The organism is Streptomyces oceani (assembly GCF_001751245.1).
GTDB classification, from domain to species: Bacteria; Actinomycetota; Actinomycetes; order Streptomycetales; family Streptomycetaceae; genus Streptomyces; species Streptomyces oceani.
The window spans coordinates 1-57,466 of sequence record NZ_LJGU01000131.1 but is presented as its reverse complement, the minus strand read 5'-3'; the positions used below and the strand labels follow the sequence as shown (position 1 = coordinate 57,466).

Genomic DNA, 57,466 nt, shown 5'->3' with positions numbered 1-57,466 from the left:
GGAGTCCGGGCGGCGGGCGGCCCGCGAGGGGCGCAGTGTCGAGGACATGCGGGTGCGGTTGCTGCTGGACAGCGTGTTGGACGCGGCTCAGGGCCTGCGCCGGGAGCTGGCGTTGCCGCCGTTGGAGAGCCGGCCGGCGGACGCCGTGGACGCCGTGGAACCAGGCCGGATGGGTCCGAAGGACATCGCCGCGCGTGCGTTGTCCGAGGAGGACCCCGCGTTGCTGGACCAGTTGCTGGCGCTGCCGCAGGCCCACCTGGTGGTGGACGGCTACAACGTCACCAAGGCCGGGTATCCCACGCTGCCGCTGGAGAAGCAGCGGCTGCGGCTCCTCGGCGGACTCGCCGTGCTGGCTGCCCAGTCGGGAGCGGAGATGACCTGTGTCTTCGACGGGGCCGAACTCTCCACCCCGGTGCTGCTGGCACCTCCCCGCGGGGTGCGCGTGCTCTTCAGCAAGCCGGGTGAGACCGCGGACGAGTTGATCCGCCGGCTGGTGCGTGCCGAACCGCCAGGACGGGCGGTGGTGGTGGTGTCCTCGGACCGCGAGGTGGCCGACGGCTGCGCCGCCGCGGGAGCGCGACCGGTCGCCTCGAAACTCCTGCTGCGCCGACTCGAACGGGCCTGACGCCCCGGGTCTTGGCTGCCGCCGGACGCGCGACTTCCACGGAGTGTCAAGTGGCCGTAGCGGCGGGTGTGATGTGTGTAAAGAATGTGTCTCCGGAGAAGGTTTTTTGTCTGAGGGATTTGATCCGGTCGGACCCGCTGGCTAATCTCTGGCGTCGAACCCTCGCGCCGTTGGTCACTCACCGGGAGTGGCAGTGGGGGTACCGCCTCGTTCCGCGTCCCGCCCGACGTGGAGCCGGACTGACCGACCGGCAGGCGGCTGAGGAAGAAGGAGCTCGCCCATCGTGGCGTCCCACCGTCGTCCCAAGCAGCCGAGCCGGGCTCGTGTTTCCGTGATCACCGCCACCGCGGCTGCCGCTGTCGCCGTGACCACCCAGGCCGCCCAGGCCGACGAGCCCTCGGACCCCTCGAAAGAGGAGGTCAAGTCGAAGGTCGACAAGCTCTACGAGGACGCCGAAGCGGCGACGGAGAAGTACAACGGCGCCAAGGCGAAGCAGAGCAAGCTGCAGAAGGAGGTCGGCAACCTCCAGGACAGCGTGGCCCGGGGCCAGGGCGAGCTGAACGACCTGCGGGACGGCCTCGGCACGATGGCCACGGCGCAGTACCGCAACGGCGGCGTCGACCCCTCGGTGAAGCTGTTCCTCTCCTCGGACCCGGACGGCTACCTCGACAAGGCGGCCACGCTGGACCAGCTCAGCGCCAAACAGACGGCCGCGCTCGAGAAGATCCAGAGCAAGCAGCGCAGCCTCTCCCAGCAGCGGACGGAGGCGAAGGGCAAGCTCTCCGACCTCTCCGAGACCCGCAAGTCGCTGGGAGAGAAGAAAAAGAAGATCCAGGGCAAGCTCTCCGAGGCGCGCGAACTGCTCAACACGCTGAGCGAGAAGGAGCGCGCCGAGCTGGCGGAGAAGGAGGAGAGCGCCAACCAGGACTCCGGCGAGCGTGCCGGCGACGCGCCGCCCGCCTCCGGCCGAGCTGGCGCCGCGCTCGCGGCGGCGAAAGGGAAGCTCGGATCGCCGTACGTGTGGGGTGCCACCGGACCCAGTTCCTTCGACTGCTCCGGGCTCACCTCCTGGGCGTACAGCCAGGCTGGAGTCAGCCTGCCGCGCACCTCCCAGGCCCAGTCCTCCGCCGGCACCCAGATCAGCCGGGACGAGCTCAAGCCCGGTGACCTGGTGTTCTTCTACAGCGATCTGCACCATGTCGGTCTGTACGCCGGGAACGGCCAGATGGTGCACGCGCCCAAGCCGGGCGCCAGCGTCCGCTTCGAGTCCATGGACAACATGCCGTACCAGTTCGGCGTGCGGGTCGGCTGACCGTTCCGCGAGGGACACGTGGCCGCGCCCCGGCACGTACGATCCATGCCGTGGGGCTTCAACGGTTCGGGTATCTCCGGTGGTGTGTCGGGGCACTGCTGATCGTGCTGCTGGCCGGCGGCTGTGGCGACTCCGAGGATGGGAACGAGAGGGCGCGCGAGCGGGTCGGAGAAGTGCTCGACCGGCGGGCGGTGGCCGTGCGGAACAACGACCTGCACGGTTACCTCGCGGTCGTCGACCCCGGCTCGGGGCAGCAACGCGACCACCAGCGCGAGGTGTTCCAGAACCTCCGCCGGCTGCCGCTGGCGCACTGGTCGTACCACGTCACCGACCTCGAGCTGCGGGAGGACGGACTCGCCTACACCCAGGTGCGGTTGCGTTACCAGCTGCGCGGCTTCGACCCGGAACCGGTCACCGCCACCGAGGAGCTGGTGTTCACGCACCGGGACGGTGACTGGTATCTCGTCACGGAGCGGCCCGGCAGTCCGCGGCAACTGTGGGAGCAGGGACGGATGTCGGTCCACCAGGGCAGTCACGGCCTGGTGCTGAGCGCGGACGACGGTGACGCGGCCAACGTGGTCACGGCGCGGATGCTGCGGCGCGTCGGCGCCGCCGCGGACGTGGCGGTTCCCGTGGTCGCCGAGCGGTGGCCACGGGGCTGGGCGCGGAGCGTGGTGGTCGAGGTGCCGGGCACCCTGTACGGCGTGGGCCAGCGGCTCGGCACCTCCGCGGAGAGCTACGAGGGCATCGCGGCGCTGACCTTGGGCAAGGGCAAGGGCAAGGGCGGGCGGCCCGCGGACCGTATCGTCGTCAACCCCGAGGCGTACGGCGAGTTGAGCGACACCGGGCAGCAGGTGGTGATGACACACGAGACTACGCATGTCGCCACCCGGAAGCACACCTCGGACGCCACCCCGATGTGGCTCTCGGAGGGATTGGGCGACTGGTTCGGCTATCTGGGGAGCGGTCGGTCACCGCGTACGGCCGCGCCGAAGCTGACCAGCGCGGTGCGAGACGGCAGGGTGCCGGAACGACTGCCCTCGGACAGGCAGTTCGCCTACGACGCGGGCGCGGAAACGCTGGGCATGGCCTACGAGGGCAGCTGGCTCGCCTGCCGGATGATCGCCGAGGAATGGGGCGAGGAACGGCTGATGGAGTTCTACCGGAAGGTTGGCGGGAAGTCCGACGACCAGCGGGCGGCCGTGGAAGCGGCACTGGGGGACGTACTGGGGCTGGACCGGGCGGAGTTCACCGCGCGCTGGCGCGACTACCTGCGGTCCGAGCTGGGCTGACACCCCGCCGCGGTGTCTGTGCCACCCCCGGGAAGCGCGCTGTCGGCAGCGACGTGCCGCCTCAGCGGCCGGTCTCGGCGAGTGCACCGGCCGACTCGGACGGCTCGTCGGGCGCCGTGCCGGCTGCCGCGGCTGGTTCCGCGCCCCATGCCGTACGCGTGCCGTGTCCGGCCCGGTGCGCCCGGCGTGGGCGGGGGCCGCTGACGGTGTCCTGCCACAGCCGGGTGGCGGAGAGCAGCGCGGCGGCCACCAACAGGCCGTTGCGCAGTACCATCAGCGTGACGCCGAGGCTGTCGCTGGCTACCACGTGCGCGAACCAGACGGGGAACTCGAGCACCGTCACCAGCGTCGCCAGCAGCACCAGCAGCGCGGGAAGCCGCTGCCGGCTGGCCCGTGCGGTCACCGCCACCGCCGCCAGTCCCACCAGCCAGACCAGGTACTGCGGGCTGATCACCCGGCTGGTCACGGTGAACAGCAGCACCCCGGCGAAGGCGGCGTCCGCGGGGGTGCTCGCCGTCCATTCCACCGACCGCAGCCGCCACACCAGCAGCCAGCCGAAGCTCAGCACCGACAGGGCGAGTGAGACATTCCCGACCAGGGACACCTGCGGCCCCAGGAACTCCAACGATCCGTAGTGGAAGAGCACCTGACCCTCCCAGCCGAACTGCCGGGCGATATGGAACACCAGCGCGCCCACCGACTCGATCTCGACGCCCCGGTCCCGCTGCGCGGTGAGGAAGTCCAGGGCGCCCGGCATCGTCAACGCGAAGCCGAGCAGCAGCGCCAGGGCGGTGCCGCACGCTGTCAACCACGCTCTACGGGTGGCCCGGCCACGCGGCGTGCTCAGAAGCAGCAGTGCCGGCCACACCTTCAGCATCGCCCCGAAGGCCGCGAGCGCCCCCGCCACCCGGGGCCGTCGGGCCAGCGCCAGCAGCGACACGACGGCGACGGCCGTGACCATCAGGTCGTAGCGGGCGTACGCGGTGGGGCCCAGCAACGGCACGCCGACCACCCAACACCAGGCCCCGGCGAGTCTGTTGCCCGGCCGTCGGCCGGCTCGCAGCAGCAGTCCGAAGGTCACCGCGTCGGCAGCGCAGACCAGGGCGAAGAAGGCCGACGCGTAGTCCAGGAAGGGCAGCAGGCCGGGGGAGAGCACCGCGAGCGCCGCGCCGGGCGGATACTGCCAAGTGACGTCGTCTTGTGGGAAGTTGCCGGTGCTCAGCACCTCGTACCAGCCGTGGTAGATCATCGAGACGTCGGTGGTGACGTCCGGCCCCGGCAGCGTGAACACCTTCAGCACGCACAGCAGCAGCGCGGCCCGGGTCGCGATCCAGACGGCTACGGGGAGGCGCATGCGGCCGAGCGTACAGGCCGGCGCGCGCCGTTCCGGGAGGCGCCGGTTCGGCGGCGGGTACGGGTCAGGGTGCGTACTGCCAGGGTGCGTACGGTCGAGGGGCGTACTGTCGGGGGCGATGGAGAAGACCCTGCTCGTCACCAACGACTTCCCGCCCCGGCCCGGCGGCATCGAGGCCTTCCTGCACCACATGGCGCTCGGCCTCGATCCCGAACGGCTCGTGGTCTACACGTCCGGCTGGAAGCGCACGCCCCGGGGACTGGAGGAGACCGCGCGCTTCGACGCCGAGCAGCCGTTCCGGGTCGTACGCGACCACGGTACGGCGCTGCTGCCCACCCCCGGGGCGACCCGGCGGGCCGTGGCGTTGCTGCGTGCGCACGACTGCCGCTCGGTGTGGTTCGGGGCTGCGGCGCCACTGGGACTGATGGCGCCCGCGATGCGGCGGGCGGGTGCGCGTCGGCTGGTGGCGACCACTCACGGACACGAGGCGGGCTGGGCTCGACTGCCCGCCACCCGGCAGCTGTTGCGGCGGATCGGGGAGGCGACGGACTGTGTCACCTACCTCGGTGAGTACACCCGCTCCCGGATCGCCGAGTCGCTGTCCCCGAGTGCCGCGGCACGGATGGTACGCCTCGCACCGGGTGTGGACGAGCGGGCGTTCCGGCCCGACCTGGCCGCCACCGCCGGCGCGGCGGTGCGGGAACGGTACGGGCTGACCGGCCGGCCGGTGGTCGTGTGCGTGTCCCGTCTGGTGCCGCGCAAGGGGCAGGACACACTGATCAACGCGCTGCCGCGGATCCTCGCGGCGGTGCCGGACGCCGCCTTGCTGGTGGTCGGCACGGGGCCGTACCGCCGGGAGCTGGCGCGGCTCGCCGAGACCCGCGGGGTGTCCTCGGCCGTACGTTTCACCGGCGCCGTCGCCTGGGAGGAACTGCCCGCGCAGTACGCCGCGGGGGACGTCTTCGCGATGCCCTGCCGGACCAGACGGGGCGGACTGGACGTGGAGGGGCTGGGCATCGTCTATCTGGAGGCGTCCGCCAGCGGGTTGCCCGTCGTCGCCGGTGACTCGGGCGGTGCGCCGGACGCGGTGCTGGACGGGGAGAGCGGGTGGGTCGTACGCGGCGCGGAGCCGGAACAGGTCGCGGACCGGGTGATCGCGCTGCTGCGGGACCGGGAGCTGCGGGAGCGGATGGGCCAGCGGGGGCGTGCCTGGGTCGAGCGGGAGTGGCGCCGGGACCTGCTGACCCGCCGGCTGGAGGCGTTGCTTTAGCAGCCTGTGCGGGCCGTGCGGTGCCGGACGTCGCTCGGGCTGACGGACGGGCCGCTGGTCAGGCCCTGCCTCGGCGCTGCCGGTCAACCGCTCGGGTACGGGTCGGGACATCGGGTCGGGCGGGCGCGACGGCCCCGTCCGGTAGGGTGAGCGCATGTTCGCGCGCACGACGACCGGCAACTGGTGGTGGACCGCTCCCCAGGCGGCCCACTGACCCGCGCGCACTCACCAACCACGCGAAGGCCGCCCGAGGGGCGGCCTTCGTCGTGTCTCGGACGGACACCGCGTGGCTCAGCCTCTCGGACGGCCCTCCCCTTCCGGAAGGACCGTCCGATGCACGCAGGACCAGCCCAGCCCGGGCAGCCAGGGCCACCCAGTCGTTCCGACCAGCTGGCCCGCTGCCTTCCCGGTGACCGCCCAGACCGCTCCGACACCTCCTCCGACCACCGCCCCGACGGGCAGTCCGCCGCCGGGCGGACCGACGGCGCGCGGCGGCCGTTCTCCCTGGAGCGCCTACTGCGCCCCGACGCTCCACCGTTCGCCCTGCTGCGCCGGCGTACCCCGGGTCGGGACGGCGATCTGGTGGAGGTGCTGATCGGCGCGGTGCGGGAGGTGGATCGGCTCGCCGAACTGCCGGTCGACGCCCGGGGCGCGCTGGCGCTCGTACCGTTCCGGCAGATCCGCGAGCGGGGCTTCGAGTGCCACGACGACGGCACTCCGCTCTCCGTGCTCGTGCCACACGAGACCCACCAGGTCCCGCTGACCGAACTGCTGCCCGCGCTGCCCCAACGGTCCGTACGCGTCGAGGGCGGCGCGTTCCACGTACCGGACGGCGCGTACGAGAAGCAGGTGCGCCGGGTGGTGGACGAGGCGATCGGCGCCGGCGAGGGCGCGAACTTCGTGCTCCGCCGGGACTATCAGGGAACCATCCCGGACTTCTCCCGAGCCGCCGCGCTGTCCCTCTTCCGGCGGCTGCTCGTCGGGGAGCGCGGCGCGTACTGGACCTTCGTCGTACACACCGGCCGCCGGGTGCTGCTCGGCGCCAGCCCCGAGGTGCACGTGCGGATGAACGGGGGCACCGTCGTGCTGAACCCGATCAGCGGCACCTACCGGTATCCGCCGCAAGGGCCGTCCGTGACCGGGCTGCTGGACTTCCTCGGGGACCGTAAGGAGACCGAGGAACTGTCCATGGTGGTGGACGAGGAACTCAAGATGATGAGCGTCATCGGCGACCGTGGCGGGACCGTCGTCGGTCCGCGGCTGCGCGAGATGGCCCATCTCGCGCACACCGAGTACGAGTTGCGCGGCCGCAGTTCGCTGGACGTGCGGGATGTGCTGCGGGAGACGATGTTCGCGGCCACCGTCACCGGCTCGCCCGTGCAGAACGCCTGTCGGGTGATCACCCGCTACGAGCCGACCGGGCGCGGATACTACGCCGGCGCGCTGGCGCTGCTCGGCCGGTCCACGGACGGCGCGAGTCAGACCCTGGACTCGCCGATCCTGATCCGTACCGCAGATATCGACGTCGCCACCGGACGGCTCCGGGTGCCGGTCGGCGCCACCCTCGTACGCGGCTCCGAACCGGCCGGCGAGGTCGCCGAGACGCACGCGAAGGCGGCCGGAGTGCTGACGGCACTGGGCGTGCTCCCGGCCGCCGCCGACTCCCGAACGGAGCGGCCGGGGCTGGCCACGGATCCGCGGGTACGGGACGCGCTGGCCCGGCGGCGGCGCGCGCTGGCGCCGTTCTGGCTGCGGATGCAGCCGGCCGCCGACCCAGCCGCAGCCATCGCCCCCGACTCCCGTGGCCGCGCCCTGGTGGTGGACGGCGAGGACACCTTCACCGCGATGCTCGCCCATCTGCTGCGGACCAGCGGCTTCACGGTGACCGTGCGCCGGTACGACGAGCCGGGGGTACGGGAGGCCGCCGTGGCGCACGAGGGCCCGGTCGTACTGGGGCCGGGACCCGGGGATCCGCGGGAGGTCGACGACCCCAAGATGCGGACACTGCGCGGCCTGACCCGGGAACTGCTCGCCGGACACCGGCACGGGGTGCTCGGCGTGTGCCTCGGGCACGAGCTGATCGCGGCCGAGATCGGGCTGGACCTGGTCCGTCGGGAGCGTCCGTACCAGGGTACGCAGGAGCGGATCGAACTGTTCGGACAGACGGAGACCGTGGGCTTCTACAACTCCTTCACTGCCCGCTGTGGTGCCTCCGTCGTCGAGGAACTGGCGCTGCACGACATCGCGGTGAGCCGAGACCCGCACAGCGGCGACCTCCACGCGGTGCGCGGACCCGGCTTCGCGGGGGTGCAGTTCCATCCGGAGTCCGTGCTGACACTGAACGGCCCGGAGATCATCACGGGACTGCTGGCGGGGGCACTGGTCTGAGGGCGGGAGCCGCCGAGCACCGGCGGCCCGTACGGCGGCACCCGTACGGGCCGCGGCTCAGCCCTCGTCGAGGCCCTGCTCTATGGCGTACCGCACCAGCTCGACACGGTTGTGCAGCTGCAGTTTGCCCAGGGTGTTCTGCACGTGATTCTGCACCGTGCGGTGCGAGATGACGAGCCGTTCGGCGATCTGCCGGTAGCCGAGCCCCTTTGCCACCAGTCGCAGCACCTCGGTCTCCCGGTCCGTCAGCTGCGGCACCGCGGGGTCCTCGGCGGCGGTCGCGGGCGGATCGCTGGCCAGCCGGCGGTACTCGCCCAGCACCAGCCCGGCGAGCCCCGGCGTGAACACCGGGTCGCCGGCCGCGGTGCGGCGTACCGCAGCCACCAACTCCTCGGTGCTGGCGGACTTGACCAGGTAGCCGGTGGCCCCGGACTTCACCGCCTCCAGTACGTCCGCGTGTTCCCCGCTCGCGGACAGCACGAGCACCCGCGGCCCGCCGTTCGCCCCGACCAGCTCCCGGCACACCGTGACGCCTGGCTTCCCGGGCAGGTTCAGGTCCAGCACCAGCACCTCCGGACCGGTCGCCCGTGCCCGGCGCACTGCCTGCTCGCCGTCCCCGGCGGTCGCCACCACCTCGAACCCGGCCGCCTCGAGATCGCGGGACACCGCGTCCCGCCACATGGGGTGGTCGTCCACGACCATCACCCGCAACAACTGCTGTTCCTGCTCAGACATGCTTCGGCACCCTCAGTTCCACTTCGGTCCCCTGTCCCGGCACGGACACCACCTCGGCCGTGCCGCCCAACTCGCGCAGCCGTCCCCGGATGGACAGCGCGACCCCCATCCGGCCCTCGGCCTCCGCGTGCTCCAGCCGGCCGGCCGGGATGCCCGGGCCGTCGTCCCGTACGCTCACCAACACCGCGTCCGGCTCGTCCTCCAGCAGAATCCACGCCCGGCTGTCCTCGCCCGCGTGCCGCCGTACGTTGTCCAGCGCGGCGCCGACGGCCGCCGCCAGTTCGCCGGCGGCCGACCGCGCGAGCCGTACGGGACTCCCCGGGCCGGCGAAGGTCACCCGCGCGCCGGCCCGGGCGGCCAGCAGTTCGGCCAGGTCACAGTGCCGCTCCGGGGGGTCGGCGTGCTCGGCCCCGACCCCTCCCTGCCGACCCGGACCGGGCCCGGGGTCGTACGCCCCGCTGGTTCCGCCCGGGCCGTCCGGGCCGTCCGGGTCAGTCGGGCTGGCTGGGTGTCCGGTGGCACCGGTGACGGTCGCCGACTTCGTGGTGGTCGCGTGGGTGACGGTCGCCTTGGTGGTGACCAACGCCCGCAGTGCTACCTCCTGTTCGCCGGCCATCCGGCCCAGCTCGGCCGCCTCGCCGCCGAGCGCGACACCGCGCCGCTGCACCATCGCCAGCACCTGCAGCACGCCGTCGTGGATGTCCCGTGCCAGCCGCTCCCGCTCCCGGGTGGCCGCCTCGATCTCCAGCGCGCGGGCCAGGGTGCGCTCACTCGCCCGGGCGACCTCGATGACGTAGCCGATGGCGATGCTGGCCACGCAGACCAGCAGCACGTTGTGCACCGTGGTGCCGGCCAGCCCGCCGCGTTCCAGGACGTTGCCCGCGCCCACCAGGAGGCCGGACACCGCGCCCCAGCGCCAGCCGCCCTTGAGCGCGCAACCCAGCACCGCGCCGGCACTCCACACCGACGGCAGGGTGCTGACGCCCTGGCCGATGGACTCGGCGGTCTCCACCGCCCGAGTCAGCAGGATACCGGCGAGCGCGACGGTCAGATCGCCGGCCAGGAAGCGGACGGTGCAGGTCTCCGCCGACCGCACCCTGCGCGAGGTGGCGAGCGTCCAGGCGGTGAGGACCGCCATGTACAGGCCAGCGAGCACCGGGAGGTCGTACCTGTCGTACGCCAGTACGTGCAGGCTCAGGGCATAACACAGCGTCAGCAGCCGGTATGCCCGCAGCGCGTGCCACAGCGGCTGCTCCACCGACATCTTCCCGGCCATCGCGCGCCCCTCCACCTCCACGCGTCCTGGGCGTCCCCTGCCGTTCCGTCCCCCGGACCGGCGTCGCCCGCGGTCCCGGTGCCGCGTCAGTCAAGTCTCCGACGGGCGAACCCTGACCGGCGCGGCACCAGCATGTCATCACGCCCGGCCGTCCGGCCGCTTCCCGTCCTCCTCCCCGGTATCCGTACCCCCGCGTGGTTCGCCCGCCAAGCGTGGCACGTCGGCCCGGGACCGTGTCGCTTCGGCGGTCGCCTCCCGGTCGGCGGTCGCCTCCCGATCGGCGGTCGCCTCCCGGTCGGCCTTCTCGGCCTTCTCGGCTTCCGCGATCCGGCGCTTCGCGGCGGTGGCGTACATGTCGACGTACTCCTGGCCGGAGAGCCTCATGATCTCGTACATCACCTCGTCGGTCACCGAGCGCTGGATGAACCGGTCCGCGTCCATGCCCTGGTAGCGATCGAAGTCCAGCGGCCGGCCGATCCTGATGCCGGGACGCAGCAGCTTCGGCACGATCCGCCCCGGTGGCTGGATGCGCTCGGTGCCGATCATCGCGACCGGGATCACCGGGGCGCCGGAGCGCAGTGCCAGGCGCGCCAGCCCGCCCGGCTTGCCGCGGTACAAGCGGCCGTCGGGGGAACGGGTGCCCTCCGGGTAGATCCCGAACAACTCGCCCCGCTCGAGCACCGCCATGCCGTCCCGGATGGCGGCCTCGCCCGCGCCGCGTACGCCCGAGCGGTCCACCGGAAGCTGACCGACCCCCTTGAAGAAGGCAGCCGTCAACTTGCCCTTGACGCCGGGCGCGGTGAAGTACTCGGCCTTGGCGATGAACGTCACCTTGCGGGGGAGCACCGCGGGCAGGAAGAAGGAATCCGAGAAGGAAAGGTGATTGCTCGCCAGAATGGCCGGACCGGTGATGGGAATGTTCTCCATGCCCTCTACCCAGGGGCGGAAGACCACCTTCAGCGAACTGCCCACCGACAGCTTCATCGCGCCGTAGAACACTCCACCCAACCCTCCTGTGTCCGATACGCACGAGCTTATCCCGGGCCCGCGCCGCGTCGGCCCGGCGGTCGGCCGGGGTGACGGGGCACTGCCGGAGCGACCCGGGACGAATTAGGGTGGCGGCATTCCCGCACCCGCCCGGGTCGCGTCCGAGCACGCTCCGTACGCCCCGCTTCACCCAGCCCCATCCGCCCAGCCCCATCCGCCCAGCTCATCCGCCCAGCACTGAACGGAGGCCCCGCGTGCCGATCTTCCCCGGAGCCGAACCGATGCGTCACGACGGCTCCCGGACCGGCGTGCTTCTCTGCCACGGGTTCACCAGCTCGCCACAGTCCCTGCGTCCCTGGGGGAACTACCTGGTCGACCGGGACTACTCCGTGTCGCTGCCGCTGTTGCCGGGCCACGGCACACGCTGGCAGGACCTGCAGGTGACCGGTTGGCCCGACTGGTACGCCACCGTGGAGCGTGAGTTGGCCCTCCTGCGGGAGCGCTGTGACCAGGTCTTCGTGGCCGGCTTGTCGATGGGTGGTGCGCTGGCGCTGCGGCTCGCGGCCCGGCACGGCGACGCGGTGAGCGGGGTGCTGGTGGTCAATCCCGCGATGACGCTCCCGCGGCTGAGCGAGTTGGCGCTGCCCGTCCTCCGCCACGTCGTGCCGTCGAGCCGGGGGCTGACCAACGACATCGCGTGGGAGGACGCCCCGTACGAACTGGGTTACGACCGGGTGCCGCTGCACGCCGCGTACTCCCTCGGGAAGCTGTTCCGGATGGTGCGCGACGATCTGCCGCGGGTCACCCAGCCGTTGCTGCTGCTGCACAGCCGGACCGATCACGTGGCGCCTCCGTCCGACTCGGCACTGGTCCTCTCCCGGGTGTCCGCCAAGGACGTCACCGAGACGGTGTTGGAGCACAGCTACCACGTCGTCACACTGGACCATGACGCGGAGCGGGTGTTCGCGGACGGCGAGGGATTCATCAGACGTATCGCGGCGAGGAAGACGGCACGTGACGGAGCGTAACGCCGGGGCTGGGCAGGGAGACGACCGAGAGCCCGTACTACCCCCGGAGGAAGAGGCGGCCTGGGCCGCCATCATCGCGGCGTACGGCGAGGAACCGGACGCCGTGCCGGAGCGGGAGGACACGACGGAGCGGTCGGAGGCGGACGGCGAGCGGGACGAGCCCGGGGACCCGGACGGCGACCTCCTGACCAAGCCCGGTCACGGGCGTGCTCGCGACGGCGCCGAGGACGACCACGACCGGGACGATCCGGGAGAGACGCGGGACGCGGAGCGGGATCGGCCGGACCGGTCGACGGGCGACGATCCGCCGGCGGTGCGCAGCCTCACCGTCTACGCCGCCGGCACAGGGCCGCGGGACTGGCGGGCCGCCCCGGAGGAGGGCGAGGACGAGGACCACTTCGTTCCGCCGGAACCACCACCTCTGCCGAACGCCGACATGGTCACGAAGTTCGCCTGGCTCGGGGCACTCGGCGGCCCGCTGCTGCTCATCGGCAGCATCATTCTGCGGGTGGACATGACCTGGTGGGTGATGACCTTGGGAGTGGGCGGCTTCCTGGGGGGCTTCGCGACCCTGCTCACCAGGCTTCGGGACGACTCCGAGGACGACGACTTCGATGACCCGGGGCGTGGCGCCGTGGTGTGAGGCGGGCGCTTCGGTACGGATTCCGGCAGCCGACGTGGCCGGAAGACCGCCCGGATCGTGCGGTGTGCCCGTAGGGTCGTAAAGGAGAACATGGACCCTTCGCACACAACGGACGAACGGGGACGACCATGCTGACTCTGACGTTGGTGTTCACTTTGGTGGCCTTGCTGACCGGCTGGCTCGTCGTGATCGAGCTGCGCCGGGAGCGGGATCCTGACCGGACGGGGCACGGCGGAGCGAACTGACGGGCGCGTACGGGCCCTTCGGTCGCTGCGCTGTTCCGCCTCTCCGTACGTCTTCCGTGCGTCGTGCGGCGGCTCAGGGCCGCGCGGGTGGCACGCGCAGCGCGGTGAGCACCGGCCGGTGATCCGAGGCCGCGCCCAGGATCCGCTCGTCGATTCCGGGCAGGCCCACCGGCACGCCCCCGCCCAGCACCTCGACACCGTCCGTGGCCAGGACCGCGTCGATGCGCTGTCGGGGGGCGGCGGCGGGGTGGGTGTGTTCGCTGCCCCAGGGCTTGCTGGCCCAGACGTCCCGCAGCGGGCCGGAGTCGGTCAGCAGGCGGAAGGAGCGCCCGCCGGGCCGCTCGTTGAGGTCGGCGGCGACCACCGAGTGCGGCGTCTCCGGACGCGGCAACCGCTCGGCCAGCCGGGCGGCCTGGGCGTACCGTTCGTCGCTCTGTAGGCTCAGATGACAGCTGGTGACGGACAACCGGGCCGAGGAGCCGAAACGCAGCAGCGCGGTGGCGAAGCCCCGCCGGTGCAGCCCGGGACTGCGGGGCAGCACGATGTCCTCGGTGTGCTCGACGTACGCCCGCAGCGAGGACAGGATCATCGGACCACAGGCCGTGGCGCCGCCCGTGACGTAGCAGAGGTCGGTGCGCCGGGCGAGCCAGGAGGCGTACTTGCGCCAGCGGAAGAACCGCGGCGCCTCCTGCACGCACACGACGTCCGGGGCACAGGCGCGGATGACCCGGACGAGCGCTTCGCGGTCGTCGCGCATGGCGCGGATGTTGTAGCTGAGCAGGCGGACCACTGCGGAGCCGTCGGCTTCGGTTCGTGACTCGGGGAGGTCCGCAAGTGTCATACGGCGCAGCGTAGTACGGGCCGCCGCAGGTCGCCGCAAGGTCGTGTCGGTGGGAACTTCGTGGATCCAGGAGCGGGGTCCGGGTGCCGGGGTCTGGCCAGACCGCCAGGTCGGCAGGCCTACGGTGGGGCCTCCCCAGGTCGTGAGGCCGAAGGCCGAGGGGACGAGAGCACAGCGCCCCTGCCCGCTCCGACGACAACGCGGCAGGGGCGCGTGCCAGGGCCGGTGCCGTCAGAGTGATCCCCGCGGAGATCCGAACGACGGCACGTCGACGGCCGGACCTGACCTGCCGTATGCCGTACGCGTACGTCGGCCGGCCCGACTGGCGGCAGTTCGGGAGGGCTCAGGGTGCCCCGACCACCCGGAAGAGGACCGGAGGCCGGGGCACCGGTTGCCCGCCCGGGGTCAGCCCTGACGAGCCAGGTCCGCGGCGCCGACCAGCCCGGCCTCGCCGCCGAGTTGGGCGGCGAGTACCTGGGCGTGCGGCCGCCAGCGGCCACCCACCAGCCAACGCCGGAAGGACTTGCGGATCGGGTCCAGCACGAGGTCACCCTCGTCCGAGACGCCGCCACCCACGATGAACGCGGACGGATCGAAGAGGGAGGCCAGATCGGCGAGGCCGGCACCCGCCCAACGGGCCAACTCCCGGAAGGCGTCCACGGCGACTCGGTCGCCCTGCCGCGCCGCCTGGCTGATGTGTCGGCCGTGGATACCGGCCGGGGTGCCGTCGCCGAGGCCGAGCAGGATCTCGGCCTTCTCCGGGGTCGCGGCGGCACGCTGCCGCGCGTACCGTACGAGCGCGCGGCCGGAGGCGTACTGTTCCCAGCAGCCCTGGCTTCCACAGCCGCACAGCAGGCCGTCCGGGACGACCCGGATATGGCCGAACTCGGCCGCCACGCCGAACCGTCCGCGGTGCAGTCGACCACCGATCACGATACCGCCGCCCAGCCCCGTGCCGATGGTGATGCACACGACATCGTCGTGGCCCTGGCCCGCCCCGAAGCGAAACTCGCCCCAGGCGGCGGCGTTGGCGTCGTTCTCCACGACGACCGGGAGGTCGACCCGTTGCTCGATCTTGTCCTTGAGCGCCTCGTGTCGCCAGTCGATGTTCGGGGCGAAGAGCACGGTGGCGCGCTTGTCGTCGACGTAGCCGGCGGCGCCGATGCCGACGGCCTCCACCTGCTGGGTGGCGCTGACCGTACGGACCGCGCCCGCGATGGCGTCCACGACGCCCTCAGCCGAAGGCGGGGTCGCCACCTTGGCCGTTTCCAGGATCGTGCCCTCTTCGTCGACCACACCGGCCGCGATCTTGGTGCCGCCGATGTCGACGCCGATGGTGAGTCCCATGAGTCCCTCAGTTGTCGGTCGAACCCCGCCGCGACGAGAGTACCGGAGCGGGACAGCAGGTCGGGCGGTGTGGGCGCCCACCACAGGGCGTTCCTCGCGCGAGGAGGGCGCGTGCTGAGCAGGGTGTGGGGCCCAACCGCGCGGTCGCCACGGGCGGAACCGCGCGACGTCACTCTGGACACGGCGGTGAGGGCCTACCGCACGACGCCGGCCAGGCACCGGAGTCGTCACGTGTGGCCACGTAGGGAACCCTCACCGGACCGGGTCACGCGGGACACGGTCGGTGATATCGGAGTCACCACCCGTCCTCACGACCAGTCAGTCAGTCGAGGTCGATCTGTTCCGGCCCGTCCCCGTCGTCCCGCCGCTGCTCCGAACGCCCCGAGCCGTCCTGATCGCCGCCGCTCTGGCTCTGGTCGCCTTGGCCGGACTGGTGGTCTGGTTGGGGCTTCTCCCGGGCGTCCTCCGGGCGCAGCTGGGAGGACCAGCGACGCTCCTGGTCGCGCACGGCCGAGCGGTAGGCGGCGAGCAACTCGCCGCCGGCGGTCGCCAGGTGGTCGAAGACCTGCGGATTGCGCTGCACGACCGGCTCCACCACGGCCCGCGCCTGGTCGAACAGCTGCTGAGCGGCACCCTGCGCGGCGGCCTGGCCGGCCGTGCCGCCGAGCGGCTTCCCCAGCAGCCCGGCCTTGTCGGCCACGGCGTCCGCGAACCGGCGCAGTTCCTCGGTCGCGCTGAGCGGCTGCGGGCCGTGCTCCGCGCGACGGCGGGCCTTCTCCGCGGCCAGGTCCTCCTCACAGGCCGCCGCCCAGGCGTCGACTTCGGGCTCGGCTGCGGGGCGCTCAGCGGCATCGCTCATGACGGCTCCTAGCAGAAGGACTCTTTCCACCGACCGTACCCGAACAGCGGTCCTCGGTGGGCTGGCTCCCGACGCCTCGTGGACAACTTCCGCGCCGCCACCGAGCCGCCCGTACGCCCCGTGCCACCCGCCCGTACGGCCGGCCTTCGGCGGGCCAGCACCAGCACCCGCGGATCAGCCCCCTGATCCGGGGCTCCCCGTCCCGGCCGGCCAGAGCCCCGGATCAGGCGCGAACCGGATGCGCAGCACTCCCTCGTCCAGCGCCGCGCCCGCGACCCGGCAGCGGCGCAGCGCGGAGGGCAGCGGCAGCATCCGGCGGTACGGCCCCACCCCGACGCAGAGTTCGTCGCCGTGTCGTACGAGCTTCAGCCGCTCCCGCTCAGCGCCGGGAAGCTCCAGCCGCCAGTGCAACTGGCCGTGTTCCTCGAGGTGGTTCTCGACCCCGCCCAGTACGGCGCCCGCGAGGTCTTCCGTGGCGTCGGCGCCCGCCCGCTCCGCCCGCGGGTCCCCGCGCCGTACGTCGGGCGGTCGGAGGGCGGCCGCGGCACCCAGGGTCGCCAGATCGGCGAGGCCGCGCGGGTCATGGCCGAGGTGCGGAACCTCCGTCAGCGAGCCGTCCGGGTCCGTGGCCGAATCCGGGTCCGGATCTGGCGCCCGCCGCCCGGGGGCCGCCGCGTGCTGCCGGCACCACCCGCGCAACTCCGCGAGCACGGACTCCTGCTGTGCGCTGAGACCGGCCAGCCAGGGGTCGGCGGAATCGTTCGGGAGTACCCGGTTCGCGATGGTCGACTCGACGCGGAGTCCGTAGAGCGCGTACGCCGGCAGCAGGCCCCGCAGCGCCGTCCAGGGCACCGGCGCGGGCTCGGTCACCAGCCGCACGGTGGTGTGCTGGCTGGTGAACAAGTCCTGCACCGCGGTCAGTTCGCGGTCCCAGCCGGCCGCCGTGCGGTACAGCCCGGCGGAGGGCATCGGGACGCCGGCCAACTCGGCCAGCATCGGCCGCAAGGCCCGTGCGACCCGCTTCTCCCCGGGCAGCAGCCGACGTAGGTACCTGCGCAGTTGCTCTGGGAGCGCGAGCAGCGACAGCGTGCGCTCGACCGGGGGCAGGTCGGCGATCACCACGTCCCACGGCCCGCCCTCCGGGAGTTCCGGGCCGTGCTCGTGCCGTACCTGCTCCGGCCCCGTGTACGAGCGCTGGGTGTACTCCCACTGGGTGTACGGCCGCCGCGTGTCACCGCACGGGCGCTGCCCCGGGGGCCGGACCGCCCGCAGGGCACGCAGCAGCGCGAAGCTCTCCGCGCCCGGCAGCGGAGCGAGTTCGTCCGGTGCCAGGGGAGTGGCTCCGGTCAGTTCCAGTGCCGTACGACACCGCTCCTGGATCGCGGTCGAACGGGTGCGGAACTCCTCGTCCGGATCGACCCGGAGTACCCACAGTCCCGGCTCGGCGGCCAGCTGCCAGGGCTCTCCGGGTCTTCCGTAGGGTCCCTGTCGTCCCTGCTGCTCTTGTGGAGCCTGCTGTCCCCGCGGTCCGAGCACCGCCGCCAGCACCTCGGGCGACTCGCCGGTGAGCAGCAGTGTGCGGTCGCCCCGTCGCGCGCTGGCCAGCGCGGTCGCGGCGGCGAGAGTCGTACGCCCGGCACCACCCGTGCCGGTGAACAGCACGGTGCGCCCGAAGTCCGACTGCTCCACGACGTGCTCGGCACGGTCCGGCTCGTCGTGCTCCGGTGCCGTGCCGGCCGGGTCAGCCCCGTCGGGCATCAGGCCCGGTCGCTGCCGGAGCCGCCGGGGCGGTCCGGTCCGGGTTCTCCCGAGTGAGCCGTGCCGGACTCGACCCGCTTCTTCAGGCCGTCGAGCGCCCTGTCGATGATGACCTTCTCGGCCTTGCGCTTGATCATGCCGAGCATCGGGATCTTGACGTCGACGGTCAACTGGTACGTCACCTCCGTGCTGGAACCGCCCGCGACCGGTCGCAAGCGGTACGAACCGTCCAGGGACCGCAGCATCTGCGAGGTCACGAGCGACCAGCGCACCTCGTGCGGATCGGGCCACTCGTAGGCCAGGGTGTGCTCGTCCTTGATCGCGCCCGCGTCCAGCAACAGCCGGACCTGTTCCGCCCGGCCGGCCTCGTCCACCGCGAGGACCTCTGCCTCCTTGACCTCCCCGGTCCAATCCGGATAGCGCTCGAAATCCGAGATCACGCCCATGACTTCGGCGGGCTCCGCCTCGATGGTGATGTTCGAGCTGGTGTGTTCCGCCATCCCCGTGGCCCTCCGGTTACCCCGTCGCCGCTGCTGCCGTCTGCGACGGAAGGCTACCGCGCGTTCGCGGCGCATCCGTCAAAACTCGAGTACCCAGGGCCGTCCGGTCGCCTTGAAGTGCCCGACGTTCACGCACTCCGTACGACCGATCCGCATCCGCCGTGTCAGCGGCTGGTGCACGTGCCCGAAGAGGTGGAAGCGGGGCTGGATCACGCGCACCGCGTCGAGCAGCGCGGAGCTGCCCCGCTCGAAACGGCGGGCGACCGTGTCGTAGCACAACTCCGGGACGTCCGGCGGTATGTGCGAGCACAGCACGTCCACCGGACCGAGTGCCGCGACCTTCGCGGCGTACGTCTCCTCGTCGATCTCGTACGGCGTGCGCATCGGCGTCCGCAGCCCGCCGCCGACGAAGCCGAAGCGCAGCCCGCCGATCTCGGCCGTCGAACCGTCCAGCACGGTGGTGCCGGGTTCGGCGTACTCGGGCCACAGCGCGGGGATGTCGACGTTGCCGTAGGTGGCGTACGTCGGTTCCGGGAAGGCCGCGAACATCCGGGCGTACTGCTCGCGTACGGCGCTTTCCACCGCCGTCTGCCGGTCGACGCCCGACCACAGCCGCGCGGACAGCTCGTGCGCCTCGGCGAACCGGCGGGCGGTGCGCAGTTCGACGTACCGCTCGGTGTGCGCGACACCGAAGAGATCCGGGAAGATGCCGCGGGAGTGGTCGGCGTAGTCCAGGAAGAGGATCAGGTCTCCGAGACAGATCAGCGCGTCCGCGCCGTCCCCGGCCCGCGCGAGGTCCTGGCTGTTCCCGTGTACGTCGCTCACCACGTGGACTCGCATCCGGACACTCTAGTGCCGCCTCCGCCAGCCCCGTCCGGCCGCCGCCTCGCCGGGACGCCGCCGGACGCGGCGACGCCCGACGGTGCTTCACGCCGCCGGCCGTCCCCGGGTGGGGTGCGCGTTTGCGGCGGGCGACCCTCGGGGCGAAAACTGTGACGCGTTGAACATCTGCCTGTCAGCCCCTATCCGCCAGCCTTTACCAATGGGTAACGTCCGGGCCGTCAGCTTCCGGGACGTCGCCGAGCGCCTCCGGACCGGGCCCGAGGAGGCCGCCCCGAACGGCCTCGTCCAGTGCCGAGGAGGAGCACCAGGTGCGCGAGTTCAGTCTGCCGGCTCTGTACGAGGTACCAGCGGACGGCAATCTGACGGACCTGATCCGCCGGAACGCCGCGCAGTACCCGGACGTGCCGTTGCTGGCCCGCAAGCGGGACGGCGCCTGGGAGGACGTCACGGCCGCGGCCTTCCTGGCCGAGGTGCGCGCCGCCGCGGCCGGGCTGATCGCGGCCGGCGTAGGCACGGGCGACCGGGTCGCGCTGATGTCCCGCACCCGGTACGAGTGGACGCTGCTGGACTTCGCGATCTGGAGCGCCGGCGCGGTGACCGTGCCGGTGTACGAGACGAGTTCCCCGGAGCAGCTCACCTGGATTCTGAGCGACTCGCAGGCGGTGGCCGCCGTCGTCGAGACGGACGCCCACCGCGCGGACCTGGAGTCCGTACGGGAACGGCTGCCCGACCTCGCGCACGTCTGGCAGATCGAGGCACCGGCCGCCGACGCCGAGACGACGGAGGAGCCGACGGCTCTGGCGGCGCTGACCGCCGCCGGGGCCGAGATCCCGGCCGCGACCGTGGAGGAGCGGAGCTCCGCGGCGAACGCCGACTCCCCGGCCACCCTCATCTACACCTCCGGCACCACCGGCCGGCCCAAGGGGTGTGTCCTCACCCACCGCAGCTTCTTCGCCGAGTGCGGAAACGTCGTCGAGCGACTGAGCCCGGTCTTCCGTACGGGTGAGTCCTCCGTGCTTCTCTTCCTGCCGCTGGCGCACGTCCTGGGGCGCCTCGTGCAGGTGGCCGCGGTGATGGCGCCGATCAAGCTCGGACACGTATCGGACATCAAGGCGCTCACCGAGGAACTGGCCGCTTTCCGGCCGACCCTGGTGCTGGGAGTGCCCAGAGTCTTCGAGAAGGTCTACAACTCCGCGCGTGCCCAGGCGCGGGAGAGCGGAAGGGCAGGGATCTTCGACCGGGCCGCGGACACCGCCGTCGCCTACAGCCGAGCCCTGGACACGCCGTCGGGGCCGGGAGCGCTGCTGCGCCTGCGGCATCGGGTCCTCGACCGGATGGTGTTCCGGAAGCTGCGCTCCGTGCTGGGCGGTCGGGCCACCCACGCGATCTCGGGCGGTGCCGTGCTGGGCGAACGGCTCGGCCACTTCTACCGTGGGATCGGCTTCACCGTGCTGGAGGGCTACGGCCTGACCGAGACCTGCGCCGCCACCGCCTTCAACCCGGTGGAGCGGCAGAAGATCGGCACGGTGGGGCAGCCGCTGCCCGGCTCCGTGGTCCGGATCGCCGACGACGGCGAGGTGCTGCTGCACGGCGAGCACCTGTTCACCGGCTACTGGCGAAACGAGCAGGCGACCGCGGAGGCGCTCGCCGACGGCTGGTTCCACACCGGGGACATCGGCACGATGGACGCGGACGGCTATCTCACGATCACCGGGCGCAAGAAGGAGATCCTGGTCACCGCCGGTGGGAAGAACGTCGCCCCGGCCGCGCTCGAGGACCGGATGCGGGCCCACGCCCTGATCTCCGAGTGCATGGTGGTCGGCGACGGGCGGCCGTTCGTCGGCGCGCTGCTGACCCTGGACGAGGAGTTCCTGCCGCGCTGGGCCACGGAGCGGGGCAGGAGCGGCCTGGCACACGCCGAGCTGCTGGCCGACCCCGAGCTGCTGGCTGAGCTGCAACTCGCGGTGAACCACGCCAACGAGGCCGTGTCGAAAGCCGAGTCGGTGCGCAAGTTCCGCGTGCTGCCGACCCAGTTCAGCGAGGAGTCCGGCCACGTCACTCCCTCGCTGAAGCTGAAGCGCGGCGTGGTCGCGAAGGACTTCGCCGCGGACATCGACGCCCTCTACGGCGACTGAGCCGCGCGCGCCAGCGCCCGCCCCGCGCGCCCTCTCGTACGACGGCCCGCGCACGCGCCGTCTCGTGTGCTGCCGTGCCCCGTCTCACACCTCGGTCCCGTCCGAAGCGCCCCTCCCCGAGCACGTAACCTGGGCGTGTGACCTCGAACGCCAATGTGCCCGAAGACTCCCGTCAAGACCGGACCGGTCGGACCCAGCAGGCTGACCGGCCGGCCACCGACGCCCGTGCGAGCTGGCGCGACCTGCCGGCCGCGCAGCAGCCCGAGTGGCCGGACGAGCAGCAGTTGCGCGCGGCGACCAGTGAGCTGGAGTCCTATCCGCCGCTGGTGTTCGCGGGGGAGTGCGACCAGTTGCGGAGCCGGCTGGGCGCGGTGGCCCGGGGGGAGGCCTTCCTGTTGCAGGGCGGCGACTGCGCGGAGGCGTTCGACGCCGTCTCCGCCGAGGACATCCGGAACAAGCTGAAGACCCTGCTACAGATGGGCGCGGTGCTGACGTACGCGGGCTCCGTACCGGTCGTCAAGGTCGGCCGGATCGCGGGGCAGTACAGCAAGCCCCGGTCGAAGCCGACCGAGACCCGGGACGGCGTCACGCTGCCGGTGTACCGGGGCGACTCGGTCAACGGCTTCGAGTTCACCGCCGAGTCCCGACGGCCGGACCCGGAGCGGTTGAAGCGGATGTACCACGCTTCGGCGTCCACTCTGAACCTCGTACGGGCCTTCACCACCGGAGGCTACGCCGACCTGCGGCAAGTGCACGCCTGGAACCAGGACTTCGTCCGGAGCTCTCCGTCCGGGCAGCGCTACGAGGCGTTGGCCCGGGAGATCGACCAGGCGATGAAGTTCATGCACGCCTGCGGCACGGACCCCGAAGAGCTGAAGACCGTCGAGTTCTACTCCTCGCACGAGGCGCTGCTGCTGGACTACGAGAGCGCGCTGACCCGGGTCGACTCCCGCAGCGGCCAGCTGTACGACGTGTCCGGACACATGCTGTGGATCGGCGAACGCACCCGGCAACTCGACGGCGCGCACATCGAGTTCGCCTCCCGGGTGCACAACCCGGTCGGGGTGAAGCTGGGACCGGACACCACCCCGGAGGACGCGCTGACCCTCATCGACCGACTGGACCCGGACCGGCAGCCGGGCCGGCTGACCTTCATCACCCGGATGGGAGCCGACCGTATCCGCGATCGGCTGCCCACGCTGGTGGAGAAGGTCACCGCGTCCGGCGCGCAGGTCGCCTGGGTGTGTGACCCGATGCACGGCAACACCTTCGAGGCGGCCAGTGGGCACAAGACGCGGCGCTTCGACGACGTACTGGACGAGGTCAAGGGCTTCTTCGAGGTGCACAAGGGCCTGGGGACCCACCCCGGTGGCATTCACATGGAGCTGACCGGGGACGACGTGACCGAGTGCGTGGGTGGCGGCGACGAGATCTTCGTGGATGACCTGCACCAGCGGTACGAGACCGCCTGCGACCCCCGGCTCAACCGGAGCCAGTCGCTGGACCTGGCATTCCTGCTGGCGGAGATGTACCGCGACCAGTGAACGGAACCCCGGGCCCCGGGCCGCCCGGCGCGTACGTACGGACGTGCGCGCCGGGCGCGCGGCGAACGTGACGTGGGTCGCGTCCGCCGGAGGGTGGACGGTGCCGGAAAACTAAGGTTAGGGTTGCCTCACTATCGGGCGTACGGTCCGGTACTTGACTGTCCGCTCCCTGACGGAGGTGATCCGCGTGTTCGTGTGCTCGTGCTTCGGAATCACCGAGGAGCAGGTGCGGGAACACGCGGCAGAGGGCGCGTGCACGCCCCGTCAGGTGGCCTCGGCCAGCAAGGCGGGCACCGACTGCGGCTCGTGCGTGCGGCGCATCCAGGGAATCCTCGGCCGGGGCGGCTGCCCTCGCCGTACGGCCCTCGAGAGCAGCGAGCCCGTACTCGAGCCCTCCGTCGAGGGCGTCGCCGCGGCGGCGCTGTCCACCGCGAGCGCCGCGACCGCCGCCTGAGGGGTTCGCGGTCGGAGGGTCGCTTCGGTGCGCGTGCGCGGGCGGCGGCACTCCGCCCAACGGCCACACTCCGGTCAGGAGTCGGGCTGCTCGATCAGCTGCGTGATGTAGAGCGCCTCGCCCAGCTTCTCGATGAGTTCCAACTGGGTGTCGAGGTAGTCGATGTGGTGCTCCTCGTCGGCCAGGATGTCCTCGAAGATGTTGGCCGACGTGATGTCGCCCTTCGTGCGCATCACGTCCACCCCGCGGCGTAGCCGGTCGATGGCCTCCACCTCGATCTGCCGGTCGGCCTGGAACATCTCCGTGACGGTCTGGCCGACCCGCACGTGGAACAGCCGCTGGTAGTTGGGCAGTCCCTCGAGGAAGAGGATGCGGTCGGTGAGCTTCTCCGCGTGCCGCATCTCGTCGAACGACTCGGAGCGGGTGTACTTCGCGAGCTTGGTCCAGCCGAAGTTCTCCTGCATCTTCGCGTGCAGGAAGTACTGGTTGATGGCGGTCAACTCGGCGGTCAACTGCTCGTTGAGGAATTCGATAACCTCTGAGTCGCCCTGCATGGCAGCGGACTCCTTCCGGTTGTTTATTCGGCGGACGCCCAGCATCTTTACACCCGCGTGCCGAGTCGGTCCAGTAAGCGCAGGCTTACCGAAACGTGGATTCGGTAAGCCTGACCGTATGCGTGCGCCACCGCACTGCCCGGCGGTCCCGGATGATGGTCCGACCCACTCCGAGGCGGGAACGCAGCAGGGCGGAGAGCGCCCGGAGCGGCCGCTCCCGCGGTTCCGCTCTGATTGCGCGCGGATGGCGGCGTATCATCCGGCGGGCACTCGAAATTCCCTCCCGAAGGGATATCGCGTCGAATTTGTGGCGGGTATAAACGGAACGGGGAAAGGCTCGACATTCGACGGAACGTTGTGCGGTATGGGGTATTCGGGAAGTCAATCCTGAGTTCGTGGTCCAGGCTGTGGGCCGGAGCGCGGAATGATCTTGTGGAGAGAGGTACGAACGGCGCCGGCGGGCGTTCGTACGACCGCGCGAGCGGAGCGACGGATGCCGAAACGTAATCATCGGCCCGGGGTCGTCCGGGGCACGGAGCGTGTTCTGTCACCATGGACGGCATGGGGCAGCCGGAAAGTCGCAGATCTGGGCGTACGCAGCTACCACCGGGACAGCGGCTGCAACGCGGCTGGCCAGTCACGCACTACGGTCCGGTGCCGAAATTCCGACCGGATCGATGGGAATTTCGCGTCTTCGGCGCGACGGTGGACGGTGAGAAACACTGTTGGTCGCACGAGGAGTTTTCGGCGCTGCCCTATGACACCGTGCTGGCCGATCTGCACTGTGTGACCAAGTTCAGCATGCTTGGCGTGGAATGGGGCGGGGTGACGACCCGTACGATCATGGAACTCGCCCCGCCCGCACCGGAGACCACTCACGTCATGATCTGGGCGGAATACGGGTTCAGCTCGAATGTACGGCTCTCCGACTTCGCCGTGGACTCGGCGCTCTTCGCGACCCACCGCGGTGGGGAGCCGCTGACGGCCGAACACGGCTTCCCCGTACGGCTGATCGTGCCGCATCTCTACGCCTGGAAGGGGCCCAAATGGGTCCGTGGCGTGGAGTACATGACGGCTGACCGGAGGGGTTTCTGGGAGGAACGCGGCTACCACAACATCGGTGACCCCTGGCGGGAACAGCGCTTCTCCTATCAGGAGGAGCCGGGCGAGGGGCCGGAGTTCTGAGCGGCACGGCCGGCGCGCCAGGGGCGACCGGCCCGGCGCCGGGCCGACTCGACCGTCGTCTCCGCGAGGGCGCGCGGGTCACGGCGGGCGACCCCGGCGTCAGTAGGCCGAGTCGACGTTGTCCATCGAGCCGTAACGGTCGGCCGCGTAGTTGCAGGCGGCGACGATGTTGGCGACCGGGTCGGTGAGGCTCTTCGAGGTGCCCTCGACGTGGTACGCCTCGAAAGTCGGCTTGATCACCTGGAGCAGGCCCTTGGAGGGGACGCCGTTCTTGGCGTTGATGTCCCAATCGTTGACCACGTTCGGGTCGCCGCTGGACTCCCGCATGATGTTGCGGTGGATGCCCTCGTACGAGCCGGGTATGCCCTCGGCCTCCATGATGTCCTTGGCCTCGGATATCCAGCCGTGCAGGTTGTTCGAGTAGTTCTCGTCGGCCGCCTTGTGGGTGCTCAGGGCGTGTCCTCCGGAGCGGCTCGCGGACTGTTCCTCGGAGCGTTCCTTGGCGGCCTCGCCGGCCGCGTCCGCCGTCACCGCGTCCTCCTGGCCGGCTTCCCGCTCGGCGTCCTTCTTCTGCTGCGCCGCCTCCGCCTTCACCTGCGCCTCCACCGGAGCCGCCTGCTTGGCCAGGCTGTCCTCCGGTACGTCCTTGTGCTTGACCTCGCCGGTGAAGGCGACCGGCATCGCGGAGGCCTTGGCGCCGGTCGCCTGGCTGCTGTCGCCACTGTCGGCGGAGCCCGGCACGAAGAGGGACAGTGCCGCGGCACCCGCCACCAGGCCGGCGGTCGAGTACTTCGTGGTCTTCGAGAAGCGGGTGTGGTCGAGAAAGCTGGGCATGCTGGGCATGGGGAACGTGGCCTTTCGATTGGCTGCGTCGCGAGTCCGAAAGGGGCGGCGTTCGAGGCACGGCGCCATGCGACGAGGGCAATTCTTAAAGCCCAGGAAATCCTCTGACAAAAGTGTGATGTACTACCGAGGTTCGTTATAGCGCCACAGATCGGACACGCGTCCGCCTGGACCTGGCCGCCGTACGCCGGTCATCCGGGCACTAATCCTGGTCGTACGTGACATGCGTCCTATGCGCGGGCTCACAGTGAACCCGCCCCGAGGTCACTTCGAGTCATCAACCGCGCACTCCGCGCGCTCGCGGAGTTCTGTCGACGGTCAGGCGGAAGCGGCCCACGCACCGGGGCCGGCAGCCACCCGTTCCGTGGCCGCCGGCGCCTTACGACGTGCTCTCGCGCTGCTGGCTGCGGGGTTGCTGACTGTCGCCGCGCGCTGTCGACGGCCGTACGCGCGGGTCAGCGCACCCAGATGGTCACCTCGGAGCCACGCGCCGCCTCCTCGCCGGCCTCCGGAGCCTGGTTGAAGACCTCCTCGCCGAAGAACAGCTTGTTGACCTCCACCGTGAAACCCGCGTCCTCCAGCGTCCGCTCGGCCTCCTCGGTGCTCTGCCCGTCGACGTCCGGCACCGGCACCATGTCCTGACCCTTGGAGACCGTCAGCGTCACCGTGTCGCCCTTAGCGACGGTGGAGCCCTCGCCCGGCGACTGCTTGGCGACGCTGCCCTCGTCCTCTTCCGAGAACACCTTCTTCCTCGCGACGCGCACCTTCAGCCCGGCGTCCTCCAGCGCTTCCCGCGCCTCGCCCCGGTCCTCGCCGACCACGTCCGGGACGTTGATCTCTCGGCCCTTGGAGACGGTGAGCGCGATCGCCGAACCCGGGCGCTTCCGCGCCCCCGCGTCCGGCTTGGTACGGATCACCGAGCCCTGCTTGGTCTCCGCGTCGAACTCACGCTTGACCAGGCCGGCTTTCAGGCCGTCCGACCGGAGCCGGGCCTTGGCGTTGGACAGCGGGGTACCGGAGAGGTCCGGTACCTTGACGACGTCCGGTCCCTTGGAGACGACGACGGTCACGGTCGCGTTGCCGCGGACCCGGTCGCCCGGCCCTGGGTCGCTCTCGATGACCCGGCCGCGCTCCACGGTGACGCTGTGCCCGCGCTCCACCCGTACGTCCAGACCGGCGTCCGTCAGCGTCGTACGGGCCTCGCGCTCGGTCATGTCGAGCACGGCCGGTGTCCTGGTGAACTGGCCGGAGTTGATGTACCAGACGCCGACGCCGAGCAGCACCACGAGCACCGCCCCGAGCGCGACGAGCACCGACCACCGGGGCCCGCGTCGGTAGCGCCCGGTCGAGCGCGGGCGCTCCGGCGTCCCGTCATCGGGCGGTACGGTCAACCGGGAGGTGTGCTCGACCGGAGCGGCGGAGCCGGTCCGAGGGAGGACACTGGTGCGGTGTTCCGCTCCACGCTGCGGATCCTCCCTGGCCTGCGGTGGCGCCGCGTCCAACTGCGCGTCGGTGAGCAGGGACCGGAGCGTACGCGTCTCCGACAACAGCGCGGCGGCGTCCTCCGGACGGTCCGCCGGGTCTCGCGCGGCGGCCCGCGCGACCAGCCGGTCCAGCTGCTCGGCCAGCCCCGGCACCACCGCGGACGGCGCCGGCATGTCCTGGTGGAGGTGTTGGTAGAGCACCTGCGCCGGAGTGCCGCCGGTGCGCGGCTTGTCGCCGGTCAGCATCTCGTACAGCAACACCCCACAGGCGTACAGGTCCGTCCGCGGGTCGGCCGTGCCGTGCTCGATCTGTTCGGGGGCGAGATACGAGACGGTGCCGAGCACGGAGTCCGTGGTGGTGGAGGTGTGCCCGTCCACCGGCCGCACCAGCCCGAAGTCCGCCACCTTGACGCGGCCGTCCTCGCCGATCAGGACGTTCTCCGGCTTCATGTCCCGGTGCACCAGCCCCGCCCGGTGCGCGGCGCCCAGCGCGGCGAGGATCGGCTCCAGGACGTCCAGAGCGACGCGTGGTTGCAGGGCCCCGCGCTCCCGGAGTACGTCCCGCAGGGTGCAGCCCTCGACGTACTCCATGGCCAGGAAGACGTAGGTGCCGTCGGAACCCTGGTCGTAGACGGAGACGACGTTCGGATGGTCGAGCCGTGCCACGGACTTGGCCTCGCGGATGAAGCGCTCGACGAAGACCTCGTCCGTGACCAGGGCGGAATGCATCACCTTCAGCGCGAGCACCCGGTCCAGCCGGGTGTCCAGCGCGCGGTACACCGTGGCCATCCCGCCGACGGCGATACGGGCGTCCACGCGGTAGCGCCCGTCGAGCAGCTGCCCGACAAGCGGGTCATGAAGGGTCGTATCCACGCCGGAAGTCTACGAGGCGCCCCCGGACGTCCCGTCCACCCGGGACCAGGGTGCAGCCGAGCCGCAGCCGGACCGTGACAGGCCCGGACACTGGTCCGGAGCCCGGCGCGTGACAGGGGCGCGCGCGACACGGCAGGCGACGCGCGGCCCGCTCACTCGACCGCCGGCCGCTCCGGGTCCCCCCACTCGGCGGTACCCTCCGCCGGACTGGAGGCTCGCGCGAAGTGCCGGCGGGGGATGCGGCCGGCACGGTAGGCCAACCGTCCCGCCGTCACCGCGTGCCGCATGCCCGCGGCCATCAGCTCCGGGCGCTGCGCCCGGGTGACCGCGGAGGCCAGCAACACCGCCGCGCACCCCAGCTCCATGGCCAGCGCCGCGTCGGAGGCCGTGCCGGCTCCGGCGTCCAGGATCACCGGGACCCGCGCCCGCTCGGCGATCAGCTCGAAGTTGTGCGGGTTGCGGATGCCCAGCCCGGAGCCGATGGGAGAGCCCAGCGGCATCACCGCCGCACAGCCCACGTCCTCCAGCTTCCGCGCGAGCACCGGGTCGTCGTTCGTGTAGGGCAGGACGGTGAAGCCCTCGTCGACCAGCGTCTGAGCGGCGTCCAGCAGCTCCACCGGATCGGGCAACAGCGTCCGCTCGTCCGCGATGACCTCGAGTTTCACCCAGTCCGTGCCCAGCGCCTCGCGGGCCAGCCGCGCGGTGAGCACCGCCTCGCCCGCCGTGTAGCAGCCGGCGGTGTTGGGCAGCACCCGGATGCCGTGGGCCCGCAGCACGGAGAGCACCGAGCCCGGGGTCTCCGGAGCCAGCCGGCGCATCGCGACGGTCGTCATCTCGGTGCCGGAGGCGAGCAGTGCCCGCTCCAGCACATCGAGGCTGGGCGCCCCGCCGGTGCCCATGATCAACCGGGAGGTCAGCTCGGTGCCGCCGATGACCAGCGGGTCGGACGCCGGGGCGCTGGCCGGGCCCGTACGGCCGGTGACGGCACCGATCGTGGTGTCTGGGGTGTCGGGGACGAGGTCGGTGACGGAGCTGTACGAGCTGCCGGACATGGCTTCAGCCTCCCTGTACGGCGGTGAGGATCTCGACCCGGTCTCCCGTGGCCAGCGGCGTACGCGTCCACTGCGGACGCGGCACCACCGTGTCGTTGACCGCGGCGGCCACCCCCGAGGGAGCGGAGGTCAGGCGGGTGACCAGCTGGTCCAGCGTGCAGTCGGGAGACACCTCGTGGGTCGCGCCGTTGACGGTGATACGGGCCGTCGCCGCCGGTTCGTCGAGTCGGGGAGAGGTCACGGTTGCTCCTCCTCACGGGATGGTCGGGTCGCGGGGGCGGGCGGACGCGGCCGCGTGCCGTACGCCTCCGGAGCTGGCGGTCGCGCGTACGGGCTGGAGTCGTGCCGTTCCGGCGGGGCCGCTTCCGCGTCGGTCGGGCCCTGTCCGGACCGGTCCGCGGCGAACCGGTCCGGGGCGAAGGCCGCGGCCCGCTCCGGCAGCAGCCCGGTGGTCAGCGTCTCGGCCAGCAGCTCCCCGGTGACCGGGGTGAGCAGCACCCCGTTCCGATGGTGCCCGGTGGCGAGCAGCAGTCCGGGCAGGGCGCTGGGGCCGAGCAGCGGCGCGTTGTCCGGCGAGGCGGGGCGCAACCCGGCGCCGGTCTCGGCCAGGGGCAGCTCGGTGACTCCCGGGACGAGTTCGTGCGCGTCCCGCAGCAGTTCGTACACGCCGCCGGCCGTGACCGTCGTGTCCCAGCCCAGCTCCTCGCTGGTCGCGCCGACGACCAACTCGCCGTCGGCACGTGGCACCAGGTAGACGGCGGAGCCCCGGACCACGGCGCGCACACTGCGCCGCAGGAAGGGCACACGCGCCCCCGTCGGCATCCGCAGCCGGAGCACCTGGCCCTTCACCGGCCGGACGGGCGGCAGCGCCCCCGCCGGCACGCCGGCCAGCGAGCCGCTGTACGAGCCGGTGGCGAGCACCGTCTGGCCGGCCTGGACCTCCTGGGCATCGGCGAGTACCGCGCCGGTGGCCCGTCCGCCGGCGACGGTGAGTCGCCGCGCCGACGCACGCCGCAGGTCGACACCCGCCCGCTCGCAGGCGGTGACGAGGGCGGCGCCCAGCCGTCTGGGGTCGACCTGGTGATCACCGTCCACCCGCAGTCCGCCGCGTACGGAGGGGGCCAGCATCGGCTCCACGCGTCGGCACTCCCGACCGGACAACCACTCGGACGCCAGCCCGCAGCGGCGCTGCAGGGCGTGCACCTCACGCAGCTGGGCGGCGTCGTCGGCGTCCAGCGCGGCGGCGAGCGTGCCGCAGGTGCGGTAGCCGACCCGCGTGCCGGTCGTCTCCTCCAACTCCGCCACGAACCGTGGATAAGCATCCGCCGCGGCGGCGTTCAGCGCGAGCAACGCCTCCTCGCCGTAGTGCAGTTCGGTGACCGGGGCGAGCATGCCGGCCGCCACCCGGGCCGCCCCGCCGCCGGGGGACGGGTCGGCCACCGTGACGCGGAGCCCGCGCTGGGTGGCCCGCCAGGCGGTGACCAGGCCGATGAGACCGCCGCCCAGGACGAGCACGTCCGGGTGCCCTCCGGAGGGCTGGGTGCCGCTTGCCATCAGGGCTGCTCCTCCCTTCGCCGGTATGAGCCGGATCAGGTTCGTACGGTCGGAGGCCGCCAGCCTCCCTCTCAGCCCGATGCGTCCGGGCTCCCGCGCAGTGCGTTGCCGAGGGCAAGCTTAGTTGATCCGTTCCGTGTGGTCAGCGGGCGTCGGTGCTCGTACGGACTCCCGCCCGGGACAGATCCGGTTCGGGGTGAGCGGGCGCCCGGGTATTCCGTCGGATGACCGATGAGTTTTCCCGCGCCGCCGGGTCTGGATGAAGGGACGGGCCTCGGCCCACGCAGAGTGAGAGAAGGAGCGCCGCGCGATGAGGTTGGTACTACAGCAGTTCCTGTCGCTCGACGGAGTCTCCCAAGGGCCCGGGGCCCCTGACGAGGACACCAGCGAGGGATTCACCCGAGGAGGCTGGTTCGTGCCGCACCTCGACGAGGAGTTCGACCGGGTGGCCGCCGGGTGGCTCGGTGCCGCCGAGGCGTTCCTGTTCGGTCGCCGTACGTACGAGAACTTCGCCCGGGACTGGCCGGAGATGACCGACCACCCGAACGCTCCCCTGCTGAACGGCCTGCCGAAGTACGTCGCCTCCCAGCGGCTGACCGGGCCCGAGTGGCGTCCCTCAACCGTCCTGGCCGGTGATGTCCCCGCCCAGGTCGCCGAGTTGAAGCGGCGGCCCGGCCGTGAGCTACAGATCCACGGCAGCGCCCGACTCGCCCAGTCCCTGCTGGCGGCCGGCCTGATCGACGAGCTGCGTCTCGCGATCGCTCCGGTCGTCGTCGGCAGTGGACGACGCCTGTTCCCGGACGGCGGCACCCCGGCGGGCCTGCGCCTGCTGCACAGCGAGACCACGCCGAGCGGAATCGCCGTGCACGCCTACGAGTCGACCGACCTCCCGACCCCGGGGACGTACTGCGTCGGCGGGTAGGCACGCTGACCGGCGCCCGCGGTCCGCCCCGCGCTCCCGTCGGGTGCCGGAGCCCGCCGGACGCATTCGCGCGACCCTCGTACGAGGTGCGGGTTCCGCGCCCGGTCACCTGCCCTACGGGCAGCGGCTCGCCGGGCATAGAGTGCCAGGGTGAACGACAGTCAGCTGGAAGCGCGGGTGGTCATCGCCGGAGCCGGAATGGCCGGGGTACAGACCGCCGTACAACTACGTGAGCGGGGCTGGACCGGACGCGTCACGCTGATCGGCGCGGAGCCGCACCGGCCCTACGACCGGCCGCCGTTGTCCAAGGCTGTGCTGCTCGGCACCGCCGAGCACTCGGCGTTCGACCTCGACTTCGACGCGCTCGGCGTCGAGTTGCTGCTCGGCCGGGAGGTGACCGGGCTGCGGCCGGCCGAGCACGTCCTGGACACCGTGGCCGGGCCGGAACCGTACGGCCGTCTCGTGCTCGCCACCGGAGCCGAACCCCTCGTGCTGCCGGACAGCGCGCAGGTGACGGGCGTGCACCTGCTGCGTACCTTCGACGATGTCGCGCGGTTGCGGCCGGTGTTGGCGGAGCGCCGCTCGGTGGTGGTGGTCGGCGCCGGCTGGATCGGTGCCGAGTTCACCACCGCGGCGCGGGCGGCCGGTTGCGCGGTGACGGTGGTGGAGGCCGCCGAACAGCCACTGCCCGGTGCGCTGCCGTCGGAGATCACCGCGCCGATGCGCGGGTGGTACGAGCGCAGCGGTGCCCGGTTGCGTACGGGCGTGGCGGTGGCCGCGCTGGAGCCCGGAGCGGTGATCCTCGCGGACGGCGAACGGCTGCCGGCGGACGCGGTGGTGGTCGGCATCGGGGCGCGGCCGGCCACCGACTGGCTGGCCGGGTCCGGTGTGGAGCTGTGCGCGGACGGTTCCGTACGGGCGGACGCGGGACTGCGTACGACGGTCCCGGACGTCTACGCGGTGGGGGACTGCGCCTCTTTCCCCTCGGCCCGGTACGCCAGCAGGCTGTTGGTGCACCACTGGGACAACGCGCTGAGCGGTGCGGAGGTGGTCGCCGCGAACATCCTGGCGGACGCCGCGACGGACGCCGCCGCCGAACCCGGCGCGACGGGGGCCGGTGCGGAACCCGCCGCCACGGGCGCGGTGTTCGACCCAGTGCCGTACTTCTGGTCGGACCAGTTCGGGCGTTTCGTGCAGTACCTCGGGCGCTACGCCGAGGGCGACGAGCTGGTCCACCGCGGCGACCCGCTGGACCCGGCATGGACGGTGTGCTGGCTCCGGGACGGGAAGCTCACGGCGCTGCTCAGCGTCGACCGGCCGCGCGATCTGGCACAGGCCCGCAAGCTGCTGCCCAGGGGCGTTCCGATGGACTCGGAGCTGCTCGCCGACCCGGAGGTCCCGGTCAAGAAAGCCGTGCGGGATTGACCCCGCCCTGGTAGTGGCTGTCGGCGCGGGATGGCAGGCTGGACACCGTGACCGAGATTGACGCGAAAACCGATGCTCTCGTCCCCGCCTGGCTCACCTTTCCCGACGTCGCGGAGAAGCTCGACCTCGAGGTGACCCGTATCCGACAGCTGGTCAAGGAGGGCCAGCTGATCGCGGTGCGTCGGGGCGAGCGGCGTACCCTCCAGGTCCCCGCGGACTTCATCGGCGCCGGACGGATCGTGAAGGGTCTGCCCGGCACCATCACCCTGCTCAAGGACGACGGTTTCACCGACGAGGAGATGCTGGAATGGCTGTTCACCCCCGATGACACGCTGCCCGGCACTCCAGCACAGGCCCTGCGGGAGAACCGCGGCACGGAAGTGAAACGGCGCGCCCAGGCGCTCGCTGTCTGACGCCGGACCGCACGCCCGCCGGCCCGGCCACGGACGCCGCGTCCGTGGCCGGGCCGAGGTTCCCCACCCGTCCACCGACGCGTGGGCGGCCGACCGGCTGCCCACGCCCCTCCAGCGGGAGCGGCATGTCCCCTACGACCCGAGAACGGCTGGCCGACGCCCGGCTCTACCTCTGCACGGACCGGCGGGCGGCCCAGGGCGACCTGCCCGAGTTCCTGGACGAGGTGCTGCGCGGCGGCGTGGACATCGTCCAGCTGCGGGACAAGGAGCTGGAGGCGGACGAGGAGCTGGCGCAACTGGCGGTGTGCGCCGAGGTCTGCCGGCGGCACGGCGCGCTGCTGGCGGTCAACGACCGCGCCGACATCGCGCACGCCATCGGCGGTGACGTGCTGCACCTGGGCCAGGGCGACCTGCCGGTGCCGGCCGCCCGCGCCGTCCTCGGCCCGGAGCCGGAGGACGTACTGATCGGCCGGTCCACGCACAGCGAGGCCGAGGTGGACGCGGCGATGTCCCAGCCCGGCGTGGACTACTTCTGCACCGGCCCCTGCTGGCCCACCCCCACCAAGCCGGGCCGGCCCGCGCCCGGACTGGCGCTCGTGCGCTACGCCGCCTCGCTGGTGCCGGTCCGGCCATGGTTCGCCATCGGCGGAATCGACTCCACGAACCTCGCGGAAGTGCTGGACGCGGGCGCGCGACGGATCGTGGTCGTCCGGGCGCTGACAGCCGCCGCGGACCCGGGTGCCGCCGCCGCGGACCTGGCCAGGCGGCTGCGTGAACGGCCCCTGCACGGCCGCTGAGAAACCGGCCGTGCGGGCGCCGCGGGAAAGCGGATGGATGGCGCATAGCGCCCGGAACGCCGGTCGGTGGTCTTGCGTGGCCCGTTAGCCTGCACTTATGGCTCTTGGTATCCAATCCACTAGGACCGACCGACCGCCGACCGTGCGCGAACTGCTCGCCTCAGGGGAAGAGTCCTTCTCCTTCGAGTTCTTCGCGCCGAAGACCGCGAAGGGCGAGCGCACGCTCTGGGACGCGCTGCGCCGTATCGAGGCGGTGTCGCCGACCTTCGTCTCGGTCACCTACGGCGCTGGCGGTTCGTCTCGTGAGGGCACGGTGACGAACACCGAGCGGATCGCCACCGAGACCACCCTCACACCTGTCGCCCATCTCACCGCGGTCAACCACTCCCGTACCGAACTGCGGAACGTCATCGGCCAGTACGCCGACGCGGGAATTCGTAACGTCCTCGCGATCCGGGGCGATCCGCCCGGTGACCCCATGGGCGAGTGGGTGCTGCATCCGGACGGCATCGAGTACGCGCACGAACTGGTCGAAATGATCAAGGAGTCCGGGGACTTCTGCGTCGGCGTGGCCGCCTTCCCCGAGATGCACCCGCGCTCCACGGACTGGGACACGGACGTGCGGCACTTCGTCAACAAGTGCCGTGCCGGCGCGGACTACGCGATCACGCAGATGTTCTTCAACGTCGACGACTATCTGCGGCTGCGAGACCGGGTCGACGCGGCGGGTTGTCGCACGCCGATCATCCCGGAGATCATGCCGGTGACCAACGCCAACCAGATCGAGCGGTTCGCGCAGTTGAGCGGTGCGACCTTCCCGCCGGAGCTGCGGGACCGCATCACGGCGGTCCAGGATGATCCGGCGGCGGTACGCTCGGTGGGCATCGAGTACGCGACAGAGATGTGTGCGAAGCTGCTCAACGAAGGCATCCCCGGGTTGCACTTCATCACGCTCAACCACTCCACGGCGACACTGGAAATCTACGAGAATCTGGGTCTGCACAGGCGGTCCCGGGACTGAGCACTGCGGGAAGACGGAAGAGGAGCGGACATGGGCTGGACGGTCCTCTACATAGCGTTCGGTGTCGTCGCGCTGTGGTTGCTCGGCGAGGTGCTGCTGCAGTACAAGGCGCGGTTGCGCTGGCGGCTGCTGGCTTTCGCGGGCTTCGCGACGGTCGTGGTCGGCGTGGCGTTGCTGTCGTCGATCCCGGTGATCGCACTGGGCGCTATGGCGTTCGCGGTCGGCCAGACCTTCGTCACCCTCTCCTACCGCAGGGGCTTCTCGACCGGCTGGGCGCTCGGCGGCAAGCCGGGCTCCAGCCGGCGTCGCCGGGACGGCATGGCACCGATGGAGCCGCTGGACGCGGACCCGGCGCTGGAGGTATCCGGGCTGGAGGCGCACGATCCGGCGTCGTCCACCGGGCCTCCGCCCGCGGGTCCGCCGACGGTCGGCTTCTCGGCCATCGGATCGACGGAGAACTCGGGCGACCACGCTGCCGTACCGCCGGACCCGTCAGGTCAGCCCGGCTATCCGCCGGACCTCGCTGGTCCGCCCGGCTATCCGCCGGGCTCCGAGGATGCGCAACTCGATCCCGCCGGGGCGGTACCCGGGTTCCTGGGGTATCCGGGCAACGACGAACAGCACCAGTTCGCCGGGTACCCCGACCCGTACCACGCCCCCGCGGCCGACCCGGCGGCCACCGCCTCCTTCGAGGCGTACGCCGCCACCGGCGCCGACGGCACGGGTGGCGGCGACTTCTGGCAGCCGGGATCGTACCCTCCGAGCCCCTACGGGCAGGGCCCGTACGAACCCGGGGGAGGCGATTACCCGCAGCCGGAATTCCCTGCCGGGCCGCCTCCCTTCGCGCCGCCCGGACAGCCCTCCGACGGTTACGGCACGGTCTTCGCGGCGGACGGTCAGCCCTTCCCGCACCCGGCGGACCACGACCCGTACGCCGCGAACGCCTACGCATCCGGCTACCCGGAGAGTTCGTACACCCAGACCCCACCCGGCGGCGTCTGGGTGCCGCAACAGCGGGACACCGACACCGCCGGCGGTGCCGTCCCCTTCCAGCCACCCACCCCGGAGGGATACCCCGGATACGGGCAACAGGGCTACCCTGAGCCCGGATACGCTCCGGGTGACTCGGCCGGCGGCCATGTCATGGACGATCACCAGGGGTACCCCGGATACGGCGGCTACGGCGGCTACCAGCCAGTCACCGGCGAGTACGACGCCGCCGGTTACCCGGTGCCCACCGGACAGGGCGGCTACGACGGCTACGGCCCGGGCTTCGACCCCGCACCGAACGGCTATCCGTACGACGAGCAGCGCGGCTGGTGAGCTGCTGACCCGGTTACCCAGCGCCCTCGCGATCTGATCCGGACACGAGCCCCCGGGTGACAGCGCGCGCCAGCCGCCTGCCAGGCGGCGCGGGTGGGAGCCACCCGAGGGACGCGCTGACCGGAGGCGCTGAAGGACGGACGGGCCGACCGGCGCACGCCGCCGGCCCGAACCGGGGTGTGTCTGCCGCCGCGCCGCTGGCCGGCTTCCCCCAGCGTGGCTGGTGCGTCGGTCGCCGCTGTTCCGCTAGGAGGACCCGCGCCAGTCGTCCCCCGCCACGATCAGGCCGGCCACCAGCGCCCCCGACATGCCCGCGTGGGCCAGTCCGCCACCGGGATGTGCCCAACCGCCCGCGAGGTACAGCCCGTCCAGTGGCGTACGGTTCGCCGGCCGCAGGAACGCCCCGTCTCCGCCCGCCAGAGCCGGCGCGGGCACCAGGCCGCCGGGCGTGCCGGTCTCGGCGGCGTTGTCCGCGGGCGTCCGTACGACCCGCCACAACTCCCGTTCACGCAGACCCAGGCCGGCGTCGTCGACGACGGCCAGCAGCTCCTCGGCGAGCGTCTCGGGGGCCACCACCGGCTCGCGTACCGGCACGGACAGGACGACTGACTCGTGCGCGTCGTCCGGGCGCAGTAGTGGATCGTCGGGGCGCAGCACGGTGACCGTGTGCCGGGCGTCGTGTACGACGGTGCGGTGCGGGGTGTCGTACGGACGCGCGCCACGCAGGGCCAGCAGCACGGTGAACCGAGCACTCGCGCTCCGTCCCGCTCGCGCCGCCGGGTGGGCCTCGGCCAGCGCGTCGCCGAACCGGTTAGGGCCATCGACGCCGGACGCCTGGTCGGCCCCGAGCTCCGGCCCGCCACCGGCGCGAACCACCAGGTCGGCGGGGACGGTACGGCCGTCGGTCAGCTCCAGCCCGGCCGCGCGGCCGTCCCGGTCCCGCACGCGCGCGACCCCGGTGCCGAAGCGGAAGTCGACGCCGCGTGTCGTACACCGCTCGTACACCGCCTGTGCCAGCGCCCGCATCCCGCCGGCGACGTACCAGCAGCCGAAGGTCTGCTCCAGGTACGCCAGCACGGCGGCGCTGGCGGGCGTGCGCTCGGGAAGCAGACCGTGCGCGAGCGCGTGGCTCCCGAGGAGGGCGACCAGTCGCGGATCGCGCAACTCGTCCGCGGCCACCTCCGCGAGGGTCGGCGGCCGGCGGCGCAGCAGCCCGCGGCGGCGCATGGCGGGATACGGGTCGCGCCGCGGCTCCTGCCCCGCCCCCGCGCCGCCGGTGGCCGCCGGTGCCGAGCTGAGCGGTTCCTCCAGCAGCGGTCGTCGGGTCGCCTCCCAGGTGGTACGGGCCCGGTCCAGCAGCTCGCTCCAGCGCGCGCCGGTACCGGCGCCCAGGGCGGCGTCCAGCGCGCCGCGTACGCCACCGTGCGAGGCGGGCAGTGTCACGATGGTCCCGTCGGCGAAGTGGTGCCGCGCGACCGGTTCGAGCCGGGTGAGCCGGAGGCGGTCCTCCAGGGACTCCCGGCCGGTCTTCACGAAGAGGTCGCGGTAGACGGCGGGCAGCACCAGCAGCCCGGGCCCGGTGTCGAAGCCGAACCCCGCCCGCTCGTACCGCCGCACGCCGCCGCCGAAGGTGTCCGCGCGCTCGTACACCACCACCCGATGCCCCGCCACGGACAGCCGCGCCGCCGCGGCCATGCCGCCCATGCCCGCCCCGATCACCGCGATGTCTGCCACGGTCGGTGACTCTAGCCAAGAGCGGACGAGCGGTCGGGAGCGCGTCCGCACAGGGGCGGCGGGGCGGCGCCGCGGCCGGCTGGTCAGGCTGACTGGTTGGCTGGCTGAGTACTGATACTCAGTCGGCCGGATGAGTATCAGGACGGATACCGGGCGGTGGTCGGCGGCGGCAGAGTGGTGCACCGCGGACGGGCGCCGCGTCGTACCGCCGGCACGGGGCGGCGGAGTGGCACGGCGCCCCGTCCCCGTACGTCACCGGTGCGTCCCGGACACCCGCGCGGCGTCCGGGACCGGGGGAACGGGGAGAACGGGGGAACGGGGGAGAAAACCGGGGGTACGGGGGACGGTCGGCGGGCACGCTTACCGCGCGTGCCCGCCGACGCTGCCGCGCAGGAGTCGGACGAGCGCCGAGTGGACGTCCCGCAGTGGGCGTTCGGGCTGGAAGGCGCGCCAGTCCAGCGCGGTCACCAACAGGGTGCCCAGCAGGTTCGCGGCGGCCAACGGGACGTCCACTTCCTGGTCCACCTCGCCCTCGGCGAGGCCGTCCCGCAGGACGGCCTCGAACACCGCGAGCAGTTCCCGGCGTACGTCGTGCAGCGTGGCCTGCCAGGGCCGGTTCGTACGCCACTGCTCGGCGACGTACAACTGGACGACGGCCGGGGAACGGTCGGCGAACAACAGCCCGGCGCGGAGCATGCGCTCCAGCGCGGCAACCCGACCCGCGCCGGCGACCGTGGCTCCCTCGGCGGCCTGCCGCAGCTCGGCGGCGAGTTGCTCGACTCCGTAGCGCAGCAACTCCTCGAAGAGCTCCGTCTTGTCCGTGAAGTTGTAGTAGACGGTGCCCTTGGCGACGCCCGCGCGGGCGGCGATCTCCTCCACGGTAGTGGAGGAGAAGCCCTGCTCGGCGATGAGCGTGCCCGCCGCAGCGTAGAGCCGAAGCCGGGTCGGGGTGCGGCGCGGAGTCCTGCTGCTCGTGTCCATTCGGTTGATTCTCACAGAGTGCGCGTGCTGTTTGGGCAGCTCAGAGCCGATTGTCAGTGGCATGCGCCACGATGTGCGCATACGGCCGAATTCACCGGTCGGTAGCCGACCGCAGGAGGTTCGCCATGCAGGCTCTCCCGCACGACGTCCATCCCGTACTCCGCCGTGCCACCGCGCCGCCCGCCGCCCTGGACCTGCTCGCACAAGCGCAACACGGCCTGGATGAGGCGGTGTTGATGCAGACGGCAAACGAGCGGTACGCCTCGGCGCACCTCGCCGCACTGCGTACGGCCGCCGCGGTGCTGGCCGTGCGCGGCCGGCCAGACACCACCGCACGCAGACGCTCGCGCATACGCAGTGCCTGGGAGGTGCTGCCCGAGGTCGCACCGGAACTGGCCGAGTGGAGCGCGCTGTTCGCCTCCGGGGCACGGCGACGGGCGCGGGCCGAGGCGGGTATCGAGGGAGCGGCGAACTGGCCGGACGCGGACGACCTGGTGCGTGCCACCGGAGTCTTCCTCCGGCTGGTGGAGCGGATGCTGGTCAGTCAGCCCGCGCTGCCTCGGCCACGGGTCGAGCCGGTGGATGATCCGGTGGGACACGGCGGTGACGGAGGCCGGCCGCGGGCCGGCTGAGCCGGGATGCCCGGGCGGGCCGGGGATGTCCGGTGATCCGGTTGACCGGGCGATCCGATGACCGGGCCGGACGGCGTGGGTGCTGACGGCGTGCGGGCGACGCCCTTCGCGCACCCTCCTCTAGGGTGTGGTGCCAGGTGACTCCTCAGCGCGGTCGACGGCCTCGCGCCGCGATGGCGGGGAAGCCCGACGGGCACCCGCAAGCCCGTGCAGCACCGACCGTGACATCCCAAGCCCAGCACCGGACCAGCCCAGTCGCCGAGGAGTTCCGCCATGTCCCGTCCCAGCGCTTCCGTCCGTACCGCCGTGGTCTGGGAGGCGCTGCGCGACGCGCTCGAGGCCCGTGCCCGGGACACCGGTCGTACGGCCCTGGAGGTCCTGGACACGGGTGGCGGCACGGGCAACTTCGCGGTGCCGGTGGCCCAGCTGGGACACCGGGTCACGGTCGTCGACCCAAGCCCGAACGCCCTCTTCGCCCTGGAGCGGCGTGCGGCCGAGGCAGGCGTCGCCGAGCTGGTGCGAGGAGTCCAGGGAGACGCGCACGGCCTGCTGGAGGTGACCGAGCCCGGCGGTTCCGATGTGGTGCTGTGCCACGGGGTGTTGGAGTACGTCGACGATCCCGTGGCGGCGCTGCGTAACGTGGTGGCGGCGCTGCGCCCGGACGGCGCGACCCTGTCGGTGCTGGCCGCTGGACTGGGCGGCGCGGTGCTCGCCCGTGCGCTGGCCGGTCACCTCACCGAAGCGCGGCAGACCCTGCTCGCCGCCGACGGGGGACCGGGCGAGAGTGAGTCGACTCCCCGGCGCTTCACCCCGGAGCGGCTCACCGAGTTGATCACGGAGACCGGCTTGGAGGTCGTCTCGACGCACGGCGTGCGGATCTTCGGTGATCTCGTGCCCGGAGCGCCCGCGGAGGCGGAAGCGGACGCCAGGGAGGCGCTGGCCCGGTTGGAGGCGACGGCGGCCGAGCGTCCCGCGTTCCACGCCATGGCGGCACAGCTGCACGTGCTGGCCAGGGCGCACTGATCCCGCCCGGCCGACTCGGTCCGACAGCCGGACGTTTGTCCCCGGGGCGCCGTACTATCGGATACGCCGGGCCAGCATGGCGGGAAGGCAGGACGGGAAAATGCCAGGGAGTGTGTGAGCGGGAGTGCTTCCGCCCATGAGGCGGAGCGGACAGGACCTCTCCCACACGACCCAGTACGCATCAAGCCCGTCACCTCCTCGGTAAGCTGGTGCAAGTGGGAGGAATTGGCGTAGAGGGCGGGTTTCACGGGGGCGATTCCCTGCTTATCCTTGAAGGGTCGCACCCGGTCGCCCCCGCGACCGACGAGTAGGAGGAGCCGTGCCGCTCTCTGAGAACGAGCAACGCATGCTCGAGCAGATGGAGCGAGCGCTGTACGCCGAAGATCCCAAATTCGCGACAGCGCTCGAGGGAAGCGAGCTGCGGACACACACCCGTAAGCGTGCCTACCAGGCGGTGGCCGGCTTTCTGGTGGGTATCGCCCTCCTTATGGCCGGGATGGTCGCGCAGCAGATCTGGATCAGTGTCGTCGGCTTCCTCGTCATGCTCGGCTGTGCCGTGCTTGCCGTGACCAGCTGGCGCAAGAGCCCCAAGGCAGGCGAGGAGCAGGCCGGCTCCGGTGCGGCGGCAGGCGGCCGCGCCTCGGGCGGGGCAGCTCAGCAGCGTCGACCACGCCGGTCGATGATGAACCGTATCGAGGAGCGCTGGCAGCGACGACGCGACGAGCGCGGCTGACACAGCCGGGGCGGGGATCGTTCCGGCTGTGTCAGCCGCGGACGTCCGGACGATCGTCCCGGCGACGAACGGCGCGCGCTCCACATCCTCCGTGTCGGGCGGGCCCGTCCCAGGTCGGGACGGGCCCGCCGGCGTGTTCTCCCGGCGGCCGCACGGGGCTGACGAGCACCGCGCTGTCCGAGGCAGGCGCGAACCGAGCGCACCCGGAGAACGGAAACGGATCGGGTGCTCGCGCGCGACCGCCCGACCAGTGGGACGACCAGCCTGTTACCACACGACTCACTTCACTTCGCGACGCGTGGCCGCAACGCGCTACGACACCGCCCGGAGATCCGCGCCCAGCGTTCCGCCGCCGCCCACTTCACTCGAACGGCCGAACGCGGCAGCAGCAAAGCCCGTAGCCGCGCCCCCCGCGTACTCGCCGCACCCAAGGCCTCCCGCACCCGCCGCACGTCCCGGCCCAGACCGTCAGCCGGCTCCGGCACGGGCGCGAACAGCACCTGCTCGACCGCGCTCGCCACCCGTCGCGCCGCCTCCGTGGCCGCCGGATCCAGCCCGCCGTCCCGTACGAGCCGGGCCACAGCAGTGCGCGGCGTGGCCGACTCGTCCGGCACGATGCCGTAGTCCCAGCCGATGTCCAGGAGTTCCCGCCAGCCGGCGAGCGCGTCCGCGTCGCCGCGCAGCCGTCTGGACCGGACCCGGGTGCGCCACAGCAACGGCAGTAGCGGTACGCCGAGCACGGTCACCACGCCCACGCCCGCCAGCAGCACGCTGCCTAGCGGGAACCCGGAGCCGTCGCCGGGGCCGCGGCCCGGTGGCGCGGCGATCTGCCCGCACTCGGGGTCGGCGCGCTTCTGCTCGACGGTGCACTCCTGGCTGGGGGTCGGCTGGGCCGAGGGCTCCTCGCTGGGCTCTGGAGTGGGTCGCTGGGTCGGCTCCCCGGGGTCGTCGCGGTTCTGCTCCGGCGCGTCCGGCAGCGCGTAGTCGGGTGTCGAGCCGCGGGTCGGGGTCGGCTCGAAGCGGGTCCAGCCGACTCCCTCGAAGTACAGCTCGGGCCAGGCGTGCGCGTCCCGCAGCCCGACGCTGGTCCGCCCGTCGCTACCGGCCGTGCCCGGGGTGAAGCCGACGGCCACCCGGGCCGGGATGTCCAGTGTCCGGGCCATCGCGGCCATGGAGAAGGCGAAGTGGACGCAGAAGCCCTCCTTCTGCTGCAGGAAGCGGACGATAGCGGCCGAGCCGCTGCCCGCCCGCACCTGCGTGTCGTACGTGAAGCCGCCGTCCTGGGTGAACCACTCCTGGAGGGCCATCGCGCGCTCGTAGTCGGTCTTCGCGGCGCTGGTGATCCGCTGAGCCTGCTTGTGCACCTCGGAGGGCAGCGAGTCGGGGACCTGGGTGTACTCCTCGCGGATCTCCCGCGGTGCCGCGCCGGCCTGCTTCAGCTGAGTCGCGGTGGGTTGCACGACCAGACTCTCCACCTCGTACCGCTTGCCCCTGGTCGTCTGTCCCCGGTCCCCGACGAGTGTCCGGCCCTCCGGCTCGAACCGCCACCGACCGTCGATCTTCACCCGGCTCGCGGGAAACGGCATCGGCAGCCAGTTCTGCGCGTAGTCCTCGGCCGCCTTGACGGTCGTACGCACCGTGCGGGTCCGCACGTCCCGGTCGAGTCCGGCGGGGGCGGGCAGTTGCTCGGGGACCTCGGTGATGCGCCGCTCGGAGGGCTTCCAGGACGAGCCGTCGAACTGGTCGAGAGCGACGATCCGCAGGTACATCTCGTCCGGAGCCGGCGAGTTCGTACGGTAGGTCAGCACCGTGCGGTTCTCCGGCTGGTTGAGGCTGTCCTGCAGGGCGACCACCGGATTCACCGCCGAGACGGTGCTGTCGCCGCTCCGCCCGGAGTCCGAGGGAGTCAGCGAGTCGAGCAGCCCGCCGCCCAGGGAGGGCAACGCCGCGGGCACCGCCAGCGCGATGCCGAGGGCCAGCGCGCCGATGCGGCGTCCGGTACGGACGGACGCCGCCGCTCCGCCGGGACGGTACGGACGCCGCTTCCCGGCCGGCGCCGGCGTGCCGCGAGCGTGGTTCTCGAAGATCTGCCCCCACTGGGACAGTCGCTCCCTGCCCTCGGCCAGGAGCAGCAGCAGATAGCCTGCCGCCGCGCACAGGAACCACAGCCAGCGCCCGCCACCCTCGCCCAGGCCGGCGGCGACCGAGTAGAGCGCCAGCAGCGGTAGCCCGGCGGGGGCGGCGCTGCGGTAGGTGACCGCCACGACGTCCACCAGCAGCGCCACCACCAGTACTCCGCCGACCAACATGAGCCGTATGCCCTCGGTGGCCGGTGCCGGGACCGCGAACCGGCCCACGTCCTGGCTGCCGGTCTCCATCAGCTCCCCGAGCGCCCGGAAGGCGTCGGGGGTGGGCAGCACTCCCGCGAGCGCGTGCTCCGACACGAAGAACGCCGTCAGCAACAGCAGGGACACCACGGCCTGGATGGCCACCGTCAGCGGCCGGGGGAGCGGCACGCGCCGCGCCGCGGCACCCACGCACGTCTGCACCAGGATCAGCAGCGTGACTTCCAGCAGCCAGGTCGCCGGGGTCACCAGCGGCAGCAGCGCGCTGGCGGCCGCGATCGTGGCCACGCCCGCGCACACCGAGAGCCTTCCCTGCCCGCTCATTGCCCCAGCCCCTTCGCCGTGCTCCCCGTCGTCGACTCCTGCCAGAGCGTGGTCAGCGCCACTCCCGGCCCGCCCGGCAGCGCCAGCCAACCGGCCTCCCGTAGCACCGGCACCGTCCCTCCCGCGAGGCCCGCCGCCGGGACGTCGGGCCCCGTGCCAGGTGCGTCGGGGCGCGTGGCGGTCTGCTCGGACGGGCCGCCCTGCTCGTACGCCACCGCGTCCGTGTCCTGCACCAGTTCGGGTTGGGCGCAGAACGCCACGGCTCGGCCGGCCTGCCGTCGCATCCGGGCCACCAAGGAGGTCTGTTCCTCGTCCAACTCGCCCAGAAACGCGATGAGAAGCCCTTCCCGCCCGTTCGTGGAAGTGCGCAACGCCTCGTAGGCACGCTCGAGGCTCTCCTCCGTCGAGTGCTCCACCACGGCCAGCGTGTCCAGCAGCAGCCCGCCGGTGGCCGAGGCCACGCCCCCGAACCCGCCGCCGAGTCCGTCGGCCGGAGCGTCGGCGCCGCTGTCCGGGCCGGGCGTCAGCGCACCCGTGTCGGTGAGCAACCGGACCGCGTAACCACGCTCCAGCAGGTGCAGGCACGTCGAGGCGGCCCCGGATACCGCCCACTCGAAGGGCGAGTCCGGTCCGGAGCCCGCGTACGCGTCCCGGCGGGTGTCGAGCAGCACGGTGCAGCGTGGTCGTTGTGGCTGTTCCTCGCGGCGGACCATCAGCTCGCCGTGCCGCGCGGTGGAGCGCCAGTGCACCCGGCGCAGGTCGTCGCCGTGCCGGTAGCCGCGCGGGACCACGTCGTCGTCACCGGCCAGCGCCAGGGCACGCTGCCGGCCGTCGCCGAATCCCTCGTTGTGCCCGATCAGCCGGCCCGGCGGCAGCGGTTCGGTACGCGGCACCACGGTGAGCGTGTCGTACTGGCTGAACGAGCGGGTCAGCTCGCACATCCCGAACGGGTCCGTCAGCCGCAGCTGCAGCGGGCCCAGCGGGAACCGGCCACGCAGGTCCGAACGCACCCGGTACGAGACCTCCCGCGCCCCGGCCGGCTCCACCCGGTCCAGCACGAACCGCGGACGTGGCCCGAGGACGTACGGCACCCGGTCCTGCAGCATCAGCAGTCCGGTCGGGAGTCGGGAGACGTTGTCGATCCGCAGACACACCCGGGACTCACTGTGCGCCGGCACCCGGTCGGGGGACAACTGCCGCGATCCGGCGACCCGGTGCCGGGTGCGGTGCAGCACGACCACGCAGACCAGCGGCAACACGGCCAGCAGCAGCCCCACCCGGAGCAGGTCCGGTTGTCCGAGGACGTACGCGCACACGGCCGCGGCACCACCCGCGGCGAGGAAGGAGCGGCCCCGGGTGGTGAGCCCGCCGAACGCCGTGCGCAGCGAGCCGCGCTCGTCGCCCGTCGAGGACTCCCCCCGCCCCGGGTCAGCGCCGTAAGCCGGGTCCGAACCGGAGCGGGGGCCGGTGCCGTGGCTCGGGCCGTGGCCCGGACCATGCTCCGGGCCCGGGTAGGGCCCAGGCCCAGCCGCGGACATCACACACCCCGAGGCGGCTGCCGACCGTGGTCCGGCCCGCTGGCCGCCGCGCTGGTCCCGGTCGCGCCGGCGCCCCGCGCGGACGCCGAGGGAACCGGCGTACGCTGCAGGATCTCGGTCACGATCTGCTCGGCTCCCCGTCGGTGCAGTTGCGCCTGCGCGGTCGGCAGCAGCCGGTGCGCCAGCACGGGCACGGCCAGCGCCTGTACGTCGTCGGGCAGCGCGAACTGCCGTCCGCCCAGCGCCGCGCCGGCCCGGGCGGCCCGTAGCAGGTGCAGGGTGGCGCGGGGGGAGGCGCCGAGCCGTAGGTCCGGGTGGCCGCGGGTGGCGGCGACCAGTTCCACGGCGTAGCGGCGCACGGCGCCCGAGACGTGGACGCCGCGCACCGCCTCCATCAGCTTCAGGATCTCGTGCGCGTGCGCCACTGGCTGCAGGTCGTCCAGCGGCGAGGTGCCGCCGTGCACGTCCAGCATCTCCAACTCGGCGGCCGGGCTGGGATAGCCGATGGAGATCCGCGCCATGAAGCGGTCCCGTTGCGCCTCCGGCAGCGGGTAGGTGCCCTCCATCTCCACCGGGTTCTGGGTGGCGACGACGAGGAACGGCTCGGGCAGCGGATAGGTGTGCCCGTCGATGGTCACCTGCCGCTCCTCGAGCGACTCCAACAGCGCGGACTGGGTCTTGGGTGAGGCGCGGTTGATCTCGTCCCCGATCACGACCTGGGAGAAGATCGCGCCGGGCTTGAACTCGAACTCGTGCCGCTGCTGGTCGTAGACGCTCACCCCGGTGATGTCGGAGGGCAGCAGGTCCGGCGTGAACTGGATGCGGCGCACCGAGCAGTCGATGGACCGGGCGAGCGCTTTGGCCAGCATGGTCTTGCCCACGCCCGGGACGTCCTCGATCAGCAGGTGGCCCTCGGCGAGGAGCACGGTCAGTGACAGCCGTACCACCTCGGGCTTGCCCTCGATCACGCTCTCCACCGAGCGGCGGACCTCGTCCGCGGTGGTGGTCAGATCGCTCAGGCTCACGTCTTCGTCATACGTCGTCACTTGGCCCATTCTTCACGTCGAGGCTGGGTCACGTCACCGTTCCGCGGTGACACCGGGATCGATCTCGCGCAGCAGACCGGTGCGTACGTCGAAGACGAAGCCCCGTACGTCGTCCCGGAAGGGGAGGAACGGCGAGTTGCGCACCCGCTGGATCGCCTGACGCATGTCGCTGTCCAGGTCCCAGAACGCCTCGACCGCCCAGGGCGGTCGCTGCCCCACCGCCAGTTCCACGTCGTGCCGGAAGTCCTCGGTGATGTCCAGCAGCCCACAGCCGGTGTGGTGAATGAGTACCACCGAGCGGGTGCCCAGGGCGCGCTGGCTGATGGTGAGCGAGCGGATGGTGTCGTCGGTGACCACCCCGCCGGCGTTCCGGATGGTGTGACAGTCGCCCAGCTCCAGGCCCAGCGCCCGGTGCAGGTCGATGCGTGCGTCCATACAGGCGACTACGGCGACGCCGAGCACCGGGCGGGCGTCCATGCCCGGATCGGTGAACTCAGCGGAGTACTGGGCGTTGGCGGCGAGCAGGCGATCGGTGACACCGGCTTGCGAGGGTTCGGCTGCTGAGGGCGACATGGTTACGACGTTATCTCCCTTGTGCCGTGCCGCGCGCGGCGGTCCGCCGGGACGCGCCTGGGCAGTTGGTTGACCGGGGGGACGAGTGGGCTAAAGTGACGCGAAGTGGGAGGCGTGACACTCCTCCTGGACCGGGTCCCTCGCCTGACTGGACGCGCACGCGCGGCTCGGCCTCCTCCCGCTCAAGCCGTCTGACGTCCCTTCCCCGGCGCCAGCAGGCCGCTGCCGCAGCGGAGCGGGCGGGGACCAGGGCGCACGTGAGCGGACAGGCCGGGGTGCCCGTCGGAGCTGAGAGGGCACATGAGTACGAACCAGCGGCACGTCCCGGTGCTGCGCCAGCGCTGTCTGGACCTGCTCGCGCCCGCCCTCGCCGAGCCGGGTGCCACGGTCGTCGACTGCACCCTCGGTCTCGGCGGGCACGCCGAGGCACTGCTGGCCACCTTCCCCACCGCCCGGCTGATCGGCCTGGACCGTGACCGCTCGGCGCTGGAACTCGCCGGCGAACGGCTGGCGCCGTACGGCGACCGGGTCACCCTGCGGCACGCGGTGTACGACGAATTGCCCGCCGTGCTGGACCGCCTGGGCACGCCCCGGGTGCAGGGCGTGCTCTTCGACCTCGGGGTCTCCTCGATGCAGCTGGACGAGCCGGACCGCGGCTTCGCCTATGCCCGGGACGCGCCCCTGGACATGCGGATGGACCAGGCGACCGGCATCGCCGCGGCCGAGGTGCTGAACACCTATCCGGCTGGTGAGCTGGTGCGGATTCTGCGCAGCTACGGGGAGGAGAAGCAGGCTCGGCGGATCGTCGAGGCGGTCGTACGGGAACGGGCCGTCGCGCCGTTCGAGAGCAGCGCCCGGCTGGTCGAGGTGATCCGGGAGGCGCTGCCGCAGGCGGTGAAACGTACTGGCGGGAACCCGGCCAAGCGGACGTTCCAGGCACTTCGGATCGAGGTGAACGGCGAGTTGGCGGTGCTGGAGCGGGCCGTACCAGCCGGGCTGGACGCTCTCGCGGTGGGCGGCCGGATGGTCGTGCTCTCGTACCACTCGCTGGAGGACCGGCTGGTGAAGCGGACGCTCGCCGCCGGAGCAGCCAACACGGCGCCGGAGGGACTGCCGGTGGTCCCGGAGCGCTACCAGCCACGGTTGCGGCTGCTCACCCGGGGCGCCGAGCCGCCCACCGAGGAGGAGACCGCCGACAATCCGCGTGCCGCTCCCGCGCGGTTGCGCGGGGCCGAGCGCATCAGGGAGGCACACCCTTGACCGCAGCACGACGGCTCGCCAGGTTGGCGAACCTGACCCCGGCCGGTGGCGCGAGAGCCGCCCGCACTCCGTACGTCCTGCTGATCGTGCTGCTGCTCGGTTCCGGGCTGTTGGCGCTGCTGTTCCTCAACGCGTCCGTCAATCAGGACTCCTTCGAGCTGACCGAGCTGAAGCAGGAGAACCGGGAACTCTCCGACGAGCAGCAGGCGCTGGAGCAGGAGGTGAACTCCTACTCGGCGCCCGGGGCGCTCGAGGAGCGGGCCCGTGAGCTGGGCATGGTCCCCGGCGGGCCACCCGCCTTCCTGGCCCCCGACGGCTCGGTGCGCGGCTCGCCGAAGCCGGCCCCGGACGAGGAGGGTGGCGACGCCCCGTGAGTGAGCGGCCCAGGCGGCCCCGTCGCGAACCCGGCTCCGGGGGCGGGCGGTCCGTGGGCGGGCGGGAGTCCGGAGCCCCGGGTTTGGAGCGGTCCGGCCGGGACGGGCCCGGCCGTGGTGGTTCCGGTCGGGACCCCGGTCGGGACGGTCCCCGCCGTGGCGGGTCGAGCCCCCGGGACCCCGCCGCCCGGGCGCCGGAGGGCATGGCGCTGCGGTTGGCCCGCCCCCGGCCTCGGTTGCGGCTGATGGGCGTGCTGCTCACGCTGGTGCTGCTGGCCTGCACCGTACGGCTGTTGCAGGTGCAGGCGGTGAACGCCGACACGTTCGTGCAGAAGGCGGCGGTCAACCGCTACATCACGGTGCCGCTCGCCGCCGAGCGCGGCACCATGACCGCTCGGGACGGCACGCCGCTGGCCACCACGGTGGACGCGTACGACATCACCGCGGACCCGTACCTCTTCACCCCGGACCAGACCGACGTGCCGGACGCGCCGGCCCAGGCCGCGGCCCTGCTGGCGCCGATCCTGGGCAAGGACGAGCAGCGGATGACGGAGAAGCTGTCCCGGGAGGACACCCGGTACGTGGTGCTGGCGCGTAAGCGGTCACCACAGGTCTGGCGGCAGATCGAGGATCTCAAGGGTGCCCTGGCGGACAAGGAGGCTTCCGGTAACGCGGCGAACGTACTGGCCGGCGTCTACTCCGAGGAGCACGCCAAGCGGGTCTACCCGAACGACAAGCTGGCCGCGAGCGTGCTCGGCTTCGTCAACGCTGCCGGCAAGGGCGGCGGCGGACTGGAAGCCAAGCTGAACAAGCAGCTCAGGGGCGAGGACGGCAAGATCACCTACACCCAGTCCGGTGGCCGCCAGGTGCCCACCGCGGGGGAGGAGGAGAAGTCGCCGGTGCAGGGCGAGGACGTCGAACTCACCCTGCACCGGGACATCCAGTGGGCCGCCCAACGGGCGATCCGGGAACAGGTCCGGGAGTCCGAGGCGGACAGCGGCTCCGTCGTCGTGCAGGACACCGCGACGGGCGAGCTGCTGGGCGTCGCCAACGCCCCGACGTTCGATCCCAACAAGGTGGGCCAGGCCGAACGCGACACCCTGGGAAACGCCGCGTTGCAGGACGCCTTCGAACCGGGCTCGACGTCCAAGGTGATGTCCATGGCCGCGGTGCTGGAGGAGGACGCGGCCACGCCCCGTACGCGGGTGACCGTGCCCAACCGGCTACCCAGGGCGGATCGTTCGTTCGCGGACGACATCGACCACCCCACCTGGCAGCTGACGCTCAACGGCGTACTGGCCAAGTCCAGCAACATCGGCACCATCCTGGCCACCGAGCAGCTCGGCAGGACCCAGAACCAGGCGAACAAGGTGCTGCACTCGTACCTGCGTGCCTTCGGTCTCGGCAGGGAGACGGGCCTGAACTTCCCGGGCGAGACCCCCGGGCTGCTCGCCGCCCCCGCCGACTGGTCGGGGTCGCAGCAGTACACGATCCCGTTCGGGCAGGGTCTGTCGATGACCGCGGTGCAGGCCGCCTCGGTCTATTCCACGGTCGCCAACGGCGGCGTACGCCTCGCCCCCTCGCTCGTACGGGGCAGCACCGGGCCGGACGGGGAGTTCACCGCGGCGGACGAACCGGCCGAGCGGCGGGTGATCAGCGAGCGGACCTCGGACACTCTGGCGAGAATGCTGGAGTCGGTCGTCGCCAGTGACGAGGGCACCGGGACCGTCGCGCGGATTCCCGGCTACCGGGTCGCGGGCAAGACCGGCACGGCCAATCGGGTGGACCCGGAAACCGGCGAGTACAAGGGCTACACCGCCTCCTTCGCCGGTTTCGCGCCCGCCGACAAGCCGCAGGTGACCGTCTACTGCGCGGTGCAGAATCCGCGTAAGGGAAGCTACTTCGGAAGTGAGGTGTGCGGTCCGGTCTTCAAGGAGGTCATGGAGTTCTCCCTGAAGGCCCTGCAGATCCCGCCCACCGGCGACGAGGCGAAGCCGCTCCCGGTGTTCGCCGAGCAGGACAGTGAGGACGGATCGGGCTAGGGCGGTGAACCGATCACGTGGCCCGACCGCCCGGCACACACCAGACCCACCAGAACCACCACCAGCCCAGAGCGCGCCCAGCGCGACGAACGACACGGAGCAGCGCGTGCAGCAGACCACCGACAGTGCGTGGCGCCCCCACCACCCCGCGCACCCCTCGTTTAGCGGGTCCGCAGGTGTGCCCGGTACGCTCACGGCCGTGCCACAAGCTGATCAGAACCCCACCGTGCCGCCCCGTCCGGAGCGGCTACGCCCGGTGCCGTTGGCGGAACTCGCCGGGCAGCTGGGTGTGGTCGTGCCGGACTCGGAGGCGGCGGCCACCGGCATCACGCACGACTCCCGCGCGGTGCTGCCCGGTGACATCTACGCGGCGCTGCCCGGCGCCCGGTTCCACGGCGCGGACTTCGCCACCCAGGCGGCGAGTCTCGGAGCGGTCGCGGTGCTCACCGACCCGACCGGGACCGAACGGGCGGCGGCCACCGGCCTGACGGTGCTCACCGTCCCCGAACCACGGGCCCGGATGGGCGCGCTCGCCGCGCGGATCTACGGTCGCCCGGGCGAGGACCTGCTGCAGGTCGGCATCACCGGCACCTCCGGCAAGACGACTACGGCCTATCTGATCGAGGGTGGTCTCCGGGCCGCCGCGGCCAAGGAGGGCGCCCTCACCGGGCTGATCGGCACCGTGGAGTCCCGGATCGGGGACGAACGGCTCAAGGCGGAGCGTACGACGCCGGAAGCCACCGAGCTGCAGGCGCTGTTCGCCGTGATGCGGGAGCGCGGGGTGCGCTCGGTCGCGATGGAGGTGTCCAGCCACGCGCTGGTGCTGGGCCGGGTGGACGGCTGCGTGTTCGACGTGGCGGTCTTCAACAACCTCAGCCCGGAACACCTCGACTTCCACCCGGACATGGAGGACTACTTCCGGGCCAAGCGGCAGCTGTTCACCGAGGAGCGCTCGCGCGCCGGCGTGGTGAACTTCGACGACGAGTACGGCTTCCGGCTGATCGGCGAGTCCGAGGTGCCCGTCACGACCTTCTCCGCCGAGGGTCACCCGGACGCCGACTGGCGTGCCGAGGGGGTCGAGGTGGGGCCGAAGGGCTCGACGTTCACCGCGGTGGGCCCGGACGGCGTACGCGTACCGGCTGTCGCGCCGATCGCCGGGCCGTTCAACGTCGCCAACGCGCTGGCCGCGCTGACCGCCCTGGCGGTCGCCGGCATCGACCCCGGGCTCGCCGCGGAGGGCATCGGCGCGGTTCCCGGGGTGCCGGGCCGGCTGGAGCGGGTGGAGGCGGGCCAGGACTATCTGGCGGTCGTCGACTACGCGCACAAGCCGGACGCGGTCGAGTCCGTCCTCTACGCCCTCCGCAAGGTCACCGAGGGCCGGGTGCACACCGTGCTCGGCTGCGGTGGCGACCGGGACCCGTACAAGCGTGCCGCGATGGGCGCCGCGCTCGCGCGGCTGTCCGACACCGCGGTGCTGACCTCCGACAACCCCCGCACCGAGGACCCGCTGGCGATCCTGGCCACCATGCTCGCGGGTGCCGCCGAGGTGCCCGCGTACGAACGCGGCACCGTGCTGCTCGAGGAGGACCGGGCGGCGGCGATCGCCGTCGCGGTCTCCCGCGCCGAGCCCGGGGACAGCGTGCTCGTCCTGGGCAAGGGGCACGAGCTAGGCCAGGACATCGCCGGCGTGGTCCGGCCCTTCGACGACCGCCAGGTGCTGCGCGAGGCCATCGAAGCGGCCCTCGTCTCCGGCACCGCTACCTCCGGGGCAGACGACCAGAAGCCATGATCCCCCTATCCCTAGCCGAGATCGCCACCGCCGTCTCCGGACAGCGCCGCGCCATACCCGATCCAGAGGTCCGCGTCACCGGACCCGTCGTCCACGACTCCCGGCAGGTGACCGCCGGCAGCCTGTTCGCGGCCTTCGCCGGCGCCCGCGTGGACGGTCACGAGTTCGCCGAACAGGCCGTCGCCGACGGTGCGGTGGCGGTGCTCGCCACCCGTCCGCTGGACGTGCCGACGATCGTGGTCGACGACGTCGAGGTCGCGCTGGGCGCCCTGGCCCGGCACACGGTCGCCATCCTCGGGACCGACGTGGTCGCCCTCACCGGCTCCGCCGGTAAGACCAGCACCAAGGACCTGATCGCCCAACTGCTGGAGCGGTTGGGGCCCACGGTGTGGCCGGAGGGCTCCCTGAACAACGAGATCGGCCTGCCGGTCACCGCCCTGCGTGCCGAGGAGGACACCCGGCACCTCGTCCTGGAGATGGGTGCCCGTGGCATCGGGCACATCCGCTACCTCACCGAGCTGGTGCCGCCCCGGATCGGCGTGGTGCTGAACGTCGGGGTGGCGCACATCGGGGAGTTCGGCAGCCGGGAGGGCATCGCCGAGGCGAAGGGCGAGTTGGTCGAGTCGCTGCCCGCCGCCGAGGACGGCGGAGTGGCCGTCCTGAACGCGGACGACCCCTTCGTACGCGCCATGGCGGAACGCACCCGGGCACGCGTGGTGCTGTTCGGGGAGGGCGAGGCCGCCGACGTGCGCGGTGAGAACGTCCGACTCACCGAACAGGGCCAACCGGCCTTCACGCTTCGCACACCCTCCGGGTGCAGTGACGTGACCATGCGCCTGTACGGTGAGCACCACGTGTCGAACGCGCTCGCAGCGGCTGCCGTCGCCCGCGAGTTGGGCATGTCCGTGACGGAAACCGCCGATGCGCTCTCCTCCGCGGGCACCCTCTCCCGCTGGCGTATGGAGGTCAGCGAGCGCGCCGACGGAGTCACGGTCGTCAACGACGCCTACAACGCCAATCCCGACTCGATGCGGGCCGCGCTTCGCGCGCTGGCCGCCATGGCCGGGGGCCGGCGGACCTGGGCGGTGCTTGGGGAGATGGCCGAGCTCGGTGACGAGTCGCTCACCGAGCACGACTCGGTCGGACGGCTCGCCGTCCGGCTGGACGTCCAGAAACTCGTGGCGGTGGGTGGCCGGGAGGCCGCCTGGATCGACATGGGTGCCAAGAACGAGGGTTCATGGGGTGAGGAGTCGGTGCACGTGTCCGACGCTCAGGCGGCGGTGGAGCTGCTGCGCAGAGAGCTGTGCCCGGGGGATGTGGTACTGGTGAAGGCTTCCCGTTCGGTCGGTCTGGAGCGGGTCGCACTCGACCTGCTCGGGGGCGAGGTCGCCGCCAGATGAGGCAGATCCTCTTCTCCGGAGTCATCGGGCTCTTCCTGTCGCTTATCGGCACGCCGCTGCTGATCAAGCTGCTCGCCAAGAGGGGCTACGGTCAGTTCATCCGGGACGACGGCCCGCAGAACCACCACAGCAAGCGCGGCACCCCGACCATGGGTGGCATCGCCTTCATCCTGGCCACGCTGGCCGCGTACGCCCTCACCAAGCTGATCACGGGGAGCCAGCCGACGTTCTCCGGCGTGCTCGTGCTCTTCCTGTTCGCGGGCATGGGACTGGTCGGTTTCCTGGACGACTACATCAAGATCGTCAAGCAGCGCAGTCTCGGGCTGCGTGCCAAGGCCAAGATGGCGGGACAGTTGGCGGTCGGCATCGCCTTCGCCGTCCTCGCGCTGAACTTCCCGGACGCTCGCGACCTCACCCCGGCCTCCACCAGGCTGTCCTTCACCCAGGACTTCGGTTGGTACATGGGGCCGGTGATCTTCGTGATCTGGGCGTTGTTCATGATCCTGGCCATGTCGAACGGCGTGAACCTGACCGACGGTCTGGACGGCCTGGCCACCGGCGCCTCCGTGATGGTCTTCGGCGCCTACACCTTCATCGGCATGTGGGAACACCAGGAGTCCTGCGCCAACCGGCTGACCTCCGGACCCGCCTGTTACGAGGTGCGAGATCCGCTCGATCTCGCGGTGGTCGCCGCCGCGCTGATGGGCGCCTGTTTCGGCTTCCTGTGGTGGAACACCTCGCCCGCCAAGATCTTCATGGGCGACACCGGTTCGCTGGCGCTCGGTGGTGCGCTGGCCGGGCTGGCGATCTGCTCCCGCACCGAGCTTCTCCTCGCCGTCCTCGGCGGACTGTTCGTGCTGATCACCATGTCCGTGGTGGTGCAGGTCGGCTCCTTCCGACTCACCGGGAAACGCGTGCTCAAAATGGCCCCACTACAGCACCACTTCGAACTGAAGGGATGGTCGGAAGTCCTCGTGGTGGTCCGGTTCTGGCTGATCCAGGGCATCTGCGTCATCGTCGGTCTCGGGATCTTCTACGCGGGCTGGGCGGCACTCAAGTGACCGGCGAGAACCTGACCGGCGAGGACCTGACCGGACGCCGGGTGACCGTGGCCGGCCTCGGCGTCAGCGGAATCAGCGCCGCCCGCGCGCTCGTACGTGCGGGGGCCCGGGTCACCGTCGTGGACGGCGGCGACAGCCCGAGCCACCGGGCCCGCGCCGAGGAGCTGGCCGCGGAGGCCGTCGCGGCACGGCTGGGCGACGGCGACACCCTGCCGGAGGGCACCGAGCTGATCGTCACCTCGCCCGGCTGGCCGCCGGACAGCGCGCTGTTCGCCGCGGCCGAGGCGGCCGAGGTGCCCGTCTGGGGCGACGTGGAGCTGGCCTGGCGGCTGCGCGGGCCCGACGCGGCGCCCTGGCTGGCGGTCACCGGCACCAACGGCAAGACCACCACCGTACGGATGCTCGCCGCGATGCTGGAGGCGGCGGGGCTGCGTACCGCCGCGGTGGGCAACATCGGCACGCCACTGATCGACGTGGTGCTGGGCGAACAGCCATACGACGTACTGGCCGTGGAGCTGTCCAGCTACCAGCTGCACTGGGCGCCCAGCGTCCGCGCGCACTCCGCCGCGGTGCTCAACCTGGCCCCGGACCATCTGGACTGGCACGGCTCGATGGCCGCGTACGCCGCCGACAAGGGGCGTGTCTACGAGGGCAACGAGGTCGCCTGCGTCTACAACCGCGCGGACCCGGCGACCGAGCGGCTGGTGCGAGCCGCCGACGTGGTGGAGGGTTGCCGAGCTGTGGGCTTCACCCTGAACAGCCCGGGCCCCTCCGAACTCGGCGTGGTCGAGGGCCTGTTGGTGGACCGCGCCTTCGTTCCGGACCGCCGGCAGCAGGCCGAGGAGCTGGCCGAGGTGACCGACCTCGAGCCCGCGGCCCCGCACAACATCGCCAACGCCCTGGCCGCCGCCGCCCTCGCGCGCGCGTACGGGGTGCCGCCCGAGGCGGTACGCGAGGGGCTGCGGTCCTTCCGGCCGGACACGCACCGTATCGAGTGGGTCGCGGACGTCGACGGGGTGGCGTACGTCGACGACTCCAAGGCCACCAACACCCACGCCACCAGGGCCTCGCTGGCCGCCTACGAGTCGATCGTCTGGGTCGCCGGCGGGCTCGCCAAGGGTGCCGAGTTCGACGACCTGGTGACGGCGGCCGCCGACCGCTTGCGGGGCGTCGTACTCCTCGGCGCGGACCGGGCGCGTATCCGGGAAGCCCTGACGCGACACGCCCCGGATGTCCCGGTCGTCGATCTGGAACGGACCGACACTGGGGCGATGGCCGCGGCGGTCGGGGAGGCGGCCCGGCTGGCGCACCCCGGTGACACGGTCCTGCTGGCACCGGCGTGCGCGTCGATGGACATGTTCACGAACTACAACCGGCGGGGCGAGGCCTTCGCCGACGCGGTGCGCGCCCTGGCCGCCGACCGGACCGCCGAGCATCGGTAGCCGCTGCTCCACCCGGTCATCCGCCCGGCCAGCCGCCGGGTGACCGGTGCGGCGACCCGGGGGCGAAGGAGGTGATGCGGTGATGACGGGAGAGCGGAAGTCCGCCACCTCGTCGTCCGGTGGTTCCTCCGGTGGCCCTCCTGGTGGCTCGTCCCGCTCGCGTGCCCGGTCCGCCTCCGGGCGGGAAGGCACCTCGCGTACGGACGGTCGGCGGCCGGCGGAGCGGTCGCGGGGCGCCGAGCAGCGAACCAGCGAGCGGCGGGCCACCGAGCGTGCCCGGCCCGCGC

General features: G+C 72.1%; 48 protein-coding genes, 2 pseudogenes and 1 riboswitch (1 of these 51 cut by a window edge). Of the genes and pseudogenes, 28 read left to right on the top strand and 22 right to left on the bottom strand.

Annotation, left to right across the window (positions count from 1 at the left end):
- The 3 genes from AN216_RS16625 to AN216_RS16615 all read left to right on the top strand — a co-directional run.
- Positions 1–625, top strand: part of the annotated coding region (locus tag AN216_RS16625) for an NYN domain-containing protein (protein WP_070197474.1) (this coding region is incomplete at its 5' end). Its footprint begins 430 nt before the window's first position; 625 of its 1,055 annotated nt are in view.
- A gap of 283 nt (positions 626–908) precedes the next feature.
- On the top strand, positions 909–1,937 hold the full coding sequence (locus tag AN216_RS16620; RefSeq protein ID WP_070197473.1) for a C40 family peptidase: 1,029 nt from the start codon (positions 909–911) through the stop codon (positions 1,935–1,937).
- A gap of 50 nt (positions 1,938–1,987) precedes the next feature.
- Positions 1,988–3,229: a hypothetical protein gene (locus AN216_RS16615; protein ID WP_070197472.1), complete on the top strand. Its 1,242-nt coding sequence runs from the start codon at positions 1,988–1,990 to the stop codon at positions 3,227–3,229.
- A 61-nt stretch (positions 3,230–3,290) separates the two neighbouring features.
- Here the strand turns inward: AN216_RS16615 and AN216_RS16610 are convergent, their stop codons facing one another.
- Positions 3,291–4,583 carry a glycosyltransferase family 87 protein gene (locus tag AN216_RS16610; RefSeq protein ID WP_107402012.1) on the bottom strand — a complete coding sequence of 431 codons (1,293 nt, stop codon included), beginning with the start codon at positions 4,581–4,583 and terminating at the stop codon, positions 3,291–3,293.
- A gap of 118 nt (positions 4,584–4,701) precedes the next feature.
- On the opposite strand from AN216_RS16610, the gene AN216_RS16605 reads away from it, so the two are divergent.
- Both AN216_RS16605 and AN216_RS16600 read left to right on the top strand, forming a co-directional pair.
- Positions 4,702–5,853 (top strand): glycosyltransferase family 4 protein, encoded by a 1,152-nt coding sequence (locus AN216_RS16605; protein WP_070197471.1) that lies wholly within the window; start codon positions 4,702–4,704, stop codon positions 5,851–5,853.
- 333 nt (positions 5,854–6,186) lie between these two features.
- Positions 6,187–8,241, top strand: coding sequence for an anthranilate synthase family protein (locus AN216_RS16600; RefSeq protein WP_079166668.1), 2,055 nt, complete (start codon positions 6,187–6,189; stop codon positions 8,239–8,241).
- A gap of 57 nt (positions 8,242–8,298) precedes the next feature.
- Here the strand turns inward: AN216_RS16600 and AN216_RS16595 are convergent, their stop codons facing one another.
- The 3 genes from AN216_RS16595 to AN216_RS16585 form a co-directional block, all read right to left on the bottom strand.
- Entirely contained in the window at positions 8,299–8,976 is a 678-nt protein-coding gene (locus AN216_RS16595; protein ID WP_070197470.1) for a response regulator, read from the bottom strand.
- The gene (gene macS / locus AN216_RS16590; RefSeq protein WP_244502499.1) at positions 8,969–10,252 is read right to left on the bottom strand and encodes a MacS family sensor histidine kinase; all 1,284 of its coding nucleotides are present in this window, start codon (positions 10,250–10,252) and stop codon (positions 8,969–8,971) included. Before macS ends, AN216_RS16595 begins: the two co-directional genes overlap by 8 nt.
- Positions 10,253–10,390: 138 nt before the next feature.
- Positions 10,391–11,236, bottom strand: coding sequence for a lysophospholipid acyltransferase family protein (locus AN216_RS16585; protein WP_170843148.1), 846 nt, complete (start codon positions 11,234–11,236; stop codon positions 10,391–10,393).
- 257 nt (positions 11,237–11,493) lie between these two features.
- Between AN216_RS16585 and AN216_RS16580 the strand changes: the two genes are divergently transcribed.
- Together AN216_RS16580 and AN216_RS16575 are read left to right on the top strand one after the other, a co-directional pair.
- Positions 11,494–12,267, top strand: a complete 774-nt coding sequence (locus AN216_RS16580; RefSeq protein ID WP_070197468.1) for an alpha/beta hydrolase — start codon at positions 11,494–11,496, stop codon at positions 12,265–12,267.
- On the top strand, positions 12,254–12,910 hold the full coding sequence (locus tag AN216_RS16575; RefSeq protein WP_070197467.1) for a hypothetical protein: 657 nt from the start codon (positions 12,254–12,256) through the stop codon (positions 12,908–12,910). The genes AN216_RS16580 and AN216_RS16575 overlap by 14 nt, the downstream gene beginning before the upstream one ends.
- Positions 12,911–13,228: 318 nt before the next feature.
- Here the strand turns inward: AN216_RS16575 and AN216_RS16570 are convergent, their stop codons facing one another.
- From AN216_RS16570 to AN216_RS16545, 6 genes are all read right to left on the bottom strand, one after another.
- A complete protein-coding gene (locus tag AN216_RS16570) occupies positions 13,229–13,996 on the bottom strand; it encodes an endonuclease/exonuclease/phosphatase family protein (RefSeq protein WP_070197466.1) in 768 nt (255 codons plus the stop codon).
- A gap of 405 nt (positions 13,997–14,401) precedes the next feature.
- Positions 14,402–15,343: an ROK family glucokinase gene (locus AN216_RS16565; protein ID WP_070197465.1), complete on the bottom strand. Its 942-nt coding sequence runs from the start codon at positions 15,341–15,343 to the stop codon at positions 14,402–14,404.
- Between the two features lie 322 nt (positions 15,344–15,665).
- On the bottom strand, positions 15,666–16,202 hold the full coding sequence (locus tag AN216_RS16560) for a DUF5304 domain-containing protein (RefSeq protein ID WP_070197464.1): 537 nt from the start codon (positions 16,200–16,202) through the stop codon (positions 15,666–15,668).
- A gap of 174 nt (positions 16,203–16,376) precedes the next feature.
- Positions 16,377–17,960 carry an ArsA family ATPase gene (locus tag AN216_RS16555; RefSeq protein ID WP_079166667.1) on the bottom strand — a complete coding sequence of 528 codons (1,584 nt, stop codon included), beginning with the start codon at positions 17,958–17,960 and terminating at the stop codon, positions 16,377–16,379.
- Entirely contained in the window at positions 17,960–18,460 is a 501-nt protein-coding gene (locus AN216_RS16550) for an SRPBCC family protein (protein WP_070197463.1), read from the bottom strand. The genes AN216_RS16555 and AN216_RS16550 overlap by 1 nt, the downstream gene beginning before the upstream one ends.
- 78 nt (positions 18,461–18,538) lie before the next feature.
- A complete protein-coding gene (locus AN216_RS16545; protein ID WP_070197462.1) occupies positions 18,539–19,300 on the bottom strand; it encodes a metallophosphoesterase family protein in 762 nt (253 codons plus the stop codon).
- 311 nt (positions 19,301–19,611) lie between these two features.
- On the opposite strand from AN216_RS16545, the gene AN216_RS16540 reads away from it, so the two are divergent.
- The 3 genes from AN216_RS16540 to AN216_RS16530 all read left to right on the top strand — a co-directional run bounded on the left by AN216_RS16540 (position 19,612) and on the right by AN216_RS16530 (position 23,436).
- Positions 19,612–21,438, top strand: a complete 1,827-nt coding sequence (locus AN216_RS16540; RefSeq protein ID WP_070197461.1) for an AMP-dependent synthetase/ligase — start codon at positions 19,612–19,614, stop codon at positions 21,436–21,438.
- A 155-nt stretch (positions 21,439–21,593) separates the two neighbouring features.
- The gene (locus tag AN216_RS16535; RefSeq protein ID WP_079166680.1) at positions 21,594–22,982 is read left to right on the top strand and encodes a class II 3-deoxy-7-phosphoheptulonate synthase; all 1,389 of its coding nucleotides are present in this window, start codon (positions 21,594–21,596) and stop codon (positions 22,980–22,982) included.
- 154 nt (positions 22,983–23,136) lie between these two features.
- Entirely contained in the window at positions 23,137–23,436 is a 300-nt protein-coding gene (locus AN216_RS16530; protein ID WP_420855753.1) for a (2Fe-2S)-binding protein, read from the top strand.
- 74 nt (positions 23,437–23,510) lie between these two features.
- Here AN216_RS16530 and bfr read toward each other — a convergent pair whose 3' ends face one another.
- Positions 23,511–23,990 carry a bacterioferritin gene (bfr, locus tag AN216_RS16525; protein WP_070197459.1) on the bottom strand — a complete coding sequence of 160 codons (480 nt, stop codon included), beginning with the start codon at positions 23,988–23,990 and terminating at the stop codon, positions 23,511–23,513.
- A 561-nt stretch (positions 23,991–24,551) separates the two neighbouring features.
- Here bfr and AN216_RS16520 point away from each other — a divergent pair.
- Positions 24,552–25,175 carry a sulfite oxidase-like oxidoreductase gene (locus AN216_RS16520; protein ID WP_079166679.1) on the top strand — a complete coding sequence of 208 codons (624 nt, stop codon included), beginning with the start codon at positions 24,552–24,554 and terminating at the stop codon, positions 25,173–25,175.
- Between the two features lie 99 nt (positions 25,176–25,274).
- On the opposite strand, the gene AN216_RS16515 is transcribed toward AN216_RS16520, so the two are convergent.
- From AN216_RS16515 to thiO, 5 genes are all read right to left on the bottom strand, one after another.
- Entirely contained in the window at positions 25,275–26,009 is a 735-nt protein-coding gene (locus AN216_RS16515) for a transglycosylase SLT domain-containing protein (RefSeq protein ID WP_070197539.1), read from the bottom strand.
- A 464-nt stretch (positions 26,010–26,473) separates the two neighbouring features.
- Positions 26,474–28,375, bottom strand: coding sequence for a Stk1 family PASTA domain-containing Ser/Thr kinase (pknB, locus tag AN216_RS16510; RefSeq protein WP_070197457.1), 1,902 nt, complete (start codon positions 28,373–28,375; stop codon positions 26,474–26,476).
- Between the two features lie 152 nt (positions 28,376–28,527).
- Positions 28,528–29,427 (bottom strand): thiazole synthase, encoded by a 900-nt coding sequence (locus AN216_RS16505; protein WP_079166666.1) that lies wholly within the window; start codon positions 29,425–29,427, stop codon positions 28,528–28,530.
- Positions 29,428–29,431: 4 nt separating this feature from the next.
- The gene (thiS, locus tag AN216_RS16500) at positions 29,432–29,668 is read right to left on the bottom strand and encodes a sulfur carrier protein ThiS (protein WP_420855752.1); all 237 of its coding nucleotides are present in this window, start codon (positions 29,666–29,668) and stop codon (positions 29,432–29,434) included.
- Positions 29,665–30,981 (bottom strand): glycine oxidase ThiO, encoded by a 1,317-nt coding sequence (thiO, locus tag AN216_RS16495; protein ID WP_079166665.1) that lies wholly within the window; start codon positions 30,979–30,981, stop codon positions 29,665–29,667. Before thiO ends, thiS begins: the two co-directional genes overlap by 4 nt.
- A riboswitch (TPP riboswitch) is annotated at positions 30,977–31,088 on the bottom strand. Its footprint overlaps the gene before it by 5 nt.
- A 203-nt stretch (positions 31,089–31,291) precedes the next feature.
- Between thiO and AN216_RS16490 the strand changes: the two genes are divergently transcribed.
- The 6 genes and pseudogenes from AN216_RS16490 to AN216_RS31325 all read left to right on the top strand — a co-directional run.
- Positions 31,292–31,903: a dihydrofolate reductase family protein gene (locus tag AN216_RS16490; protein ID WP_070197456.1), complete on the top strand. Its 612-nt coding sequence runs from the start codon at positions 31,292–31,294 to the stop codon at positions 31,901–31,903.
- A 198-nt stretch (positions 31,904–32,101) separates the two neighbouring features.
- Positions 32,102–33,328, top strand: coding sequence for an NAD(P)/FAD-dependent oxidoreductase (locus tag AN216_RS16485; RefSeq protein WP_244502507.1), 1,227 nt, complete (start codon positions 32,102–32,104; stop codon positions 33,326–33,328).
- Positions 33,329–33,375: 47 nt separating this feature from the next.
- Positions 33,376–33,741 carry an Rv2175c family DNA-binding protein gene (locus tag AN216_RS16480; protein ID WP_070197454.1) on the top strand — a complete coding sequence of 122 codons (366 nt, stop codon included), beginning with the start codon at positions 33,376–33,378 and terminating at the stop codon, positions 33,739–33,741.
- Positions 33,742–33,866: 125 nt separating this feature from the next.
- On the top strand, positions 33,867–34,538 hold the full coding sequence (gene thiE, locus AN216_RS16475; protein ID WP_070197453.1) for a thiamine phosphate synthase: 672 nt from the start codon (positions 33,867–33,869) through the stop codon (positions 34,536–34,538).
- A 97-nt stretch (positions 34,539–34,635) separates the two neighbouring features.
- On the top strand, positions 34,636–35,559 hold the full coding sequence (gene metF, locus AN216_RS16470) for a methylenetetrahydrofolate reductase [NAD(P)H] (RefSeq protein ID WP_070197452.1): 924 nt from the start codon (positions 34,636–34,638) through the stop codon (positions 35,557–35,559).
- 30 nt (positions 35,560–35,589) lie between these two features.
- Positions 35,590–35,970, top strand: a pseudogene (locus tag AN216_RS31325) (hypothetical protein); the annotation flags it as partial.
- A gap of 1,158 nt (positions 35,971–37,128) precedes the next feature.
- Here the strand turns inward: AN216_RS31325 and AN216_RS16460 are convergent.
- Together AN216_RS16460 and AN216_RS16455 are read right to left on the bottom strand one after the other, a co-directional pair.
- The gene (locus AN216_RS16460; RefSeq protein WP_070197451.1) at positions 37,129–38,616 is read right to left on the bottom strand and encodes a phytoene desaturase family protein; all 1,488 of its coding nucleotides are present in this window, start codon (positions 38,614–38,616) and stop codon (positions 37,129–37,131) included.
- Positions 38,617–38,976: 360 nt separating this feature from the next.
- Positions 38,977–39,597: a TetR/AcrR family transcriptional regulator gene (locus AN216_RS16455; protein ID WP_070197450.1), complete on the bottom strand. Its 621-nt coding sequence runs from the start codon at positions 39,595–39,597 to the stop codon at positions 38,977–38,979.
- A gap of 71 nt (positions 39,598–39,668) precedes the next feature.
- Here AN216_RS16455 and AN216_RS16450 point away from each other — a divergent pair, with 71 nt between their 5' ends.
- From AN216_RS16450 to AN216_RS16440, 3 genes are all read left to right on the top strand, one after another.
- Positions 39,669–40,229, top strand: coding sequence for an SAV_6107 family HEPN domain-containing protein (locus AN216_RS16450; RefSeq protein WP_070197449.1), 561 nt, complete (start codon positions 39,669–39,671; stop codon positions 40,227–40,229).
- Positions 40,230–40,502: 273 nt separating this feature from the next.
- Positions 40,503–41,252, top strand: coding sequence for a methyltransferase (locus AN216_RS16445; RefSeq protein ID WP_070197448.1), 750 nt, complete (start codon positions 40,503–40,505; stop codon positions 41,250–41,252).
- A gap of 319 nt (positions 41,253–41,571) precedes the next feature.
- Positions 41,572–41,985, top strand: a complete 414-nt coding sequence (locus tag AN216_RS16440) for a DUF3040 domain-containing protein (protein WP_070197447.1) — start codon at positions 41,572–41,574, stop codon at positions 41,983–41,985.
- A 284-nt stretch (positions 41,986–42,269) separates the two neighbouring features.
- Here the strand turns inward: AN216_RS16440 and AN216_RS16435 are convergent, their stop codons facing one another.
- The 4 genes from AN216_RS16435 to AN216_RS16420 are packed head-to-tail and all read right to left on the bottom strand — an operon-like array spanning position 42,270 to position 47,811.
- Complete coding sequence (locus AN216_RS16435) at positions 42,270–44,654, bottom strand: transglutaminase TgpA family protein (protein ID WP_070197446.1); 2,385 nt, start codon at positions 44,652–44,654, stop codon at positions 42,270–42,272.
- Positions 44,651–46,192, bottom strand: a complete 1,542-nt coding sequence (locus AN216_RS16430; protein ID WP_070197445.1) for a DUF58 domain-containing protein — start codon at positions 46,190–46,192, stop codon at positions 44,651–44,653. Before AN216_RS16430 ends, AN216_RS16435 begins: the two co-directional genes overlap by 4 nt.
- Entirely contained in the window at positions 46,192–47,238 is a 1,047-nt protein-coding gene (locus AN216_RS16425; RefSeq protein WP_070197536.1) for an AAA family ATPase, read from the bottom strand. The genes AN216_RS16430 and AN216_RS16425 overlap by 1 nt, the downstream gene beginning before the upstream one ends.
- 33 nt (positions 47,239–47,271) lie before the next feature.
- Complete coding sequence (locus AN216_RS16420) at positions 47,272–47,811, bottom strand: beta-class carbonic anhydrase (protein WP_070197444.1); 540 nt, start codon at positions 47,809–47,811, stop codon at positions 47,272–47,274.
- Positions 47,812–48,111: 300 nt separating this feature from the next.
- Here AN216_RS16420 and rsmH point away from each other — a divergent pair, with 300 nt between their 5' ends.
- From rsmH to AN216_RS30720, 8 genes and pseudogenes are all read left to right on the top strand, one after another.
- Complete coding sequence (gene rsmH, locus AN216_RS16415; RefSeq protein ID WP_070197443.1) at positions 48,112–49,071, top strand: 16S rRNA (cytosine(1402)-N(4))-methyltransferase RsmH; 960 nt, start codon at positions 48,112–48,114, stop codon at positions 49,069–49,071.
- Entirely contained in the window at positions 49,068–49,445 is a 378-nt protein-coding gene (gene ftsL, locus AN216_RS16410; RefSeq protein ID WP_070197442.1) for a cell division protein FtsL, read from the top strand. Before rsmH ends, ftsL begins: the two co-directional genes overlap by 4 nt.
- On the top strand, positions 49,442–51,487 hold the full coding sequence (locus tag AN216_RS16405; RefSeq protein ID WP_420855751.1) for a peptidoglycan D,D-transpeptidase FtsI family protein: 2,046 nt from the start codon (positions 49,442–49,444) through the stop codon (positions 51,485–51,487). The genes ftsL and AN216_RS16405 overlap by 4 nt, the downstream gene beginning before the upstream one ends.
- Before the next feature lie 106 nt (positions 51,488–51,593).
- Positions 51,594–53,276 carry a UDP-N-acetylmuramoyl-L-alanyl-D-glutamate--2,6-diaminopimelate ligase gene (locus AN216_RS16400; RefSeq protein ID WP_070197440.1) on the top strand — a complete coding sequence of 561 codons (1,683 nt, stop codon included), beginning with the start codon at positions 51,594–51,596 and terminating at the stop codon, positions 53,274–53,276.
- A complete protein-coding gene (locus tag AN216_RS16395) occupies positions 53,273–54,676 on the top strand; it encodes a UDP-N-acetylmuramoyl-tripeptide--D-alanyl-D-alanine ligase (RefSeq protein WP_070197439.1) in 1,404 nt (467 codons plus the stop codon). Before AN216_RS16400 ends, AN216_RS16395 begins: the two co-directional genes overlap by 4 nt.
- Positions 54,673–55,737, top strand: coding sequence for a phospho-N-acetylmuramoyl-pentapeptide-transferase (gene mraY / locus AN216_RS16390; RefSeq protein ID WP_070197438.1), 1,065 nt, complete (start codon positions 54,673–54,675; stop codon positions 55,735–55,737). Before AN216_RS16395 ends, mraY begins: the two co-directional genes overlap by 4 nt.
- Complete coding sequence (gene murD / locus AN216_RS16385) at positions 55,734–57,179, top strand: UDP-N-acetylmuramoyl-L-alanine--D-glutamate ligase (RefSeq protein WP_244502497.1); 1,446 nt, start codon at positions 55,734–55,736, stop codon at positions 57,177–57,179. Before mraY ends, murD begins: the two co-directional genes overlap by 4 nt.
- 82 nt (positions 57,180–57,261) lie before the next feature.
- A pseudogene (locus AN216_RS30720) lies at positions 57,262–57,466 on the top strand (hypothetical protein); the annotation flags it as partial.

What these genes read in the sequence shown, in the direction of transcription:
- rsmH (WP_070197443.1), top strand. Translation starts at nt 48,112, where the DNA reads ATGAGTACGAACCAGCGGCACGTCCCGGTGCTGCGCCAGCGCTGTCTG.
- AN216_RS16585 (WP_170843148.1), bottom strand. Translation starts at nt 11,236, where the DNA reads ATGAAGCTGTCGGTGGGCAGTTCGCTGAAGGTGGTCTTCCGCCCCTGG.
- AN216_RS16455 (WP_070197450.1), bottom strand. Translation starts at nt 39,597, where the DNA reads ATGGACACGAGCAGCAGGACTCCGCGCCGCACCCCGACCCGGCTTCGG.
- AN216_RS16490 (WP_070197456.1), top strand. Translation starts at nt 31,292, where the DNA reads ATGAGGTTGGTACTACAGCAGTTCCTGTCGCTCGACGGAGTCTCCCAA.
- AN216_RS16550 (WP_070197463.1), bottom strand. Translation starts at nt 18,460, where the DNA reads ATGGCGGAACACACCAGCTCGAACATCACCATCGAGGCGGAGCCCGCC.
- AN216_RS16570 (WP_070197466.1), bottom strand. Translation starts at nt 13,996, where the DNA reads ATGACACTTGCGGACCTCCCCGAGTCACGAACCGAAGCCGACGGCTCC.
- metF (WP_070197452.1), top strand. Translation starts at nt 34,636, where the DNA reads ATGGCTCTTGGTATCCAATCCACTAGGACCGACCGACCGCCGACCGTG.
- AN216_RS16555 (WP_079166667.1), bottom strand. Translation starts at nt 17,960, where the DNA reads ATGCCCGACGGGGCTGACCCGGCCGGCACGGCACCGGAGCACGACGAG.
- AN216_RS16430 (WP_070197445.1), bottom strand. Translation starts at nt 46,192, where the DNA reads ATGTCCGCGGCTGGGCCTGGGCCCTACCCGGGCCCGGAGCATGGTCCG.
- thiO (WP_079166665.1), bottom strand. Translation starts at nt 30,981, where the DNA reads ATGGCAAGCGGCACCCAGCCCTCCGGAGGGCACCCGGACGTGCTCGTC.
- AN216_RS16515 (WP_070197539.1), bottom strand. Translation starts at nt 26,009, where the DNA reads ATGCCCAGCTTTCTCGACCACACCCGCTTCTCGAAGACCACGAAGTAC.
- AN216_RS16595 (WP_070197470.1), bottom strand. Translation starts at nt 8,976, where the DNA reads ATGTCTGAGCAGGAACAGCAGTTGTTGCGGGTGATGGTCGTGGACGAC.
- AN216_RS16395 (WP_070197439.1), top strand. Translation starts at nt 53,273, where the DNA reads ATGATCCCCCTATCCCTAGCCGAGATCGCCACCGCCGTCTCCGGACAG.
- AN216_RS16560 (WP_070197464.1), bottom strand. Translation starts at nt 16,202, where the DNA reads ATGAGCGATGCCGCTGAGCGCCCCGCAGCCGAGCCCGAAGTCGACGCC.
- AN216_RS16485 (WP_244502507.1), top strand. Translation starts at nt 32,102, where the DNA reads ATGGCCGGGGTACAGACCGCCGTACAACTACGTGAGCGGGGCTGGACC.
- AN216_RS16435 (WP_070197446.1), bottom strand. Translation starts at nt 44,654, where the DNA reads ATGAGCGGGCAGGGAAGGCTCTCGGTGTGCGCGGGCGTGGCCACGATC.
- AN216_RS16420 (WP_070197444.1), bottom strand. Translation starts at nt 47,811, where the DNA reads ATGTCGCCCTCAGCAGCCGAACCCTCGCAAGCCGGTGTCACCGATCGC.
- AN216_RS16505 (WP_079166666.1), bottom strand. Translation starts at nt 29,427, where the DNA reads ATGTCCGGCAGCTCGTACAGCTCCGTCACCGACCTCGTCCCCGACACC.
- AN216_RS16610 (WP_107402012.1), bottom strand. Translation starts at nt 4,583, where the DNA reads ATGCGCCTCCCCGTAGCCGTCTGGATCGCGACCCGGGCCGCGCTGCTG.
- AN216_RS16600 (WP_079166668.1), top strand. Translation starts at nt 6,187, where the DNA reads ATGCACGCAGGACCAGCCCAGCCCGGGCAGCCAGGGCCACCCAGTCGT.
- mraY (WP_070197438.1), top strand. Translation starts at nt 54,673, where the DNA reads ATGAGGCAGATCCTCTTCTCCGGAGTCATCGGGCTCTTCCTGTCGCTT.
- AN216_RS16445 (WP_070197448.1), top strand. Translation starts at nt 40,503, where the DNA reads ATGTCCCGTCCCAGCGCTTCCGTCCGTACCGCCGTGGTCTGGGAGGCG.
- AN216_RS16520 (WP_079166679.1), top strand. Translation starts at nt 24,552, where the DNA reads ATGGGGCAGCCGGAAAGTCGCAGATCTGGGCGTACGCAGCTACCACCG.
- bfr (WP_070197459.1), bottom strand. Translation starts at nt 23,990, where the DNA reads ATGCAGGGCGACTCAGAGGTTATCGAATTCCTCAACGAGCAGTTGACC.
- AN216_RS16545 (WP_070197462.1), bottom strand. Translation starts at nt 19,300, where the DNA reads ATGCGAGTCCACGTGGTGAGCGACGTACACGGGAACAGCCAGGACCTC.
- thiE (WP_070197453.1), top strand. Translation starts at nt 33,867, where the DNA reads ATGTCCCCTACGACCCGAGAACGGCTGGCCGACGCCCGGCTCTACCTC.
- AN216_RS16565 (WP_070197465.1), bottom strand. Translation starts at nt 15,343, where the DNA reads ATGGGACTCACCATCGGCGTCGACATCGGCGGCACCAAGATCGCGGCC.
- macS (WP_244502499.1), bottom strand. Translation starts at nt 10,252, where the DNA reads ATGGCCGGGAAGATGTCGGTGGAGCAGCCGCTGTGGCACGCGCTGCGG.
- AN216_RS16450 (WP_070197449.1), top strand. Translation starts at nt 39,669, where the DNA reads ATGTGCGCATACGGCCGAATTCACCGGTCGGTAGCCGACCGCAGGAGG.
- AN216_RS16605 (WP_070197471.1), top strand. Translation starts at nt 4,702, where the DNA reads ATGGAGAAGACCCTGCTCGTCACCAACGACTTCCCGCCCCGGCCCGGC.